Annotated in this window: 49 protein-coding genes (2 of these 49 running past the window's edge); 25 read left to right on the top strand and 24 right to left on the bottom strand. The window is 35.8% G+C overall.

From position 1 onward, the window contains the following. Positions 1-399: the 3' end of a S9 family peptidase gene (locus tag LNP81_RS23780; protein ID WP_230039729.1), read on the top strand. It extends 2,208 nt beyond the left edge of the window; only the last 399 of its 2,607 coding nucleotides appear in the window; the start codon falls outside the window, past its left edge; the stop codon is at positions 397-399. Between the two features lie 65 nt (positions 400-464). Here the strand turns inward: LNP81_RS23780 and LNP81_RS23775 are convergent, their stop codons facing one another. From LNP81_RS23775 to LNP81_RS23765, 3 genes are all read right to left on the bottom strand, one after another. Next, a complete protein-coding gene (locus tag LNP81_RS23775; RefSeq protein WP_230039728.1) occupies positions 465-746 on the bottom strand; it encodes a DUF6520 family protein in 282 nt (93 codons plus the stop codon). A 60-nt stretch (positions 747-806) separates the two neighbouring features. After that, the gene (locus LNP81_RS23770) at positions 807-2,312 is read right to left on the bottom strand and encodes a DoxX family protein (RefSeq protein ID WP_230039727.1); all 1,506 of its coding nucleotides are present in this window, start codon (positions 2,310-2,312) and stop codon (positions 807-809) included. Between the two features lie 239 nt (positions 2,313-2,551). Further along, a complete protein-coding gene (locus LNP81_RS23765; RefSeq protein WP_255700765.1) occupies positions 2,552-2,842 on the bottom strand; it encodes a hypothetical protein in 291 nt (96 codons plus the stop codon). Positions 2,843-3,484: 642 nt separating this feature from the next. Between LNP81_RS23765 and LNP81_RS23760 the strand changes: the two genes are divergently transcribed. The 4 genes from LNP81_RS23760 to LNP81_RS23745 are packed head-to-tail and all read left to right on the top strand — an operon-like array spanning position 3,485 to position 8,157. Next, on the top strand, positions 3,485-3,877 hold the full coding sequence (locus LNP81_RS23760) for a plasmid mobilization protein (protein WP_230039726.1): 393 nt from the start codon (positions 3,485-3,487) through the stop codon (positions 3,875-3,877). Beyond that, positions 3,862-5,166, top strand: coding sequence for a relaxase/mobilization nuclease domain-containing protein (locus LNP81_RS23755; RefSeq protein WP_230039725.1), 1,305 nt, complete (start codon positions 3,862-3,864; stop codon positions 5,164-5,166). Before LNP81_RS23760 ends, LNP81_RS23755 begins: the two co-directional genes overlap by 16 nt. Before the next feature lie 17 nt (positions 5,167-5,183). Next, positions 5,184-7,166 carry a conjugal transfer protein MobC gene (gene mobC, locus LNP81_RS23750; protein WP_230040944.1) on the top strand — a complete coding sequence of 661 codons (1,983 nt, stop codon included), beginning with the start codon at positions 5,184-5,186 and terminating at the stop codon, positions 7,164-7,166. 22 nt (positions 7,167-7,188) lie between these two features. After that, positions 7,189-8,157, top strand: coding sequence for a PDDEXK nuclease domain-containing protein (locus LNP81_RS23745; RefSeq protein ID WP_230039724.1), 969 nt, complete (start codon positions 7,189-7,191; stop codon positions 8,155-8,157). A gap of 30 nt (positions 8,158-8,187) precedes the next feature. Here the strand turns inward: LNP81_RS23745 and LNP81_RS23740 are convergent, their stop codons facing one another. Beyond that, entirely contained in the window at positions 8,188-8,646 is a 459-nt protein-coding gene (locus tag LNP81_RS23740; protein WP_230039723.1) for a VOC family protein, read from the bottom strand. Positions 8,647-9,117: 471 nt separating this feature from the next. Here LNP81_RS23740 and LNP81_RS23735 point away from each other — a divergent pair, with 471 nt between their 5' ends. From LNP81_RS23735 to LNP81_RS23700, 8 genes are read left to right on the top strand one after another with little or no spacing between them, the layout of a single operon-like run. Next, complete coding sequence (locus tag LNP81_RS23735; protein ID WP_230039722.1) at positions 9,118-9,504, top strand: single-stranded DNA-binding protein; 387 nt, start codon at positions 9,118-9,120, stop codon at positions 9,502-9,504. Positions 9,505-9,534: 30 nt separating this feature from the next. Continuing rightward, a complete protein-coding gene (locus LNP81_RS23730) occupies positions 9,535-10,596 on the top strand; it encodes a DUF932 domain-containing protein (RefSeq protein ID WP_230039721.1) in 1,062 nt (353 codons plus the stop codon). Between the two features lie 48 nt (positions 10,597-10,644). Continuing rightward, positions 10,645-10,851: a hypothetical protein gene (locus tag LNP81_RS23725; RefSeq protein ID WP_230039720.1), complete on the top strand. Its 207-nt coding sequence runs from the start codon at positions 10,645-10,647 to the stop codon at positions 10,849-10,851. A gap of 4 nt (positions 10,852-10,855) precedes the next feature. Beyond that, positions 10,856-11,395, top strand: coding sequence for a prtrc system protein e (locus LNP81_RS23720; protein WP_230039719.1), 540 nt, complete (start codon positions 10,856-10,858; stop codon positions 11,393-11,395). Further along, complete coding sequence (locus tag LNP81_RS23715; protein ID WP_230039718.1) at positions 11,389-11,607, top strand: PRTRC system protein C; 219 nt, start codon at positions 11,389-11,391, stop codon at positions 11,605-11,607. Before LNP81_RS23720 ends, LNP81_RS23715 begins: the two co-directional genes overlap by 7 nt. Positions 11,608-11,663: 56 nt before the next feature. After that, positions 11,664-12,755, top strand: a complete 1,092-nt coding sequence (locus LNP81_RS23710) for a hypothetical protein (RefSeq protein WP_230039717.1) — start codon at positions 11,664-11,666, stop codon at positions 12,753-12,755. Further along, positions 12,752-13,468 carry a prokaryotic E2 ligase family D protein gene (locus LNP81_RS23705; protein WP_230039716.1) on the top strand — a complete coding sequence of 239 codons (717 nt, stop codon included), beginning with the start codon at positions 12,752-12,754 and terminating at the stop codon, positions 13,466-13,468. Before LNP81_RS23710 ends, LNP81_RS23705 begins: the two co-directional genes overlap by 4 nt. Further along, a complete protein-coding gene (locus LNP81_RS23700) occupies positions 13,465-14,265 on the top strand; it encodes a PRTRC system ThiF family protein (RefSeq protein WP_230039715.1) in 801 nt (266 codons plus the stop codon). Before LNP81_RS23705 ends, LNP81_RS23700 begins: the two co-directional genes overlap by 4 nt. A 951-nt stretch (positions 14,266-15,216) precedes the next feature. Here the strand turns inward: LNP81_RS23700 and LNP81_RS23695 are convergent. Continuing rightward, positions 15,217-15,975, bottom strand: a complete 759-nt coding sequence (locus LNP81_RS23695) for a phosphatase PAP2 family protein (protein WP_230039714.1) — start codon at positions 15,973-15,975, stop codon at positions 15,217-15,219. 329 nt (positions 15,976-16,304) lie between these two features. Here LNP81_RS23695 and LNP81_RS23690 point away from each other — a divergent pair, with 329 nt between their 5' ends. The 9 genes from LNP81_RS23690 to LNP81_RS23650 all read left to right on the top strand — a co-directional run bounded on the left by LNP81_RS23690 (position 16,305) and on the right by LNP81_RS23650 (position 25,778). Beyond that, positions 16,305-16,490: a hypothetical protein gene (locus tag LNP81_RS23690; protein WP_056250015.1), complete on the top strand. Its 186-nt coding sequence runs from the start codon at positions 16,305-16,307 to the stop codon at positions 16,488-16,490. Between the two features lie 798 nt (positions 16,491-17,288). After that, complete coding sequence (locus tag LNP81_RS23685; RefSeq protein WP_056250011.1) at positions 17,289-17,960, top strand: response regulator transcription factor; 672 nt, start codon at positions 17,289-17,291, stop codon at positions 17,958-17,960. A 560-nt stretch (positions 17,961-18,520) separates the two neighbouring features. Then, positions 18,521-18,898, top strand: a complete 378-nt coding sequence (locus LNP81_RS23680; protein ID WP_230039713.1) for a hypothetical protein — start codon at positions 18,521-18,523, stop codon at positions 18,896-18,898. Between the two features lie 313 nt (positions 18,899-19,211). Then, positions 19,212-20,135 (top strand): hypothetical protein, encoded by a 924-nt coding sequence (locus tag LNP81_RS23675; protein WP_056250008.1) that lies wholly within the window; start codon positions 19,212-19,214, stop codon positions 20,133-20,135. Positions 20,136-20,139: 4 nt separating this feature from the next. Beyond that, a complete protein-coding gene (locus tag LNP81_RS23670; RefSeq protein ID WP_056250007.1) occupies positions 20,140-22,119 on the top strand; it encodes a TonB-dependent receptor plug domain-containing protein in 1,980 nt (659 codons plus the stop codon). A gap of 5 nt (positions 22,120-22,124) precedes the next feature. Next, entirely contained in the window at positions 22,125-22,487 is a 363-nt protein-coding gene (locus LNP81_RS23665; protein WP_056250006.1) for a hypothetical protein, read from the top strand. A 58-nt stretch (positions 22,488-22,545) separates the two neighbouring features. Continuing rightward, the gene (locus LNP81_RS23660; protein ID WP_056250005.1) at positions 22,546-23,412 is read left to right on the top strand and encodes an MbnP family protein; all 867 of its coding nucleotides are present in this window, start codon (positions 22,546-22,548) and stop codon (positions 23,410-23,412) included. Between the two features lie 65 nt (positions 23,413-23,477). Next, entirely contained in the window at positions 23,478-24,494 is a 1,017-nt protein-coding gene (locus LNP81_RS23655) for a cytochrome-c peroxidase (protein WP_230039712.1), read from the top strand. Between the two features lie 513 nt (positions 24,495-25,007). Continuing rightward, on the top strand, positions 25,008-25,778 hold the full coding sequence (locus tag LNP81_RS23650; protein ID WP_056250004.1) for a DUF1345 domain-containing protein: 771 nt from the start codon (positions 25,008-25,010) through the stop codon (positions 25,776-25,778). A gap of 245 nt (positions 25,779-26,023) precedes the next feature. On the opposite strand, the gene LNP81_RS23645 is transcribed toward LNP81_RS23650, so the two are convergent. The 16 genes from LNP81_RS23645 to LNP81_RS23570 all read right to left on the bottom strand — a co-directional run bounded on the left by LNP81_RS23645 (position 26,024) and on the right by LNP81_RS23570 (position 49,325). Next, positions 26,024-27,928, bottom strand: coding sequence for a heavy metal translocating P-type ATPase (locus LNP81_RS23645; protein WP_230040942.1), 1,905 nt, complete (start codon positions 27,926-27,928; stop codon positions 26,024-26,026). Between the two features lie 146 nt (positions 27,929-28,074). Continuing rightward, the gene (locus LNP81_RS23640) at positions 28,075-28,956 is read right to left on the bottom strand and encodes a bestrophin family protein (protein ID WP_230039711.1); all 882 of its coding nucleotides are present in this window, start codon (positions 28,954-28,956) and stop codon (positions 28,075-28,077) included. Between the two features lie 68 nt (positions 28,957-29,024). Next, the gene (locus tag LNP81_RS23635) at positions 29,025-29,489 is read right to left on the bottom strand and encodes an MgtC/SapB family protein (protein ID WP_056249999.1); all 465 of its coding nucleotides are present in this window, start codon (positions 29,487-29,489) and stop codon (positions 29,025-29,027) included. Positions 29,490-29,913: 424 nt separating this feature from the next. Beyond that, the gene (locus LNP81_RS23630; protein WP_056249997.1) at positions 29,914-31,176 is read right to left on the bottom strand and encodes an efflux RND transporter periplasmic adaptor subunit; all 1,263 of its coding nucleotides are present in this window, start codon (positions 31,174-31,176) and stop codon (positions 29,914-29,916) included. A gap of 11 nt (positions 31,177-31,187) precedes the next feature. Then, positions 31,188-35,537, bottom strand: coding sequence for a CusA/CzcA family heavy metal efflux RND transporter (locus tag LNP81_RS23625; protein WP_056249995.1), 4,350 nt, complete (start codon positions 35,535-35,537; stop codon positions 31,188-31,190). 385 nt (positions 35,538-35,922) lie between these two features. Beyond that, positions 35,923-36,288: a DUF6660 family protein gene (locus tag LNP81_RS23620; protein ID WP_317039046.1), complete on the bottom strand. Its 366-nt coding sequence runs from the start codon at positions 36,286-36,288 to the stop codon at positions 35,923-35,925. A 548-nt stretch (positions 36,289-36,836) separates the two neighbouring features. Beyond that, the gene (locus LNP81_RS23615; RefSeq protein WP_056249993.1) at positions 36,837-37,244 is read right to left on the bottom strand and encodes a hypothetical protein; all 408 of its coding nucleotides are present in this window, start codon (positions 37,242-37,244) and stop codon (positions 36,837-36,839) included. A gap of 490 nt (positions 37,245-37,734) precedes the next feature. Continuing rightward, positions 37,735-38,490 (bottom strand): methyltransferase family protein, encoded by a 756-nt coding sequence (locus LNP81_RS23610; RefSeq protein ID WP_056249991.1) that lies wholly within the window; start codon positions 38,488-38,490, stop codon positions 37,735-37,737. A gap of 714 nt (positions 38,491-39,204) precedes the next feature. Next, entirely contained in the window at positions 39,205-39,939 is a 735-nt protein-coding gene (locus LNP81_RS23605; protein ID WP_198529590.1) for a ZIP family metal transporter, read from the bottom strand. 1,172 nt (positions 39,940-41,111) lie between these two features. Further along, complete coding sequence (locus LNP81_RS23600; protein ID WP_056249988.1) at positions 41,112-41,990, bottom strand: diacylglycerol/lipid kinase family protein; 879 nt, start codon at positions 41,988-41,990, stop codon at positions 41,112-41,114. Between the two features lie 2 nt (positions 41,991-41,992). Then, entirely contained in the window at positions 41,993-43,951 is a 1,959-nt protein-coding gene (locus tag LNP81_RS23595) for an LTA synthase family protein (protein WP_056249986.1), read from the bottom strand. 171 nt (positions 43,952-44,122) lie between these two features. Beyond that, positions 44,123-45,388 carry a sensor histidine kinase gene (locus LNP81_RS23590; RefSeq protein WP_230039709.1) on the bottom strand — a complete coding sequence of 422 codons (1,266 nt, stop codon included), beginning with the start codon at positions 45,386-45,388 and terminating at the stop codon, positions 44,123-44,125. Beyond that, on the bottom strand, positions 45,385-46,059 hold the full coding sequence (locus tag LNP81_RS23585) for a response regulator transcription factor (protein ID WP_056249981.1): 675 nt from the start codon (positions 46,057-46,059) through the stop codon (positions 45,385-45,387). Before LNP81_RS23585 ends, LNP81_RS23590 begins: the two co-directional genes overlap by 4 nt. A 248-nt stretch (positions 46,060-46,307) precedes the next feature. Beyond that, positions 46,308-46,958 carry a DUF1345 domain-containing protein gene (locus LNP81_RS23580; protein WP_056249979.1) on the bottom strand — a complete coding sequence of 217 codons (651 nt, stop codon included), beginning with the start codon at positions 46,956-46,958 and terminating at the stop codon, positions 46,308-46,310. Positions 46,959-46,990: 32 nt separating this feature from the next. Further along, positions 46,991-48,511: a phosphoethanolamine--lipid A transferase EptA gene (eptA, locus tag LNP81_RS23575; protein ID WP_230039708.1), complete on the bottom strand. Its 1,521-nt coding sequence runs from the start codon at positions 48,509-48,511 to the stop codon at positions 46,991-46,993. Next, positions 48,498-49,325 carry a phosphatase PAP2 family protein gene (locus LNP81_RS23570; protein WP_198529589.1) on the bottom strand — a complete coding sequence of 276 codons (828 nt, stop codon included), beginning with the start codon at positions 49,323-49,325 and terminating at the stop codon, positions 48,498-48,500. Before LNP81_RS23570 ends, eptA begins: the two co-directional genes overlap by 14 nt. A gap of 1,170 nt (positions 49,326-50,495) precedes the next feature. Here LNP81_RS23570 and LNP81_RS23565 point away from each other — a divergent pair. Continuing rightward, positions 50,496-51,206: a DJ-1/PfpI family protein gene (locus LNP81_RS23565; RefSeq protein ID WP_056249971.1), complete on the top strand. Its 711-nt coding sequence runs from the start codon at positions 50,496-50,498 to the stop codon at positions 51,204-51,206. 49 nt (positions 51,207-51,255) lie between these two features. Here LNP81_RS23565 and LNP81_RS23560 read toward each other — a convergent pair whose 3' ends face one another. The 3 genes from LNP81_RS23560 to LNP81_RS23550 all read right to left on the bottom strand — a co-directional run bounded on the left by LNP81_RS23560 (position 51,256) and on the right by LNP81_RS23550 (position 54,994). Beyond that, entirely contained in the window at positions 51,256-52,095 is an 840-nt protein-coding gene (locus tag LNP81_RS23560; RefSeq protein ID WP_056249969.1) for an AraC family transcriptional regulator, read from the bottom strand. 434 nt (positions 52,096-52,529) lie between these two features. After that, a complete protein-coding gene (locus LNP81_RS23555) occupies positions 52,530-52,961 on the bottom strand; it encodes a hypothetical protein (RefSeq protein WP_056249967.1) in 432 nt (143 codons plus the stop codon). Positions 52,962-53,503: 542 nt separating this feature from the next. Further along, a complete protein-coding gene (locus LNP81_RS23550) occupies positions 53,504-54,994 on the bottom strand; it encodes a recombinase family protein (RefSeq protein WP_230039707.1) in 1,491 nt (496 codons plus the stop codon). Between the two features lie 229 nt (positions 54,995-55,223). Between LNP81_RS23550 and LNP81_RS23545 the strand changes: the two genes are divergently transcribed. Both LNP81_RS23545 and LNP81_RS23540 read left to right on the top strand, forming a co-directional pair. Next, positions 55,224-56,246, top strand: coding sequence for an HNH endonuclease signature motif containing protein (locus tag LNP81_RS23545; RefSeq protein WP_230039706.1), 1,023 nt, complete (start codon positions 55,224-55,226; stop codon positions 56,244-56,246). Between the two features lie 171 nt (positions 56,247-56,417). Next, positions 56,418-57,671, top strand: the 5' portion of a protein-coding gene (locus tag LNP81_RS23540) for an SIR2 family protein (protein ID WP_230039705.1). It continues 54 nt past the right edge of the window; 1,254 of the gene's 1,308 nt are visible here — the first part of the coding sequence; the start codon lies at positions 56,418-56,420; its stop codon lies beyond the right edge, outside the window.

Below are 57,671 nucleotides of genomic sequence, written 5' to 3'. Positions count from 1 at the left end.
TCTGATATTATACGTACTTATTTTTCAATTAGTGCTGATTATTCCAATCCTGAAATATGGAGATATGAAAGCCAGCAATATCGTATGGTTGACTCTTTTTATGAAAATAAAGATGCTTATCTTCGAAATTCTCCTATCCTTCACGCTGAGAAAATAAAGACCCCGTTGCTCACCTGGGCAGGCAAAAATGACGGAAACGTTAAGCCTGAGCAATCGACAGCACTTTATATAGCCATGAGAAAGCTTAATAAAACACACATTATGCTGCAGTATCCTAACCAGGGACACATATTAACAGCGGCTTTGGCACAGGAAGATTTAAGCAAAAAGACAATAGAATGGTTTGACCACTTTTTGAAAAATAATGCGCCTGCTGCATGGATAGTGAACCGGAAGTAAAGTAATTTTTGTGGTTATAATATATGCGGTTTCCTTCAAGGAAACCGCATATCTCTTAGCCTTATTTAAGGCTCAGCTTTATAAAGTTGAATATTACATTGTCCGGCAGCATTTTTACGGAAAACTTGATTTTCATCATTCTCATCCATACATAAATTTCCATTATTAACTGGCGTGCAATTTACTTGAACATCATCACAATTACTCGGGGATCCGGCAATTTGAATATACTCTGTAGTTAATGCTTTTTTAGCATCACTTTCCTTCTCTGACTTGGTGCTTATTGCACCTGCGCTGGCCAGTACGAATACTGCTGCAGGCAAAATCATTTTTACAATTGTGTTCATAATAAAATAATTTAAGTTATTGATCTACTCTTTTGTACAGGTTTTCAATCGTTACCCCTGCTATCGGCCCGATATGTTTTTATGTTGGTTGGTTTTTAAATCTTTATCGAGTTTATAACATTGCAAATTTTGACCAACTATAACATATAAATTGTTCCCAAGAACAATCATGTCTTTCATCTTAAATTCTTCAACTTTATAAATATATATACTAGATAAATAAGAATTTAAATCTGTATCATACACATCCACAATCGTTGCAGTATCCCACATTTCTTTGGGTTCAAAGCGACCGCGAAGTGATGAATTCACAAACAAAAAATTATCTCTAATTGTGCTTAATTTGTTAACGATATTATCAGGAGAAGATAGTTTGCGCTGTCCTTTATCCTTGATGAAAACCGGTTTTAAGTTTGCTGTTTTTGTAGTATCGATTGTATTTCCCCGATATCTTAATTTTAAATTATTATCGGTTACTATAAACTGGTTTCGATAGTAGTATAAGTATACAAAGCTTTTGGTTTCAGAATCATAATTCATCATGCCGTCGGTGTCAAAAAAGCCATCAATCTGTTTTTGCAATAGGTCTTGATGAAGATTGCTTTTAAGACTATTTTTAAAATTAAAGACACCAAGGGCATTCTCCCTGGATTTTTCCAGCTGGGTTCTGAAGGCGATTTTTAAAGAATCAATTACGACTGCTTTTGAAAAATAATAGCCACTATCTTTCATCAAAATTTCAGCTTTCCAATCCGATATTTTACCTCTATAAATAATAGGTACTGTACCATCCATAACAAAAAAATAGGGCGGAGAGATTCTTACTTGAACAGATCGGAAAGAATAGCCTGCATTTTCCAATTCAATTTTATAATGTTTTTTTACTTTTAATGTTGAATCATATTTGAAAATATGAAGAGGTGCCCTTTGATCTCCTATGTAAATTGAATTTTGATCAGTTCCAGCAATATATAAAGTATTATTGTGCAGTTTTGTTTCAGCTATTTTTTTACTTGAACCGGGAGTGAATCTTCTGATGAAAGGATTTTCTTTATGTATTATATTCTCAGATCGAAAGTATAATAAGCTCATTATTAAACTTCCTGATATTGTCAAAACAAAAAGTTTTAGCATTGTTTTATTATAATGTACTGAATTCAAAACTGTAGCTATTACAGCAAGAAAAACAAAGAAAATATTAAAAGCAAGATGCTCTTTCCAGCCCATATTTTCTAAAACACCACCGCAAGAACAAGGGATAGTGTAACTAAAATTTAATATAATAATGATATAAACTGTAAAGAGTACCATTAATTCAAATGCAGCATAAAGAGCTAAAATTCGCGTTTTAGAAAAGACTAAAAGTAAGGCGACCACGAGTTCTGTAATAATAACAAAGTATGACAAAAACCCAGCATAGGCTCCTAAAATTGGTGATTGCCCAAGCTGAGCCTGAAAATTTTCAAATTCTAAAATTTTACTAACTGCTGCATAGACAAATAATGATACATACAGAAGGCAAATTAGTTCCAGAGTCAAGTTCTTTATATTTCTCTTCAATTTCATCTTTTGTTTTACTGATTTTATAAATAAATTCCAGGAAGTTATTTAATTGTTTAGAATTTGTAATCAGACAAAATTACTATAGAATTTAAGTGTAGTTGTTATCAAAAACCTGCCAAGATTTTTCAATAACATTCAATCGTAGTTAAAAACAGGATAGGGTGCAGTTGATAATGAAAAAGATGCCATTAGAAAAATAATTTCTAATGGCATCAAAGTAATTTGTTGATTTTTAACTGTCGCTACTTTATTGTATCGCCAAGTACACTTAGTTTTTCACTGAGTTCAATCAGACCTGCTTTTTGTAAACATTCCTCTCCTAAGAGTTTTAATTCCTGAAGGTTTTCTTCTTGAATACTTGTCATGAGAATCGATGGTTTGTCATTGTCCTTAGCAGATAATCCACGTTCAATAACATGGTTTAATAACAATACATTTTTTCGTGAAATTTTCAAATCAATCTTCACTACATCATTCATGCTTGGGATACTAAGAACAGTATCAAAAACCTTGGCCACATCATTTGTTGTCATAATCTTCACGTTTTTAAATTAATAATTTATTTATACAAAGGTATAAAGCTAGTCTTAAAGTGTCATGGACATAATATGTCCATCATAGGTAAAATCCATTTCGCTTACTTAATTTTGTCTCTGAATTAAACTGCAAAGATCAAAATGAGCAATCAAAAACCTTCCTTAAAACAGTCAGGATTTTGTTGTTTTAAAATTGTTCTATTGCTTTGAAAGAGCACGTTTTTCAATCTAAAATTTACAGGATAAATGGACATTATAGCTGCCCCGTTACAGTAGTTCCAAATTATAAGCAGTGTGCACTTTCCTTGAATTCTAAAAATAAAAATGAAATAGATTTTAGAAAAATATTAAAAATTTAATGACTGTCTTTATAGTGTATTAAGTTCTATGAAGAATACAGTTAAAACGTCAAATTGTCCAAAAAAGAGGTAATAGTTGGATATTTTGAATTTTTAAAATCTTTGAAAATACCAGAATGTCTAAAGAACATTAAAGTATCGGCAGGATTGCCACGTTCCTGCAATCGGCAAGATGTCCTGTTGTTAAACAACAGCCTTCTTGCTGCTCTATACTCGGAACTCGTGAGCAGTGATACTAAAAGCATAAATTAAGGTTTGATAACAATGAAAAAGAGAGAAAATGAAAAGAGAAAATTCAAACAGAACACGCATTGTTGGGTTACGCTTTACACCAGAAGAGTATGCGAAAATTGAGAAAAAATGGAAAGCCAGTACTTGCCGCAAACTGAGTGATTACATTCGTAGGCACTTATTTGAGAAATCTATAAACACCACTTACAGGAATCAGTCTTTAGATGATATGATCCATGAAATGACCCAGTTATTCAAGCAATTAAATGGTATTGGAAACAACTTCAATCAGGCAGTAAAAAAACTACATACATTAAATCAAATTCCGGAATTTAAAGTATGGATTTTAAGTGCTGAACTGGATAAAAAAAAACTTTTTGACAAGATTGATGAAATCAAAAATTACATCCAGAAAATCTCGGAAAGATGGTTGCGATCATAAAAACAGGATACTCTATCCACAAGGTTTTCTATTACAATGAAAACAAAGTAAAAGAGGCTGTTGCAGAATGTATTGGAGCCGGAAATTATCCCATTGATGTCGGTAAAATGAAGGATGAAGTAAAATTAAACCGGTTTTTAAAACAACTTGAATTAAATGAGAATGTAAAGCGAAATAGTGTGCATATCTCAATCAATTTTGATCCTTCAGAAAATCATTCCAAGGAAGAATTAATGGCTATCGCGGATACTTATATGGAAAAAATCGGATTTGGCCAGCAGCCTTATCTCGTGTATCAGCATCACGACTCCGGACATCCGCACATCCATCTGGTCTCCATAAGTGTTCAGAGAGATGGTAGACGAATTGACATGCAAAATATTGGCAAAAACCGATCTGAACCCGCAAGAAAAGAAATCGAAGAACGCTTTGGACTTGTTAAGGCGCAAGGAAATAAAAATAGTACTGATTTCACCCTTAAGCCAATCATCTCACAAAAGATTCAATACGGGCGAGGCGAATCGAAAAAGGCTATTACAAATGTACTGGGTCACGTGCTTTCATCATATAAATATACCAGCTTTCCAGAACTCAATGCTGTGCTTAAACAATACAATGTTTTAGCAGACCCAGGTAATGAAGATTCAAGAATGTTTAAAGCAAAAGGACTAATGTATCGGATACTCGATGAAAATGGAAAACCAATCGGAGTTCCCATAAAAGCCAGTCTGTTTTACAACAAGCCGACACTGAAATTTTTAGAAGAAAAATTTGCGTCTAATAAAACAAATGAAGTCTCAGATTTAAGAAGGGTAAAAAATGCCATTGATATCGCATTCTTTAAAACTCAAATATCACTCGCAGAACTAGTTCAAGTACTGCAAAAAGATGGAATCAATACTGTTTTTAGAAAAAACGCAGAAGGATTGCTTTATGGAATTACCTACGTTGACCATACCACAAAATGTGTTTTTAATGGAAGTACACTTGGTAAACAATACAGTGCCAAAGCAATACAGGAACGCTGCGCCTCCATTAATCCGGGTGAGCAAAAAACGACAAATTTGGTTAGTGAAAAATTACACGAAATCACATTTGAAACACCGAAATCGGAAATCCTTACAACGCTGTTTGGTGATGATTTTAGAAATAACAAATACATAGGGTCCAGCACAATAATGGGGCAATTAGCAGAGATGCTCACACAATCCGAACAGACGGCTAATTACCTTCCATACGAGCTGAGAAACAAAAAGAAAAAAAGAAGAGGACAGTCCAATAATCGATAAAACTTTACATCATGGCTATGCAGACAGGAGAAAACGAACAGGCACTGAGAAAGATCTTGGATATGACAAGACTAATCAGTATTATTATTTTAACAATCCATTTTTATTATTACTGTTATGTAGCCTTTCGGGAGTGGCATTTGGTAAGCGGCTTTAGTGATAAAATCATGGGTAATATTTACCATACCGGATTGTTCAGTAATTTTCATAAATCCAAACTCTTTGCTTTGGGGTTTTTAATCATTTCCTTAATTGGTGCCAAAGGGCGAAAAGATGAAAAGCTGAATTACAAAACAGCTTTCGCTTACATCATTACAGGCATTCTTATTTACTTTATAAGTTATCTTTCACTATACCTGAAAATAGAACTAATGCTGGCAGCAATTGCCTATATGACCATAACTTCCAGCGGTTTTCTTCTGATGCTTTCCGGTGGCACATTATTATCGCGTATTATAAAAAACAGGCTCAACAGCAAGGATGTTTTTAATAAAGAAAATGAAACTTTCCCCCAGGAAGAAAGATTCTTGGATAATGAATATTCCATCAACCTTCCGGCCCGCTATCACTTAAAGGATAAGATAAGGGACAGTTGGATAAACATAATTAATCCCTTTCGGGGATTGCTTGTTTCCGGCACACCAGGATCTGGGAAATCTTATTTCGTCATACGCCATGTCATTACCCAGCACATCCGTAAACAATTCACCATGTTTGTCTATGATTTCAAGTTTGATGACCTGACCAGAATTGTCTATAATAGCTGGCTTAAATACAAACATCTCTATCCAAAATTACCTCAGTTTTATGTCATTAATTTTGATGATCTGACCCGGACCAATCGGTGTAATCCGTTAGAGCCTTCTGGTATGAGTGATATTACGGATGCTTCAGAATCGGCGCGTACTATTTTGCTCGGACTCAACAGGGAATGGATCAAAAGACAGGGCGATTTTTTTGTAGAATCACCAATTAATTTTCTTTCCGCCATAATATGGTATTTACGAAAATACAAAGACGGAGAATTCTGTACACTTCCACATGTAATTGAACTCATGCAGGAAGATTACGATAGTCTCTTTACACTGCTCAGGACTGAAAAAGAAATTGAAGTACTTATTAATCCCTTTGTGAATGCCTACCTAAATAACGTAATGGACCAGTTGGAGGGGCAGATTGCTTCTGCAAAAATTGCCATGGCAAGGCTTTCCTCTCCACAATTGTATTATGTTTTATCTGGTAGCGACTTCACATTGGACATCAATAATCCTGAAGATCCAAAGATCGTATGTATGGGCAATAATCCGCAGAAAATCCAGATATATGGAGCTGTATTGTCGCTGTATGTAAACCGATTGGTAAAGCAGGTGAACCAAAAAAACAAACAGAAAAGCAGCCTGATATTTGATGAATTTCCAACTATTTATCTAAACAATATGGACAGTTTGATTGCCACCGCCAGAAGTAATAAAGTAGCAACTTGTTTGGGTATTCAGGATTTTAGCCAGCTGCGTAAAGATTATGGACGTGAACAGGCAGATGTGATTATGAATATTGTTGGAAACGTAGTCAGTGGGCAGGTTACTGGAGATACTGCCAAACAACTTTCCGAACGTTTCGGAAAAATTATGCAGGACAGGGAAAGCCTTTCAATTAATAGCGGTGATACGTCTATAAGCCGGTCCAAACAATTGGAATCCGCAGTTCCGCCATCCAAAATCTCCGGGCTTAGTTCCGGTGAATTCGTGGGTATGGTAGCCGATGATCCTGATTGTAAAATAGAACTCAAAACCTTTCATTCTGAAATAGTAAATGACCATGAAGCATTAAAAAAAGAACAGGATCAATATGTTGATATTCCTATTATTCGCAAAGTTGATAATTCGATGGTACAGCGCAATTATCTACAGATAAAAAAAGACATCAAGGATATTATTTATGCAGAAAAGGAAAGACTACTAAATGATATTGAACTAAGTCATTTAGTAATTAAGAAGTGATAATAAATTAAAATCAGAAATAATGATACAGGAACAATTTACCGATATAATCCAATTAATAAAACAATCCAGATCAAAAGCCATTTCAGTAGTTAACACTGAAATGATTAATCTGTACTGGAATATTGGACAATACATTTATAATCGTATCGAAACAGCACAGTGGGGGAAATCAGTAGTAAAAGAACTGGCTGATTTTTTGCAAAGAAGCGAGCCTGATTTAAAAGGATTTTCGGATAAGAATCTTTGGAGAATGAAACAGTTCTATCAAACATACAAAGCTTCTCCAAAACTCTCAGCACTGCTGAGAGAAATTAGCTGGACAAACAATCTTATCATTTTAAGCAGAACTAAATCAATCGAAGAACAGGAATTTTATTTGCGCCTCTCCAGTCAGGAGAAATTTAGTTCAAGGGAATTAGAAAGGCAGATAAATAGTGGTGTTTTTGAAAGAACCATTATTGGAAATACAAAAGTCTCATCAGTGATGAGAGAACTACATCCCGATATCACAAACACATTTAAGGACAGCTATATATTTGATTTTTTAAACCTTTCAGACTCCTACACCGAGAGTGATTTGCAGAAAGGTTTGATCAGTCAGATGAAAAACTTCATACTTGAATTAGGTAAGGATTTTCTATTTATAGCAGAAGAATATAAAGTTCAGGTAGGGCATAGTGATTTCTATATTGATCTTGTATTTTATCACAGGGGCTTACAATGTCTGGTCGCCTTTGAGTTAAAGTCAGATAAGTTTAAACCCGAACATTTGGGTCAGTTAAATTTTTACTTGGAAGCTCTGGATCGAGATGTGAAAAAGCAGAATGAAAACCCAAGTATCGGTATTTTATTATGCAAAGACCAGGATCATGCAGTGGTAGAATATGCTTTAAGCCGAAGCCTTTCTCCTACAATGGTTGCTGAATACAAAATTCAGCTTCCCGACAAAAAGCTACTAACACAAAAGCTGACAGATCTGCATTATTAAAAGATTATAAATTAATCACAATTATTACTCCTAAATTTGAAATGCTTCGTTGATGAATTCTTTAAGCCCTGCTTCTTCAAGTATTTCGATTGAAAATTCACCAAAACGTTTGGGAAGCCAGATAATTCTGATTCCACTCGGAGAATTAAGGCTCTCTCTTGTTAAAGCATTTCCATTTTCGTCCTCTGGCTGGACACCTGAGGCGGTCAATTCATCAAAGGCTGCTTCAATATCAGGAGTTGAATAACAGTGGCGGTAAATAGTTCCTTCACCTTTGGTGTCAAGGAGATTTTTGAGATTTCCGGAAAAAGGCTGCACAAGCATAAATCGTTCCTGGCCCATTTTCAAAACAGCATAGGTTACATGCAGTCCATCTCTCTCCCAAATGAATTTCTTTGAGGTCTCAGCCCCAAGGATTTTTTCATAATAATCACAAGCCGTTTGAAGGTCTTTGACTAAAATATCTATGTGGCTAAATTTGAGTTCCATTCTATATAATTTGTATTGGTTGGTAATTTTAATTGCGTGTTCGATAAATCATTTTTATAAATTTCAGTCAATACCATATTCTACATCATCACATCCATCAATTCCATTTACTTGATTTCATCCCTATCAATCTTTGTAGATATTCAAAGGCTAAAATAGCTAATCTTTTTTATACAATTTGACTTATTAGAGATACTACAGGCTGTTTAAGTTTTTAATCAGAGTTACTTAGTATATATAAAGCTTTCACTCGAAACGGACTAAAAGGGCAGCTAAGATAGTGGCTTAAGCATGCCCCGTGCGCATAATGGCGGCGCTTCCCTTGCCACCCTTCGGGACTTATAGCACCTGTGCATCCTTAAACCACTGGCATCTTGCTTTCTTTTTTCCCGTTTTTTCGTTTTGAAAACAATTTTTGTTAGGGCAGGACTAGAGAGAAAGTAAACAGTAGTAATCCTAAAAATTAAAATTATGGAAATCACAGGACGATTAACAGCAGATGCATCAGTTCAGGAAGTGAACAGCGACAAACAAGTGGTCAATTTCAGTATTGCCATCAATGACAATTACAAGCCAAAAGGAAGTACCGAAGTAAAGGAAGTAGTAACCTATATCAATTGCTCCTATTGGCTGAATGCTAAAACAGCACAGTGGCTTAAAAAAGGAACCCTTGTACAGCTCTTCGGGCGTATTGGCATGAGTGTATACAATAACAGCGAAGGCGTGGCAGTAGGAACGCTGACCTTTCATACCAATAGCATTAAAATTTTGGTTTTTCCCAAAAAAGAAGATACCGCCCAGGCCAATTCAGCAGTAAAGGAAAAGAAATCGAAAAAAGCACAGGACGTACCTTTTTAATTCTATCACAATCACTTAAAATATAATATCATGGCACACAATATAAATTATAACGAGCACACGGGAAAATACAGTTTTTTCAGCACTAAGCAAAAAGCATGGCACAATTTGGGGCAGATCATTACCGATTACCCCACAAGCGCCGAGGCAATTCAGCACGCAGGTTTGGATTATGAGGTAGAAAAACGAAAACTGTTTACAGCTGGTTCTGCCGAAATTATTTTGGATAATGAAATCGTTCATAATAATATAGAAGTACCAAATTACTACAGTACGGTGCGCACCGATAATGATGCCGTAATCGGTGTAGTGGGCAAAGACTACCAAATCGTACAAAACAGGGATGCCTTTTCTTTTTTTGACAGCATCGTTGGCGGTGACGGTATCCTATACGAAACCGCAGGGGCGCTCGGAAAAGGGGAACGCATTTTTATAACAGCTAAACTGCCCGATTATATAAGGGTGGGTAACGATGATTTGATTGAGAAATATATTTTCCTGACCACCTCACATGACGGAAGCGGAAGCATAACCGCAGCATTCACGCCTATACGCATTGTATGCAATAATACCCTGAATGCCGCTATGAACAACAAGACCAATACCGTTCGTATTCGCCATACCTCCAATGCCAGACAGCGATTGGAACAGGCACACAAAGTAATGGGGATATCCGATATGCTGTCTTCTCAGATGGAATCCATTTTTAACCATTGGACAAAAATCCGAATCACGGACAATGAAGTGAAAAAACTGATACAGTCTGCCCTTGTTCCCAATAAGGAAGTGCTCAAAACCATACAAGAGGGTAAGGAGGATGAACTCTCCACTTGCTTTACCAATATGGTGGATAGTGCATTTGAATATGCCATGAGCAATCCCACACAGCTTATGGAAACCACCAAAGGGACTGTCTTTGGGGCGTACAATTCTTTGACTGGCTATTTTCAGAATGTGAGAAATTACAAGAACGATGAAGCCAAATTAACTTCCCTCTTAATGGGGGGTACAGGGCAGATACGCACGCAGTCCGCTTTTAACCTTTGCGTGGATTTTGCCAGTAAAGGCTCGGATGCCTTGATTTTGAATTAATCAATAGGGGACAGGCAGTCTATGCCTGTCCTTTTAAATCCTGAGAGCATGATACAAATAGAAGATAAAAACGGAGAAAACATTGAGGTGCTAAATTTAGCAGAAGCAATAAAACAGGCGGACTATTTCAGGAGTTTTTCCCATACCGAGAAACTCTTTGAAAAGTTTGATAAAAAACGGCAAGCCTATTGGCAAGACCTGTACGAAAAATTAGTAGCGATTAGTGATTTAGAGGTAAAACAAACAAAACAGTAAAGCAATGGAAACCAATTTTTTTAAATCAATCCTTTCCCTGCAGGTAGCAGGGAACTGGAAAATAAACATAGCCAAAGAAGATACAGAGAAACTCATTGTATCTGTATTGTTCTTCAATGATACCATAGGAGATGATGCCCGAAAAAAAGTACCGCCTATTTTACTAAAGGGCACGGCAGAGGAACTCGACAGCGGATTTTTTCAGGCGGTTGCAGAGCCTGTAAAGGATACTGCACAGCTTTTTGCCAATATGGAACAGTTCCTCAAAGAAAAAGCACAGGCAAAAGTGAGTTCCCAAATGGAAAAAGACAACGTTCTGAAAAGGGATAAGGAAAAATCAGAATTGCAGAAACAGTACCAATCAGCCATGAAAAAAGCAGACGAACTCGAAACGGCAGGAAAGTTTAAAGAAGCGTGGATGAAAGTGCCTCCCGCTGACCTGTACCCTGAGTACAAGGACATCATTCATGCCCGAAAAGCGGAACTTTCCGACAAGTTTCCTGTTGACCTTTTCAATGACCCTAAAACCGACGAGCCATGTTAACAGCTACAACCTTAGAGCGCATCTTTATCTTCAGGGATAAAGAGCACGAGATTAAACTCGCTGACCCATCGCCGTCATTCAGCCCCGAAGCGGTACTCAATTTTTATGCCCAGACCTATCCGATTTTAACCACAGCATCCATAGAGGGACCTGTTATAAATGAAGATGCGGTGCAGTACAAATTTGTATCACAAATCGGAACAAAAGGATAAAGCATGAAAACACAAACCATAACAGGCAGTATCAAAATGCCTAAAAATAAAAAGTTATGCAGACTATACAGACAGCTTGGGGAATTCGCAGAAAACACAGACAGACTGCCCGATGCGCAGGAAGTAAAAAAGAACCCGAACAGTTCTGCTCCACTCGAACTCCTGCCGATGGTTTTTTAAGACATTCATTTCTGCCCTTATTCGAAAAAGGCGAAAAATTACCCGACCAATTTGAGGTGGAAAATGATTTTTTCAATTCTCTTGCTATCCTGAAAGGACTGTATGGTTTTGAAACAAGGAATGTGGCAAACAAATCCTATCCGTATAATATCCTCTTGATATACACAGACATTCAGAAACAGCTTAGTCAATCGGCACAGGATATTGAACTCAAAATAATGCAGGATGATGATGGGACGGTAAAAATGGCAACCCAACATTGTTATAACACCTGCAATACACTGTACTATATTCCTGTATTGCCTTTATATAAATTATTACAGGACAGCAGAGAAAAACAAACCGCAGAATTACTGCTCTCTGTTTTTGCCTATCTCTACCATATTGCAGGGATTCCGTATTACAGGGAAAACAACAGCTATCTTTTTTATAACTACGAGTGTATGGAAGAATGGCTTTTAGAGGATTTAGAGGATGAAGATTCCCAATCGGGCAACAGCATGATTTCAGAATTGAATAAGGCTTCTTACTATGGGGATGTTATGCACCGTAAAATATACAATCCCTATCATTTGAACGTATTCGAGAAACGTGTAAATAATTATAAAGTAAATACTTCTTTCGAAAATGACTGCCTGAGCGTTGCAAAAAAAGCATTGGGATTACTACAGAAATATCCCAGCGATACTATTTTCAGAAATACTTCCAATCAGGTGTTTGAAAGTGAAGAAGGGATTATAAGGGCGGAGCAGTACATTTCTTTTATAGCAGACACCGATGGAATACTTTATGAAAATATTCAGCGGGTAATCAATGATGAATTCAATGAATGCTCAGAAATTGAAGAACCCACAATCCTGCAAATCTATGATGCCCAAAACAAGCTGTCCAATACGGCTCTTGATTTTGAATACAGATTATTTCCACTGCTAAATGATTTATGCACCCTTTTAAATAATATGCCATGAAAGATTTAACCCAAAGATTTGGAACATTATACCATCCTGTAAAAGCCTTTGTAGTCTATAAGAAAGATACCGCTGACAAATTCATTTATGTGGAAGGCTACGACATGGATAAAAACGGCTGTCCCATAAATGCACATCCATTAAGCCGAAGGGAAACTGCACAGCTTGCAAGTGCTTTGGACACATCAGACGAACTCAACTGTAAATTTTTAAAGCCATCAGGACTGCTCCCTAAAAAGGTATTGTATTTGAATCCCGGGCATGATGGTTCTGCCATTTGGTACACGTCTGCCCAAAAGACCAGTTTATTTTTTGTGGAGAGTTTAGGGATTCCAAACGGTGAAACATTTGTACCGCCCTTGTTATGGAAAGCCACTAAAAACACGCTGTACATTTATGCAATGGACACCGACAAGGAAATAAACGAACAGACAGTGCTTTATCAGGCACCCTTTTTTAATTTATATAATGACGGCAGGGTCTGTATGGGTACGGTAAAAGTGGATATAAAGGCAGATTGTCATTTGGAAGATTTCATGCAATGGTGGGAGCAGTATTTTTTTAACAGCTATTTCAGTCATCTCATTGGAAATACAAGTCCCGTAAAAGGAAACATCATACAGCTCTGGCAGAAACTGATCGGGAGCACAAAACCATTTCCCGTAAAATCCCTGCTCAAAAATGGTCTAACAATTAAAAACATACTGTCATGAAAACGCAAACCGCCATGCATTACACGCACAATTACCTGATAAATCCAACCAATCCAATAACGGTCAATCTCATTGGGGCAGGAGGGACGGGAAGCAGGATGCTCACCGAACTCGCAAGAATAAGCCACAGCCTTATCGCTTTGGGACATGCTGGACTGCAGGTGAATCTTTTTGATGATGATGTGGTGACCAAAGCCAATCAGGGCAGACAGCTTTTTGCAGATGCTGAGGTAGGGCTTCCTAAAGCCGTGGCACTCATCAACCGCACCAACCGCTTTTTCGGTACTGCTTGGAAAGCCGTAACCGAGCAGTTCTCAACCGCTAACAGGAAATCCCTGCCCAATCGGGGCAGGGCGAACCTGTATGTAAGCTGTGTCGATACTGCAAAGGCACGTTTTGATATTGCAGATTTTCTGATGAGCAGTGAAAACAGCGATTTTGAGCGTACCAAATCCCTATACTGGCTTGACATCGGCAACGCCGAAAATACAGGACAGGCGATACTTTCTACAATCAGGGAAATCCAACAGCCTGATTCCAAACTATACAGGACTGTTCCCAGTCTTCCAATGGTAACCGATGAATTTAGGGAATTACTTCAAATGCAGCATGATAACAATGAGCCGAGCTGTTCCCTCGCTGAAGCGCTTGAAAAACAGGACTTGTTTATCAACAGCACACTTGCCAGTATGGGCGCATCGATCCTTTGGAAGCTGTTCCGTGAAGGAATGACCGCCCAAAGGGGATTTTTCCTGAATCTGGCAAGCTTACACGCTGTGCCCATAGTGGTGGGGTGATAGCCCCGCCGCCCCGCAATCGAGTTTCCTTCCTCCGGTCGGTCAATTGCGGGGCGCTCTAAGCGGTGTGCCTGCTCTTTTGGTGGATATGACCAAAAGCGGCAGGCACGTGTTGTTTTTGGTTCTGCCTTAAAATTGATTCTGGTACGCTGATTTTTCAGGAAGGTTTAATTCTTTTAAGGTTTACCAAAAGCTCATATAATTTCTTATCGTGCATAATTTGGATCGCTGTTTTTTCATTGTTTTACTTTTGGCATACTAACTTATAAAGAGCAGAAAAATGTCTAACAAAAATCAAATGGCTGTAGGGGTAAAAAGAACGAATCGCGCTGAGCAAAATGCACTAGATAAAAGGTCTAGTCAACTAAACCCTAATAATGGTAAATATGCTTTGTCCCTTTAAAAAAGCAGTACAAAATTCAGTAAAGGCAAAGAAGATCAATGTGATAGGACACATTTGGTGATGACTGGGAGTTTAATTACGATTGACACGCAATAAATTTATAATATTTACTTTAGGTTCTGATCGTCAAAACCTGCTGTCATAAATAACAGGTGCTTTAATATTTTTTGAATTATAACTTCATCTAATTCTTCAGGTTTCTTAATAAGCTCAATTGTGAGATTCTTGTTCTTTATATCCCCTGGGTTAAAATGATTGTTTTATACTCATAGTTATTGGAAATAACATGAGCTTATTTCCAATCTGTGCTTCGATAGAAAACCTTCCAAATTCATTAGTAACTAAAACCTGTTCCGAATTTAAGTTTATAACGTCAACATTTTTCAATGCGACATCATTACACATCAACCTTCCCCCAATTCTGTTTTCTGACTCAGAATAACCAACTTTAAATAATAAAAAGAAGACCAAATGTTTGGTATTCCTACATATAAGGATCAAATAATAGAATATTTAAGTTCATGTGATGAACTTTTTCTTTACTTATTTTAAAATAATTTTACAAATGTGATTCTAAATTGCCTTCCATCGTATGAAGGCGCCAGAAAGGAGGTGGAATTGCGTTCTTTTTTGCCAAATATTTTTCTGGTCAGATATGGATTTAGCCAATATGCTGCTTTGGTACTTAAGATCCCTATTCCTGCTCCAGCTGCTACATCGGTAAGCCAATGCCTGTTGTTGTACATTCTAAATAATCCTGTTCCGGTAGCAATCGCATAGCCAGCCACACCATACCATATAGATTGATCTTTATATTCCTGATAGAGAAACTCAGCTCCCGCAAAAGCTATAGCAGCGTGACCTGAGGGGAAAGAATTATTAGTTGTTCCGTCAGGACGCTCAATATTGGTTATGGATTTTAATGCCATAACGCTTCCTAAGGTGAAAATTGTGGAAGTGGCTAAAATTACCGAGCGGTCTCTGATATTATTTTTTCCTTTCACACCAAATGCATTAAGGGCATAAACGGAAACAGCGGGAACATATCTTGAAAAATCGTCAACGGTTATTTTTGTGTCTATGTTTTCTGTAATTTCATCACGAATCTGGAAATTAAAACTTTTTATTTGTCCGCTTTCAATTCCCCAAAATCCATATCCTATTAGTACACCTGGAATAATAAGCTGTTTATAATTGAATCGTATATTTTTGACCGTATCCGTAAAAGTGCTGTCTCTTTCTTTGAACCCTTGTGAAAAGGCTGTGAAATTTATCAGCAAAAGAAGTACAATACTAGTTTTTCTCATATAAAAATTATTGAAATTACGTTACGTTTCGATCATTGCTTTACAATGATTTCGTAGAAATATGCAAAAACTTTATTTCTTACTTTTAATTAAAGGTATTAATTATTTTCCAGCGAGCGTTCCTTCTGAAATTTGAAATCATTTACAGTACCCAAAGATTGAAAATTGCTTAGCTGTAAAATCTTAATATTTTGTTATTCATTTAATCTTAAGGTAATCCTAAGTAATCACTTATTTTATTGAGGTAATTTAGTGTAAAGAATATCGTTGAGCCCTAATAATATTGGTCAAAACACGGTATTGATATTATTAATTAAAAATTATTTATTATGAGCACGAAGGAAAAAGAAGGACACGACCACCCGGAACATGACAAACATAAGGAGCATCACACGCATCCTGAGCACCACGAAGGGGAAGCAGGAAAAAATCATCCTGAGCATCATGACGAGGATGAGCACCACAAGGAGAAAGAGCACCATCAAGAAGGTGAGCACCACAAAAAAAACAAATAATCCCCAAGATGTTTATAACGTCCCTTGTCTATTGATGGCAGGGGGCGTTTTTTTTGCAGTGGCATTATTATGAACAGATATACTTTTTCAAACCACTGGGCTTTCTTGAAGATTTTGTTTTAAATAATATTTACTTTTAATGTATCCAGTTTTTTTGTAGATTTACAATGATGAGCTATCAAAGATCTATTTTTGTAATTTTACTGGCAGTACGTCTACTGACATTACTGTTGATTTCATGTGGAGACATTGATCGTCCCGTTCATGTTCAGCAGGACATGGTTTCTCATCAAAAAAGCAGCGATCATAACCACAAAGCTGTTTGCTGTTCGTTTTGCCAGTGTGCAAGCTGCAAAGGAGCTGTTGCTCTTACAGAGATAAATGAACTTTTTTTTTATTTTACTTTTCAATTTAAGGGAGGTACTTCAAACTCATATGAATCCTTTTCATCTTATTACCTTAGCTGCATATGGCAGCCCCCGCAGATAGGCAGCGCTGAAGCATAGCCAAAAAAACTTTCCATTTTTTTTCTCGGTGCCCCACAAGGCATTGATCAAAGTTACAGTATGATATTAATGCTGCAATTTTCTATTGACGTACGGCAGGGACATTTTGTTTTCTGTTTTCCGCCTGTACAATTTTATTATAGTAGTAATTAAAATGAATTCAAATTAAAAGGCTGCGCTTAGATTTTTATATAAGCAGATTAATTGCATTTCCAGTTAATCTGACTTTCAAAATTAACCTTATTATATAGGATTCTCATCAAATCCCTAACCAGTAATTAACTACTTGATAATGAATATTCTCATAATTGATAACCAGCCAAAAAATGTAAATTTTCTGCGTCTTGGGCTTGAGGACGAAGGACATTTTGTCCATACTGCCGAAGACGGTCAGGAAGGAGTTCTTCGGGCAACAACAAGAAACTATGACGTTATACTGCTAAGCTGGATACTGCCATCAGCTTCAGGCATGGAAGTGTGCCAGGCAATACGAGTATCTGATATCCATACACCTATAATTTTTCTCACAGCAAAGGACTACCTTGAAGATACCATTATAGGTCTGGAGTGCGGTGCCAATGATTATATAAAAAAGCCGTTTACCCGCGGCGAACTGCTATCAAGGATTATGGTCTATGAAAAAAAAGGGCAAAAAAAATCAGAGCGGGAATATTCACTCTCTGATATCACTATAAAAATGAGCAGCTGTAAAGTGTTAAAAGCCAACAGGGAGGTACTGCTGACACGTAAAGAATTTCTGCTGCTGGCTTATCTTGTGCGGAATAAAGGGGAAGTATGTTCCCGAGTCGACATTATACGGGAAGTATGGGGTATAGATTATGAATACGACACAAGTATTATTGATGTTTTTATGAGTAGCATTAGAAAAAAGCTTCGTGTTACTGCAGATGATAAAAGGCTGAGAACCGTCAGGGGCATTGGTTTTATGGCCGAGGAAATCTAAATAAAACTTAAAAAGTGAAATTAATAATTTACCATTCACAAATAAGAGTTGCAAACTACGGATTTGCAACTCTATTCCTGTGTTAAAAATTTATAGTGAAAAAACAGTAACAAAGCCCATTAATCCAGTAAGCATTACAACACATTTCCAGCAATTAAGTCTATTGTGCATCTTTATCATATTTTATGTTTAACTTAATAGTGCAATAGTTGTGCCATAAGACTGACCCTTAATTTTCTAAAAAATATTTTCCATTTGCACTTGGCTCTTTATCAAACATAAATTTCACAATAATACTCAAAAAAGGAAGAAAGAGAGAGAGAGAGAGAGAGAGAGAGAGAGAGAGAGAGAGAGAGAGAGTCTTTAGTAAATTTTTAGTTTTTTTTACAAAGTAAGAGGCTATACAAATCAAATAATCAGATACCTTGTATTGATCTTCTTATATTTATTAATACAGTCTAAACTATGTTAGGTTCATCCATTTAATCAAATCTTTAGATAATTTGATCTGAGTGAAAAAAAAAATAAGTTTTTTATATTGATAAATACATAACAAGCAGTTGAAAAGATTAATCATCATAGTACTTTCTATTTTAATTTTATCCCCATCATTTGGGAGCCTGTTTGTATATGCTTCATTCAAACTCAATCAGAAAGAGATAGCCAAAACTATTTGTGTACAGCGTAAATTAGCATTCAACAGCTGTAATGGTCGTTGTGAACTGCAAAAAAGTATCAAAAAATATTCTGATAACGAAAGAAAAATGCAGGACAGCCTAAAAGATAAATTAGAGCTTGTTTATGTTCAAAGTGCTTCTGAAGTAAACTTTGATATTGTTCCTTTTATTGATTCAAAAGAAAATACTTTTATTTTATTTGAAAAGAAACCTATAAAGGCTTCTAATCTTACTTTTCACCCTCCGCTCTGGTTGGTATAGATCAATATTTCAGTTTCAATTTTAAAAAGTTGATTTCATTGTAAGTATCCAATAATTCAAAAGAGTGTCACGTATTTTCATATTACTATATATGAATTTATTACAAGAATTGAGCTTATAGAAAAAAGCTGTTTTTATTCATACTATCTTTTTTACTACAGAAACTGTTGATCGAATTACTGTTTTGAAAATATACTTTAACTGTATTTTCAATTAAACATACTCAAATTTCGCAGCACTTTGGCTTGTTTTTATTTTCTAAATCTAGTCGTTTTGCGCTGTATTTTAAACAGTTTTCTAACATTCATTACCAATGAAATCTTTTAAATTTCTAGTCATTGCATTATTTAGTGTGATTACCTCCTGCACAATTGATAAAACAGATTACGAAGCCGAAATAGGCTCTGAAGTTTCTGAATATTATGAGTTTAGAGAAACCGTTTCCTTTACAAGCGGTAACTATAAAATCAGTATTGAAGCTTTAAACGGTACTTTTTATAAAGGTTATAATGAGCTTCATTTAAAAATTACTAATACACAGACCAGTCAGAACATAAGTACATCGGAAGTAACTTTTTTACCCATTATGACTGCCGCTGATGGAAGCAAAACTTCCTGTCCGCACCAGTATAATCTTCAATACGATGCGGTCAATAAATATTTCGCTGGATATTCCGTATTTACTAGTGAGAGTGTTACACCAGACAGCTGGAAATTATATGTAAGTTTTACCGCTGATAATCAGAAATATGAGATTAATAAAGATGTGTCTGTGGCTAAACAGAGCAACAAAAATCTCAACATGACAACTTTTACAGGAAAAGATAACCAACAATATAGTATTGCGTTAGTTGCCCCCCAAAAACCAACCGTTTCAGAAAATAAATTAACTGCAGGTATTTATAAATATAATAAACCAGCCAATGCAGCGGGAACTTTTCCGGATGCTTCTCAATTTTCTTATTCAGAAGTAAGCGGTTACACTTTAAAATTAGATCCAAGAATGCCTGAACCATCAATGGGAAATCACTCTTCGCCAAACAATCAGGATCTGACGCAGCAAAATGATGGTTTGTACCACGGAGTTGTCAATTATACCATGACAGGAAACTGGACATTGAATTTAATTATGATGAATCAAAATGGACTGATTATCAAAGGAACTGTAGTTCCAACAGATTTTACGCCGGGAGTTGAAGGTGTAAAAAGTGAACTTTATATTGATACATTATTCTAAAAACATGAAATATATAATAATGTTACTTTTTTTGGGATTGTCAGTAACAGCTCAAAACACACATGCACATCAAGACAGCATTAAAAATTTAGAAGAAGTACAAGTAAAGAGCGCAGCCAAAAAGAAAATAGAAACCGAAATGAAAATGGCTGTTTCAGTTGATGAATTTTTGTCATCATCAGATAATATCAGTTTCATAAAACGTGGCGCTTATGCTTGGGAACCACTGCTAAATAATATGAGCAGCGAACGCTCTACGGTTACCATTGACGGAATGCACGTTTTTGGTGCCTGTACCGATAAAATGGATCCGATAACGTCTTATGTAGAAAGCAATAATCTTTCGACAATTGATATAAAGTCGGGGCAGGAAGGAAGTCTTCACGGTGCAACTGTCGCGGGAAGTATCGATTTAAAAAGAAAAAGCACGCCGTTTGGTCTCGCTAAAAAATGGAACGGTGCCTACCAAACTGGATTTGAATTTAATAATAAACAGTTTTTTAATCTTGGAAATGTCTCTTATTCGGGCGAAAAATTTGTAGCCGATGGAAGTATTTCCTATCGAAAAGCAGACGATTATTATGATGGAAATAATGACCTAGTAAGACATTCACAATATAAAAAGTTCAACACTTCATTAGGTTTCGCTTATAAAACAAGTGATTTATCGGCGGTAAGACTCGATGCTATTTTTGATATGGCAAAAGATGTCGGCTATCCTGCATTACCAATGGATCTATCGCTTTCACGCGCGCTGATTACATCGGCTTCTTATAAACAATTATTTGAAGAAGGATTAATAAAAGTTGTCGATACAAAAATATATTTTAATGCAATTGAGCATTATATGGATGATACGACCCGTCCTGAAAACCTAGTTCATATGGATATGCCGGGCTGGAGTACAACTTACGGATTGGTTTCTAAAGCAAATGCAAAAAGAAATAATTATTCGTCTGAAATACAGTTGAATGCTTACGATAATTTGTCGATTGCAGAAATGAGAATGTATCCCCAGGATCGAAGCAATAGAACCATGTTTGCTTACAGCTGGCCGTGGGTTACGACTCGTTATGCAGGATTATCTATGAATAATTCCTGGGATCTTTCAGATAAAAGTCAGGTGAATTTAGGAGGTTCTTTGGGGGTAAATTACAATTACTCGAAATACGTAGAATTCAATTGGATTTTTCATCCCGGCGCACCGCAGGAACAAACAAGATTTTTACCGAGTCTTCACGCAGGTTATAATCTGGATATTGATCATTTTAATTTCTCTATTGGAACGGGTTACGGACACAGAGCACCTTCGGTTTCTGAAGGTTACGGATATTATATCTACAATAGTTTTGATCGTTACGATTATATCGGAAATCCGAATTTGAAAAATGAAATTTCGTATGAAGGAAATGCAAGCGCAGGTTTTAAAAACGAGAGATTAAGTATTCAGGGAAAAATTAATTACTTCTACATTGAGAATTATATCATTGGAAGAGTTTTAAGTATGGGAAGTCCGATGAACTATCAATCTGTTGGTGTAAAAGGGTATACTTCACTAGATTATGCCACACTTTTAAATATGTCGATGAATGCAAGTTATGATATTTTGCCGCATTTACATTGGAAAGGAACACTTACATACGCACGCGGCATGGATGATAAAGGAGGGAATCTGCCTTTTATTCGTCCACTTAGTTATCAGACTTCGCTTCATTTTATGCATAAAAATTTCGGAATACAGACTTCTGTAAATGGTGATTTTGAACAGATTAATTACAGCCCGGAATATGGAGAAGATTTAACTTCAGCCTATACAATCTGGAATATTTCTGCAAATTATAGTTTCAAAATCAATAAAATAAAAACTGTTGTGCAAGTCGGGGCAGAGAATTTATTAAACGAATATTACAGCACTTATGCCGACTGGGGAAATATTCCCAGAATGGGACGTAATATTTTCACGTCTTTAAAATTCAACTTCTAATAAAAATGAAAAAAGTTTTTAGTTTCACAATGACAATGTTGTTTCTGCTGGTTTCTTTTCAGCAGGGATTGATTATTGTGCACTTTAAACTCAATCAGAAAAATATTGAACAGGAATTTTGTGTAAACAAGGCAAAGCCAGAAATGCAGTGTCATGGTAAATGTCATCTAAAGAAAGAATTAGAAAAATCAGATCCTGTCGATTTGGAGCTTACCAGTATTGGCAAAAAGATTGACATCGCATTGCTTTCAAATTTTGATTTTACAATTCGTGTTGTAAAGGTTATGAATTCTAATAAAGTATTAATTTATAAGGAACTGGAACTGCTAGAGCCATACCTTGAGATTTTTGTACCCCCGCCTATTTAATTATTGGTTATCCCGCATAAATTAAGTAAGTAGAATTACAAAAATTAAATCAAAAGAAATGCAAAATTTAAAAAAATACCTTTTATTATCAATAGTCTCTTTGGCATTCGTATCGTGTTCAAGTGATGATGACAATCCTGTGGCAAATAATGTAACACTGGAATTCAATAATACTTTCAAAAATACCACTATTGTGCTGGGTAATGCAGCTTCAACATCAGCATCGGCAAATACTTCTGCGACAGGACAAGTACATCATTTCTCGGAGCTTAAATATGTAATCAGCAACATTCGTCTTGTAAAAGACAATGGAGACGAAGTTCCATACAACGTAAATGATCTGGATAAAGGAGCGACCGTAATCGATCAGGCCAAAACGGCTTCATTAAGTTATGTTTTAAGTAATATACCTTCTGGGACTTACAAGCAGATTAAATTTGGTTTAGGGATTAAACCAGAGCAAAATGCTTTAGATCAGGTTAGATTTCCTAATTTCTATGCGGCGGCGGGAGCTAACGACACAGAAATGATGTGGGAATGGGGAAGCGGCTACCGTTTTACAAAAGTAGAAGGCTTTTATGATACTGATAATAAAACAATGTCAATTCATACCGGAAGCACAGTTGCAGGAACTGCTCCAAACTATACCCAGGGCGTAAATGCTTACAGGGATATTACCTTAAATCTTACTGCTAATGCAGTTGTTGGAAGCCAGGCGCCAAAAATCAAAATTAAGGCAGATTTTGATAAATTGTTAAGCGGAAAAACAAATACAATTACATTGTCTACAGGAACAGGGATGGATGACAATGCAACGCCAAATATTCACACTGCCGCACAAATGGTAAAGTTTGTTGATAATTTGGGAGGAAACGGATCAAGTGATATCTCGGGAATGTTTTCTGTTACAAGCGTAGAAAACTAAAATTACATTTCAAAACCGTCTGAATTTTTACAAGTTAGACGGTTCTGTTTTTAAACTCATTTATAATGAAAAAAATAATCGGTATCCTATTGCTTTCATTATTGGCAGCATCTTGCAGCAATGATGACTCTGATATGATTTCTATTGATAATCCAGAAATCTCACTAAATATTCCATCGGGGTTTCCAGAGCTGAATACTTTTGTGAGTCAAAATAAGCCTACTAAATATGGTGTGGAATTAGGCAAGAAACTTTTTTCTGAAAAAAGGTTTAGTGCAGATAATACCATTTCCTGCTCCACCTGTCATATTCAGGAAAATGCTTTTGCAGACGGGCATGCACAAGCCATCGGAATTCAAGGCAGAATCGGACTTCGTAATACGCCATCCATTCAAAATTTAGCTTTTATGAAGTTTTACAATTGGGATGGAAGTAAGCTCCAATTAGAAAATCAGCCGCTGGTTCCTATTATAACCCATGAAGAAATGGATTCGTCTATTTTGGAAGTTATTGGTAAAATTAAAGATGATGCGGTTTACAAAGATTTGTTCAAAAAAGCATTTGGAGATGAGAACATTACGCCAGACAGAATCTTTAAAAGTATTGCGCAGTTTGAGTATACTTTAATTTCTGCCAATAGCAAATATGATAAAGTAAAACGAAATGAAGTCTCTTTTACAGCAAGCGAACTGCAGGGTTATCAAACCTTTCAGCAAAAATGCGCCAGCTGTCATGCAGGAGAATTGTTTACCGATCAGAGCTTTAGAAATATTGGATTTCCAATAAATAAGGATACCAATGAAGCTGGGCGTGGCAGGGTAACAGGCATTCCTTCTGATTTTATGAGTTTTCGTATTCCTACTTTAAGAAACATTGAATACACGGCTCCTTATGGAAGTTTTGGACAGTTTGCTGATTTAGAATCGGTTATAAACTATTTTGACAATGGGGTTTTGGATGCTGGGAACCTGGATCCGATTTTTAAAAATAATGGTAAACGAATTCCGCTCACCGAAGAGGAAAAAAATAATCTTATTGCGTTTATGAAAACTTTAAGTGACAGTGAGTTCTTAGAAAATTAGTTCTGAAATTATGGATTACAACATATTAAAATGTTAATGAACATGGGGTCAGATTCAATTAGGAAAATTTTAATGCGCCGGGGTTATCCGTTTATTTTTTGCTTATGGTACTGCTTTAGCCATTTTTTCATTCGCTTTAAGAGCTGCACTTCTTTAGGGTCGCCTTCCGGATTAGAAAGCCCCGTGATGGTCCTTTGGAAATAAAACTTTTTATCCTCAAAGACGCAGGTGAGTTTTGGCGCCTCGTTATGGGTTCGCCAGCCATTGGCCGGGTCCGGTGTTTTTAATTTCGAATTTCTTCATTTTTGAAAATCTTCATAACAGGCTCAGTTGTTGCTGTGCTGTTATTGTTTTAGGCTGTTTTGTACTCCGTATTGTAAAGGGCAAAATTAGGGCATTACCGGGTTAGTCTGTTATATAATTTACGGACGTGCAGTGTTTTTTTTATGCTATACTATTTTTCTGTAATATACAGCAGACAAAAATTATTAAATTAGAAATGCAATAGTTAAAGTGATTATTACCTATTATTTTGGCGATTCAAAAAAAGATCAATTTGATTATTTATTTTCACGTACCTTAGATATCATAAAAAAATATGTTTTGAAAGTAAGAAAGAACTGGATTTCGAAAGTTGACAGCCATATACGGCTGTATATTTCAATAGGCACAGGAATTGGCGTTTTTTTTATTCTGGGAGATCTTCAAAAAGCGTCTATACACTGGATGGCTTCCTGGCTGGCGTTCTCAGGTATGTTTCTGTTTTTATCCTGGATGACCATTTTTAAATGTCATCCTAAAGAACTTCACAAAATAGCTGAAAAGCAGGATTCGGGCCGATCTCTAATTATGATTTTAATTTTACTGGCCTCACTGGTCAGCATGATTGCCATAATTTTATTTTATAAAACTTCAGCAGAGATGAAAGGCGCCGAACTGACGATCCATATTTTATTGACGATCTTCTCAGCCATATTTGCATGGTGGCTAGTACACACCACTTTTACTTTTAAATATGCGCACCTTTATTATGCAGTAGGGGAGGAAAAAGAAGGCAGGCAGGTATTCGGGGGTCTTGATTTTCCTGATGAAAGTACTCCTGACTATCTGGATTTTTGTTATTTTTCATTTGTGCTTGGAACTACCTTTCAGGTGTCAGACGTAAATATTACAGCCCGCCATATACGAAGGATTGCACTGCTGCATGGATTGCTCTCCTTCTTTTTTAATACCATCATTTTAGCTCTCAGCATCAATATAATTGCCGGGCTGATTCAAAAATAACCTTTGGTTAGATTAAAAGTGGAGCGATAGAACATAAGAAAACTAATAATCTTAGTCAATTTCAGCGGGAATTTCTAATCTGCTGTCTCAAGAAACTGTAAAGTAAACAGGGAGCAGCCATCTTTATTCGATGATGTCTGCTCCCTGTTTATAAAATGTAAATACTATCTTTTTGCGTAAATAATAATGATTTTCCAGCTGCTTTAATTTTGTAAATACCAGTAATGTTCCGCCGGTTATTGTTATTACATTTTTAACCGCTGTATCCTGACAGCGTTTAAGATAGCTATAAGAGATACCCCGACATCAGCGATTACCGCTTCCCAAAGCGTAGCCACACCTCCGGCACCTAATGCCAGAACTATTACTTTAACCACCATTGCAAGGATTATATTCTGCCACACAATTTTCTTAGTTAGTTTTCCAATTTTAATGGCAGTAACAATTTTAGAGGGCTGGTCGTTTTGTATCACGATATCTGCTGTTTCAATTGTGGCATCACTACCAAGTCCTCCCATAGCTATGCCTGCATCTGCCAGAGCCACAACGGGAGCATCATTTACACCATCACCGACAAAGGCAATTTTCTTCCCTTCATTTTTCAGTGCCGTTACTTTCTCCACTTTTCCTTCCGGGAGTAAATCCCCATAAGCATTGTCTATTCCAAGATTTTTGGAAACTTCATCCACAACGGTCTGTTTGTCTCCGGAAAGCATTACGGTTTGTATTTTTAAATCATGAAGATCTTTGATCGCTTTTGGGGCATCTTCCTTTATTTTATCTGCAATTGTAATGTGCCCCTTGTACTGTTGGTCAATGGCAAGCACTACAATAGTATAGACAATAGCATCGACCTCAGACGGATATTCGATGTTAAATTTTTTCATCAGCTTGGTATTTCCGGCAAGTACTTCTTTTCCATCAATAGTCCCTTTAAGACCATGACCGGAAATTTCCTCTACATTGGAAATCTTTACGCCTTTAATAGTGTCTTTGCCAGCATGTTCTACAACTGCAAGCCCGATAGGATGGGTGGACTGGCTTTCGATAGCAGCCGCATATTTAAGGAGTTCATCTTTTTCTATCTCTTTTGTATTGATTTCCTGTACTTTAAAGATACCTTCGGTGAGCGTTCCGGTTTTATCCATGACCACTACATTGATTTCAGTCATCACGTCAAGGAAGTTTGAACCTTTAAATAAAATACCATTTCGGGAGGCAAGTCCTATTCCGCCAAAATAACCCAAAGGTATTGAAACCACAAGGGCACAAGGGCAGCTGATCACAAGAAATACCAAAGCCCTGTAGAACCAGACATTAAACTCGTAAGGGTCTACAAAGAGGTAAGGAGCAAAACAGACTGCGACAGCAAGGACAAAAACAATAGGTGTGTATACTTTTGCAAATCTGCTTATAAAGAGCTGTGTCTGTGATTTACGAGAGGTGGCATCCTGAACCATTTCAAGGATTTTGCTAAGCTTGCTGTCCTGAAAAAGCGAAGTCACCTTTACTTCGGCAACCGTATTTAGATTAATCATTCCGGCGTAAATCTGCTCTCCTTTATTTTTTGTATCAGGCTTGCTTTCCCCAGTCAGGGCTGCTGTATTAAAGGAAGCCTTTTCGGAAATCAATTCGCCGTCCAGGGCTACTTTCTCACCGGGTTTTATCTGAATGATTTCACCAGGTTTTACTTCTTTTGGATCGACAACCACAAAGTTGCCGTCCCGCTGCACGGCAACTTGATCGGGCCTGATGTCCAAAAGCGCCTTAATGCTTCTTTTCGCGCGGTTGACCGCTGCGTCCTGAAACCATTCCCCTATGGAATAAAATGCCATCACTGCAACACCCTCGCTATAGGATCCAATGGCAAAAGCACCGATAGTGGCAACGCTCATTAAGAAAAATTCATTAAAAAAGTCGAATCTTTTGGCCTTTCTGTAAGCCATATATAAAACGTTGTAACCTGCAAGGAGATATGCTGCGGTAAATATTATAAGGTCAGCCGGAAAGGCCGGGACCAACTCAAACCCGAATTCAAGTACTAGCATTACCACAAGTATAACTATGGCAAGCAGAAGCTGCCAGTGGCTTTTCCATCCTGAATCAGTATCTTCTGCTCCGTGGTTGTGACCGTCATCATCCGAGTGCATTTCTTCCTGCTGGACAGCCGTTACTTTTTCGTTTTCTTTTGGATCTCCGGCAGGAGTTCCATTTGGAGTATCTGTATTTTGTTTCTTTTCAATCATAATATAGTTTTTATTGCAGTATTACAAAATACCGCGCGGTTATCATATAACTAGTTAATGTAGTAGTAGGAGTTTATTTGAACTGGCGGTACGGCTGTATCGCTGCAGATTTCCTTTATATTGTTTTCTATAACCGCGCAGAGTGCTGTCATAGGTATGTCCGGAGGACTGTTCTCAAATGGGTCCTGCATAATTATGGCTGTTTTTTCCACAGCTATGAGCATTGAGGATATCACAAGAGTAAGGACAATTTCAAGTGCGGGAAAACTGTCTTCAAGTCCAAAGGGAAGAATAGAGGTGAGAAGGTAAATCAGAAAGTGAATCAGCAGGCTGTAGGATTTTGGAAACACTGTGTTTTTAATCCTTTCGCATTTTCCCATAGCATCATTCAGGCGCGCAATGGTAGTATCGATCTGCACCTGCTTATTGTCATTTATGCTGAAATTTTTTGATATCATTGCCAGCTGGTCGGCGTGCCTGTTCAAAAGTTCGGCAGGAACATTATTTGCCATTATATTGTGCTGCTCAAGATAAGACACAACACGCTGGGAGAATGGAATTTTTCTCAGGCTTTCCGATAAGGCAAAACACCAGATAACCTGTCTTTGGGCAAATTCTTTTAAGTCATTTTCAGATTCAGGCATAAATTGCTTGACCTGTCTAATGAGTGTCCGGGAATCATTGACAATTTCTCCCCATACTTTTCTTGCTTCCCACCAGCGGTCATATGACTGTGCGGTACGAAAAGCCAGAAGTAATCCCACAATAGTACCCATAATACTGGTTATGGGAAGAGGTATTGCAATTTCCCGCAGTATGGTATTATGATCTAGTGTACCTATTACCAAAGCATAAGCCATGACAGCGGCGATATCAAGCCAGATCGATTTAATAAAAAACAGTATGGAATTTTTGTTGTTTTTAACTAGCATATTATCAGGTTTTTAGGTTTTGAGTTAAATTGGTTATCACGCAGGCCGGACCAATGATCTCAAATGATTTATAAATCCTTATGACCTGTATGGTCATATTTTATCTTTTTTTTCCACCTGATATACCATTTCTGGTGATGAAGCGACAGTAAAAAATACAAGGCGCCAGAACTTGCCACGGCAATTATATACATGTTGAGCCCCACTGCGACTCCGACTGCCGATGTACACCAGACCGTAGCGGCCGTTGTAAGGCCATGTGAAGATCCCCCGTGGTTGTTCCGGTAGATAATTCCCGCGCCGAGAAAACCCACCCCTGTTATAATATTGGCAATCACCCTTGATGCTGCAGCTGGGTCAGATGCGAGATGTACTGTAATGGAAGTAAACAGCGTTGCACCAATTGATACCGCTGCGTAGGTCCTTACTCCGGCATCATGGCCGTGCCTTTCCCTGTCCAAGCCTATGAAGAATCCTAAAACTAAGGAAACCAAGAGTTTAAGAAGTATAACGAGCTCTGTGTTAATATCCATATCTATCTAAATTAAGAATTTATTCCCAACTATGAAAATTTTTACAATCCTTTAAAAACCAGGTACATTATATGCTGTACCTGGTATCTTAGATTGATTTTCGCCAGTGGTTCATTTAATTCAAGTTACAAAGCAACCGAATGTTTATGCCCCTGGTGATTTTTTGGGTCATGTTTAATGTTAATATCCCTCATTGTTTTCCTAGTTAACTTTGATGAGTTCATCTGGCAGACTGCATATTTCCCTTTTCACAATTCATTGGGCATCCATAAGCTAATGTGTGTATGTCTCATTCTCATTTTTTTGTTCGTCATGGGCAGAGGGTTTTTGGTCGTGGTCCTGTATGATAAAATTGTACATATACTGAATATCAAACCAATCAATACAGGATTTCCTTTAATGTCTCAGGTTTTAATATTATCATTTAGTGGTCATGACCTCCGCCGCCTTCACTTTTCAATAAATGGCTTTGAATATAATAGGCCCCTTTGGTCACAATTTTAGAACCTTCATCGATTTTCTGAAGCAGCGTTACTTGTATGAATCCCAGTTGTGAAGTTCCTGTTTTTACTTCTATACGCTGAAAGTGGTAGGTTTTGCCTTCACTTTCTTCGTGTTTGTCGCCATCATCATGAGCATGCCCCTGCTTGTCATCGTGGGCGTCTTCTTCCTTATGTCCCTCTTCAAGAACAAATATAAATTCACGCCCGTCAGCTTTAACTATAGCTTCCAAAGGAAGTGCACTCACGGACTTTATCCCGATATCAATAAGAGCATTTATATACATTCCAGGAATTAACTGCTGTTTTTCATTGATGATATCCGCGTGAACTGCAACAGATTTAGTTTCATTTTCAAAAGATTTGCCGACACTGAAAATTTTTCCTTTAATTTCAGTATTGTCCTGATTGGTCAGTATAAATCTTACGTCCTGTCCCGGTTTTACCTTACGGAGGTCTTTTTCGTAAACCAGCAGATCAACGTGCAGTTTTGAATTATCTACAATGCCAAGAAGTGGTTTTCCCGCTTCAACATTACTTCCCAATTTGATATTAATTTCAGTTATAAATCCTGAAATGGGCGCTTTTACAGCCACAGTTGAGGTTGCAGGTCCATTTGGGTTAATGTTTAACGTTGATAACTGTCTTTGAAGAGAACTGAATCTAGCCTTTTCAATTTCATAATTGGATTTGGTCTGCTGGAATACTTTCTTAGAGTTAACTTCCTCAGCGCTCAGGATTTTTTGTCTTTCAAATTCCAGTTTAAGATACTCTAAATTGCTTTTAGAAGTAAGGTAGGCCTCCTGCATTTTGGAGAATTCAGGACTTTCAATAGTGGCAATAACTTGTCCTTTATTCACGTGCTGGCCTTCTATGACAGATATACTTTTAACGATTCCGGTTGTAAAGACAGATACATCTGCCTGATTCTGCGGAGGCAGTTTTGTATAACCGTTAGCATTGATAACATCACTTAGATTTTTCTGGGAAAAGCCTCCAAGCTCTATTTTTGATCCTGTAAACTGAGCTTCATTTAGTTCTACTTCTTTGATTCCCGCACCCTGCTTTTCTTCGGTTTTCGCTTCTTCTTTTGGAACCTCAGCATCTGTTTTGCGAAGTGTAAAATAAAGGATTATTGCAATTACTAAAGCAGCGCCTATTGCATATATTATATTTGATTTTTTCATTATAACTTAAATTATTGATTTATTAAATACTGAATTGCAATTACTGTCTGATTGTATTTGCTGATAGCATCATTATAGTTTAATTGTATCGTGGAAGCTGTTTCTATACTTTGAACATATTCAACATACGAAATATCGCCGTTTTGATATCCCTTTGTTGCGTTTCGGATTATTGAATTAGCATTCGCAATTGCAGTGTTCTGGTAAAAGTCAATCAATGACTGATAGGTCTGGAGCTGTTTGGTCAATTGTTCAAATTGAGTTTTTACCTGAGCATAGAGATATTCGGAATTCTTTTTTTCGACCTCTATGGTAGTTTTGGCTGCCTTTGATCTGGCGGTACCGCTTCCGGCAAACACAGGAAGGGAAACTCCCACTGAGAAGCCTTGGAACTGCAGCGATTTATCTGCTATGGCAGTGCTGTAAGGATCCTGGCTTCCGCTGATGGATTGTATAAAGTATCCTGCTGAAAAATCAGGAAGTAGCACAGACTTTTGAACTTTATAATTGGCCTGGGCAATTTTTACCTGATTCTCAGAAAGCTGAAGACCTGGATTTTGTTTCACAAGGGCAGTGTCAGCGACAACAGCAAACGGTATTTGCACAAAAGTGGTATCGGAAGCCATAAAATCGCTGTCAAGATCCATAAGGGTTTTCAGGTTGGAGATTTCAACCTGGAGCTGTGTGCTGTTTTCCTTAATACGCTGTTCCAGTTCCTGCTGTTTGGCAAGGGCAATAGATTTTTCCAGAGAGTTGGTTTCCCCTGTCTGGAATTTAAGAGCTGCTGACTTTACAAACTTCTGCAGAATCACATTCTGTTTTTCAAGAATGCGATTTTGTTTTTGAAAATACAGCATTGTGTTCCAGGATTGGCGAATACTGTATTTTATTTCCTGTTTAGTAATACCTAATCTTGTCTGGCTTGCGTTGCTGTATTCTGTCAGCAGTTTTTTGCGAGCACCGATCTGAAATGGGCTGATTCCCTGTGTTACACTAATGTTTTTGTCATTGGCCTGCGAGTTGATTTTCCCGAAAGTTCCAAGGAATTCGGTTTTTGGAAGATCCCACGCCGAGCGCAGCAATTGCGATTGTGCCTGTGTATCGAGCTGGGATGCCTGTATCCTTTTATTATTTTTCAAACCAAGGTCAAGGGCTGTTCCCAAATTCATGGACTGCACAGGTGCCTGGGCACTTGCTGTCATAGAACACAGAGCCAAAACCAAAACAGTAAGAGCCGCTTTTCCAGGATTTTTGATCTTGCCAATACCTTTTTCAAAATACAGATAAAGGATGGGAAGTACTATCAGTGTCAGCAATGTTGCAGTAATAAGTCCTCCAATAACAACAGTTGCAAGCGGTTTTTGCACTTCTGCACCAGCATTGGTGCTGATGGCCATTGGAAGAAATCCCAGTGATGCTACTGCAGCTGTCATGATCACAGGACGCAGTCTGACTTTGGTTCCTTCTCTAATTCGGTCATATACATCCTGCATGCCCTCCGCTTTTAATTGGTTAAAATATCCGATAAGCACAATACCATTAAGTACTGCTACACCGAATAACGCTATAAATCCAACTCCGGCAGATATACTAAAGGGCATATCACGAATCCAGAGGGCAAAAATTCCGCCAATTGCCGATAATGGTATGGCTGTAAAGATCAGTAATGACTGCTTGATAGAATTGAAAGTAAAATAAAGTAAAATCAAAATTAGTCCAAGAGCAATAGGAACTGCTATAGAAAGACGCTTGCTGGCATCGATAAGGTTCTCAAAAGACCCTCCGTAGGTGGTATAATAGCCGTCCGGCAATTTTAATTTAGCATCAAGTTTAGCCTGAATTTCCTTTACAATACTTTCCACATCGCCTCCGCGGACATTAAAACCGACAACAATTCTTCTCTTTCCGTTCTCACGTGAGATCTGCATAGGACCATCTTCATAATTTACATCTGCGATCTGCTCAAGGGGAATCTGGCTTCCTGATGGGAGTGTGATGAAAAGTGTTCGTAAGTTTTCAATATCCTTTCGGCTTTCGTTGTCCAGTCTCACGACCATGTCAAAACGCTTTTCGCCTTCATATACAACGCCTGCGGCTTCACCGGCAAATCCCATACGAACTACTTTATTCAAGTCGCCAATTTTTAGGCCATAAAGGGCTAATTTATCTTTATTGTAGCGGATTGTAATTTGCGGAAGACCCGCAACGCGTTCTGCTTTTGCATCTGCAACGCCTTTCACGCCTTTTATAAGCTGTACAACTTCTTCACCTTTGCTAACCAGCATGTCGATATCTTCGCCAAATATTTTAATAGCAACATCGCTTCGTACTCCGGTCATAAGCTCATTGAATCGCATTTGGATTGGCTGTGAAAATTCAGTTGAAGCTCCCGGAATCTCCTCAAGGGCCTCTTCCATTTTTTCCATCAATTCCTCTTTGGTTTCAGCTGAAGTCCATTCACTTTTATCTTTTAGTGTAATGATCATATCACCCGCTTCAATCGGCATCGGATCTGTCGGTATCTCAGCACTACCAATCTTGGTAACGATCATTTTGATTTCAGGAAATTTAGCTCTCAGTATTTTTTCTGCCTTTGTGGTGGCTTCTATTTCCTGTGTAAGCGAACTTCCTGATGCGATAATAAGGTGTGTAGCAATATCTCCCTCATCAAGCTGTGGAATAAATTCACCTCCCAGTGAATTAAAAACAAGCAGGGCAACGACAAACAGAGCCAGCGCTACGCCTATTACGGCGGCCCTTACTTTTAGCGCTTTTTCCAATAAAGGACTGTAGAAGCGATAAATGGAATCGATTATTTTGTCACTTATGTTTTTCTTATGCCCGGTCTCTTTTTTAAGAGCCAGTGCAGACATCATTGGAACATAGGTCAGTGAGAGTATGAAAGCACCCAGAATCGCAAAAGAAACCGTTTGTGCCATAGGTCCAAACATTTTTCCTTCAATGCCGACAAGGGCAAGAATCGGCAGATAAACTATAAGAATGATGATTTCCCCAAAGGCGGCGCTGCTTCTGATTTTAGAAGAGGCCTGATATACTTCTTCGTTCATTTCTGCTGTATTCAGCTTGCCTTTATTGCTAACCTGGAGTCGATGAATAATAGCTTCAACGATGATAACGGCACCATCTACAATAAGACCAAAATCTATAGCTCCAAGGCTCATCAGATTACCGCTGACACCAAATAGTTTCATCATCGTGATTGCAAACAACAATGCCAGGGGAATAACAGAAGCTACGACAAGTCCGGCCCTCCAGTTACCCAGCAGGAGTACCAGGATGAATATTACAATAAGGGCACCTTCTATTAGATTTTTTTCGACAGTTGAAATGGCTTTATTTACCAGTACAGTCCTGTCCATGAAAGGTTCAATTTCTACGCCTTCAGGGAGTGATTTTTTGATCTGCTCCATTCTTTCTTTAACGATCTTTACAATCTCACCGCTGTTTTCACCTTTCAGCATCATTACCATCCCTGAAACCTCTTCGCCCTTACCATCTTTGGTAACAGCTCCATAACGGATTCCCGCGCCAATCTGAACCTTGGCGACATCACGAATAAGGATAGGAATTCCATTTTGGTTTTTCACTACGATCTTATTAATGTCATCGATATTATTAACCATACCGATACCTCTGATAAAGTAGGCATAAGGCTTTTTATCGATATATGCACCTCCGGTATTTTCATTGTTGTTTTCCAGCGCATCGAAAATTTCCGTTATCGTGGTATTCATGCTTTTGAGCTTGTCAGGCTGAACAGCAATCTCGTATTGTTTAAGCACGCCTCCCAGCGTGTTGACTTCGGCAACTCCTTTTGTTCCGATAAGCTGGGGCTTGATAATCCAATCCTGAATTGTCTTTAATTCAGTAGCATTGAATTTGTTTTCATACCCTTTTTTAGGGAATACCACGTATTGGTAAATTTCTCCCAATCCAGTACTAAGGGGAGCCATTTCGGGAACTCCTACACCTTTTGGTATTGTGTTTTCTGCTTCTTTTATTCTTTCGGCAATTTGGGCGCGTGCCCAGTAGATATCAACGTTTTCCTCAAATACCACTGTCACGACACTCAGTCCGAAGCGACTGATTGAACGAAGTTCAACCATTCTGGGAATTGATTTTACAGACTGCTCAATTGGATAAGTGATGAATTGTTCCACCTCCTGAGTGGCAAGTGTAGGGGAGCTGGTGATAATCTGTACCTGATTGTTGGTAATATCCGGTAATGCGTCGATCGGGAGCGTGTAAAGCGAATAGCTCCCTACAGCTATAAGTACCAGAGTGAATAGTCCAATAATAAACTTATTATTGATACTAAAATGAATTATTTTATCTAACATTATCTTGTTGTAAATTAAATGTATAAAAGCGGTTTTTGATGATCTCTCCCTGTTTTATCTGCATTATTAATGGCATGCCATATGAGATGGGCATTGCTAAAAAAAAATGGAAATTGGGTGAGCACTGCGATCTAAGTGCAGTATACTGATGAATTTGCCTGTTCTTTTAAGGACGGTGTACAGTGAAGAAGTGGTAAATTCTTGCACCGACTCCCAAAAGCAGTAAAAGACAAATCAGAACAGTGATAATTGTTCGCAAAACCGCATAGGGTTTTTTAGGCTGTACAGCCTTCTTTTTTGATTTTATCATTTTGGCATAATTAATTGATACTATTATGATACGACAATACATCACAAATGTGAAATTGCCTTGGTAGCAATAATATTATGAATTAATCTGAGGGGGCTGCCAAATGCTTCCAGTGAAGCTTGAAATTAAGATAGATTGGTATTGTGATACCTTAGGAGAAATTTCTTCAATATTTAGAGGGAAATCAAATGAAGCAGCATTCAGGTTACTAACCACCTGAATTCCACAGCAGGCACAGCTGCAAAAAGGAGAACATAAGTCTTTTTCTCCTTTGTGTGAATTACTGTCATTATGATTGGATTGTGATATATGGGCAGATTTTGAAACAGAATTATACATATAAGTATCAGCGCAGGTAATACCCGAGAGGCTTAGCATATAGATAGTTAGTATAAAGCTTATTATTTTCACGGCATAAAAGTAAATAATTATTTTTACCATTCCAATAAAATTAAGGAAAATTTATATTCATTGTTTTAAATATATTACAGTGCGATATTCAAAACGCCGAAATATTGTTTTTTTTGAATCTTACTGTGTTCGGGTATGTTTAGTCTGATGGGTTAAAATACCTTCTGCACCACTTTTTTATGGCTGCTACCTACCAGATTTATGGTATTGTTTTTTTTCTGAATATAAAATTTTTATTAATTGAGGACGAGCACTTTTTGTTCGAAAACATCAGGACTCAGCGCTTGATAATAGCGGACACAATTGAACAGAAGATGAAGGATTAAACATTGCAGCAGATGATATAGGCTGCAAAGTTAATTAGAGAATACAGAAAGCGAGAATATGGATAGGCAATATAAAATAAAAAGCCATTTCGGATGAAATGGCTTTAAGTTCAGGTTATATTAATTTTCTTGAAATTTTAATAAATGCTGTAATTTTTAATACTGCGAAAAAAATGAAACAAAGCCCATAACGCCAGTAAGTACCAACACACATTTCCAACAGTTTAGCCTATTATTCATAATATAGATATTTTAATGTTTATTATAGGAGATTATTGCAATTTTTGTGCCACGATGAAAATGACTTTCGCAAACCTTAATTGAGAGAATAGAGAATAGGATTTTATTATTAGAAGTATGTTGAAATTCCCAAATTAAAACATCATGTATTGATGGTGGATTTGAAAAAATGTCTCTTTGTTTTAAATAGCGATAGTTTAGGCGAATGACGGTTTGAGAGGTTGGTCTAAAACTAGTGGCAGGTATTACACTCCATACATCTTCACCAATATTGCCTCCTGTTTCTTTAAATTTTCCCACGTTCCAATCCACGTATTCAAATCTGCAGGCAAGATTTATACTTTCTTTTTTCCATCCAGGATTGTTTTTGTCAAGATGGGCTGTACAATATCTAAAAACAGCCTCTTTGTTTGTCTCCAAATTGTTGAGAATAAGTTTCGGGACATCAACATAAAAAATTATGAAGAAATAAATGCCTGGACTAGATTAGAAGGTTAAAAAAAAGTGCAAAAATTTTAATGCTTGGTAATTATCTCTCAGAACTGGATATTAATCACGCTGTCAAAACTTGTTTTTCTCAATTTGCACCGTTTACTTTCTTTTTTAAAATACAATTATTTTGGCTCCAGTAATTAAATTATAGCTGGCCTGATCCGGAAATAAACTGTGAGTATAATACTTGGAATTCAACGTATTTATAGAAATAAAACAGGGATAAGAATTATTGCTTGCAATAAGTTGATCCCTGTTTTTACTCTGTCCAGCAATCTTATTGGGTATTCTAACTGACTTACAGACTTCATCCCTAAAAATTGGTTTTTCAGCTGATCATGCCATGGATTGAACTTTAAGAGCATAAAATCTATGAGAGTCTTGAAGCACTTTATATTGATTATTATTTATAGTGTCACTATCTCATTTTAACAATCAATCTTCTGATAAAGGAAGTGATGAAACTGAAATTCGTCACTGTATAAATAATTCCTAAAACTGCACTGATCAGTAGTAGTATAAAGTTGTAATTGTTTTTTCGTTCAATTACCTGACATGAAATTTCAAAAACGAAAAATATAAAAAAAGTAATGCAAAGACGGCCGGTTTCCCGCTGGCTTACTTTTTTCCAGTTAAAAGCTGAGTGTGGTTTTTTATATAGCCAGACATTGGGCAGGATTGCCGGTACATTATCAGCCCATCGGGAATATTTAAAACCAAATTTTAGCTTCAGCTGCTTTTCCTTTGCCATCATAATTCTTTCAAGGTAGATAAAGTATAGGAGTGCAAAGGAAATAATGAACCAAAAGTTTCCGGTTATAATGATCATCCCCAGCCATATTATAAAATTGCCTAAATACAAAGGATGACGTACAATGGAGTAAGCTCCAAAGGTGTAATGATGGGGCGTAAAGACACCTTTTTGATCCGGTACTGATGCTTTTGGTGTATAACCCATGGTGATTATTCGAAGTAAACAGCCTGAAAGACTCAATCCTAGGCACAACGCTTCATATAACTTTTCATAAGGAGATTGCCTCAAAATTAAACCCGAAGGGTATTTTTCGGACTTAATAAGCAGCAGATAGCCTACCATCAGCATAATGTAAGGAAATGCTTTCCCGTACTTAAGCAGCCATAAACTTTGTTTTTCGAATTCTTCCTGAAGTGCCATAATTATAAATGTTAAGAGCATTAAGATTGGAATGTAAGCAAGTGATGATATACTAATTTGCATCGGGAAAATTAAGTGTACTGTAACGTATCATTTTTATGGCTAATTCTTAAGATAGTAATGATATAAATACATAAGCGATATCACAATTGCCGCAATAATTGTGAGGACAGCTAAAAAGATCAATAGATCCCGCAATGTTTTTATTGACTTAGAGGGTTTTTTCCTGCTGTAGCGAGAATGGCTTTTATAAACCGGTTTTTTTCCTTTTTTCATCTGTATAGTTTTTAATTATTAAATATCAGGGCATTAGGGATGGCTATCAATATAGATTTCAAATTCTTCTTGGTGCCCGTGTTCGTTTTTTGTGAAATCTTTATTAATGACTGCACTGAGCTTTCCTGAAGGTCTCTTTAACATACTGTTTCTTGTGTAAATAATTCATGTACCATAATGCTTATCAATAATCTATTGGTGAAAAATAACCTGCTGTCCGGCAGCATGAAATGGTTTCTGGTAAATCATAAAGTTCGAACAGTAAAATGGTAATAACTCTTTTTGTAGCAAACTCAAGCTGATTCGTTAAACGGGCGCTGTTTGGAAGCTTTTTCCTTTATATAGATTTTGCAATTGCCAAAGAGTCAAGTTAACGAAGGTTAATTTTAGCTAATAGATGTTGCTAAGGCCAGCAACCCACAGATTTCTCTTGTTCGCCTAAGTAATCATTCCCAATATTAAAAACAGTAAAAAGCCAACAAAAAAACAGGCAGTCTGAATAGGTGATTCCTTTTCTTCATGCGCCTCGGTTAAAAGTTCTTCCGTTACAAGAAATAATAACGCTGCCAAGCCGAATGAAAGCAATAATTCCAATATCTCCTGAGACAAATGAGAAAGTAATGAGATGCCTAAGAGCGCCCCAATAAAAAAGGTCAGCCCAAGTCCTGCCAATATCAAAAAGTTTTCTGACTTTGACATTTTGCTTTTTCGGCATGCTATCACAACTGCCAGCCCTAAAGAAAAGGTTTCCAATCCCAGTGCTATGGAAAGCAGTATTCCTTCTTTCTTGCCGGCAGAAAATCCAATACCAATAAGAAGACCGTCAATAATCAAATCAATAATTAAAGCACTTATCAAACCATAGGGTACACCAAAACTATTGTCATTTTCTGCATTTTCATTTTTTGGGCTTCTTTCAGTAAAATATTTTACAAAAAGCATTAAAATTATACCCATGCTAAAACCAAGGCCAACCTCAATAGGCAGGTGGTTCTTGATGATATCAGGTAAAAGTTCTACGGAAACCACCGAGAAAACAACACCGGCAGCAAAATGCAGTATAGAGCTGCGAAATGCACTTCCCGGATTTTTATAAAGACCTATAGCGCCACCAGCCATTATAGTGATAACAGGTAAAAAAGCATATCCTAAAACTTGTGAAAGTAGTTCCAATTTGTTATATTTTTATTAATGTTTTTAAATTTTCCATTTTTGACATAGTAGTTCTCTAGACTTTATGGCTCTTTTTTTTATCAATTTAGCCGTAGTCAAATCTTGGCAATGTGGTACTGAACAAACAAAGTAAAGCAGGTTTTTATTCACGCCAAATCCCTTAAAAGTCTTTGTGTCATAGTCAGGTGTCAAGCTGCAATTAAGCTATGCTTTTGGATGTGCTGCCAGTACGGCAAATTACGATACCTTTGTTTTAGTAAGTCAAAAGATTTTTTCATTGCTTAACCAGTTTGATAAAATAATAGTGTATGAATAATTATATCCTTACAAATACTATTGTATCATTAGAAATCCTGTATTGCTATGCTTGCTACAAAAAAGATATTATAAATAGCAGTGATAAAATAATTTTAAATAATAAATAAGGGTCAGTGTGCTTTTTTAGATTCAGTAAGTTTATACGATACGGTATATTTTTCGGTTTACAACCTTTTTTGTCACTTTGTTTGGGCAAAATTAATAGTATGTACTATCTAAGGATATATTCCACCAATAGTAGAGTTGCCAAAATAAGTAACATTACGAATTGATTTGAGGAGGCTGCCAAATGCTTTCAAAGAAGCTTGACGTTAAGAGTGATTGGTAATGAGAAGCCTGAGGTAAAATTTCATGAAAGTAAATAAGGAATTCAAAAGTCTTGGTATCGAACTTAGCAACAGCATGCATACCGCAACAGGAGCAGCAAAGGGCTAAGCACAAATCATTTTTCCCATTGTGTACAGTAACATTCTTGCTAAAATTGAACTGTTGTGTAATTCCAAGGCAAGACGAAGATTCAACTTGCGGCTGCCGATCGTCACAGGTAAAACACTGCAGGCCTAACAGATAGATTATTAGTATGTAGTTCAGATATTTCACCTTATAAAAGTATGCAATTAATTTTATGGAATCAACAGAAACGAGGAAAAAAATCGGATTCCTGTTTTATCTGGACATGATTATATATACAGCCATTTTTTCTGTCTTGGCCATATTGCTTGAACTGTACAAAGTCCAGTTATTGAATGATACGGTCTTCAAGCTAAATTTGACTTTTTTGGCAGTTTTATAATAGAAAAGCTTTTTATAAATAACATTCCTTTAAGGAAAATCTGATAATGCGAAACTAGGTTTTATACCAGGACTTTTATTGCTCCCGGTACTATTGATATTATGCAGTTATTGGTTTTTAAATTATAGTGTTCCCCATCAATCTGAGCATCGGTAAAGATTTTCATGGGCATTTCAATGCGCAGCTTCTGAACCTTATAATGCTCCGCTTTTTTAAACTTTTCAGTTGAACCTTCCAAGACATGAATACCAAGCCTTATTTTATCTGTAAAGGATAGTTCGGGAATTATAATCAAATCGAGATAGCCGTCAGTTAATAATGCACTTGGTGTCAGGCTCATGTTATAGCCCATTTGATTTGAATTGGAAATAAAGACCATAAATGGTCTGACATTTATTATTTTATCATCAAAAGAAATTACGGTTGGCTGAACTTTGTAATGGAAACTTGAAGTGATTGCTGCTTTTATGTAGGAGTACAATTTTCTGCCTGCAGAATGTTGATATTTCTTAATTATCATTGCATCAATTCCAATCCCGGTATTGCTGAAAAAGTAGTGCTGGTTAATTTTTCCGGAGTCTATCAATAACGTTTTTCCGTTTTTTATAATCTCGATAGACTTATTAAAATCCCTGGGTATGTTCAAATGTGAAGCCAGTCCGTTTCCAGAGCCTACAGGAATGATCCCCAGTTTAATATTAGTTCCAAGAAGGCAGGACGCTACCTCATTAATGGTACCGTCACCACCGCATGCCACGATAATATCCGGTTTTTTTTCTGCTGCTTTTTGGGTAAGTGCTATAGCATGCTTTTTGTTTAAAGTGTAATCAATTTTGATTTTATATTTTTCAGGAGGAAAAAATTGTTCTATAAAAAAAGCTGATAAATTATGCCTGCCTCCGCCTGAAACAGGGTTGATGATGAAATGTATATATGTCATTATTATTTTAAAAGTTTGTGGGTAAATAGATAATCAGCAGTCTGATACCAGGCAATTGTTTCCTCTAGAAAGGATTTATCCATTGGCACAGGAGTAAGACTGTTATCTGCTTTGTTCCAATTATAGAATGCTTGTTTTTTCTGGTCGGAAAGGATCATTACTTTCTCCTTTTTCATTAAGACAAGCTTTCTGTATGTTCCAAGGAAGGCACGCTGTTCAAATTCAGCATCAAGAACGTCCTTTCCAAAAAATCCTGATTCATAATGCCATTGAAAAAGAGAAAATAATGTAGGCCAGAGGTCAATCTGTGAACATTGTTTTGTAATTTTTTGATTGTACTGTGAAGGCATATTAACTATAAAGGCTGGAATATGATAGTTTGCAACATCAATTTCATCTTTTCCGGCACTGCTGGCACAATGGTCTGCAATAACTACAAAAACTGTATTTTTAAACCATGGTTTTGTGCGCGCTTTTGTGAATAACTGCTTAAGTGCATAATCAGTATACTTAACAGCTCCCTCACGACTTGTACCCGAGGGGATATCTATTTTTCCTGACGGATAAGTAAAAGGCCTGTGATTAGATGTAGTCATAACGAAGTTAAAGAAAGGCTTTCCTTCTTTAAACTGCTTATCGGCAACAGTTAGCATTTTATTGAAAATATCCTCATCACAGATTCCCCATGCATTTTCAAATGTAACCTCTTTATCCGTAATGTTATGGCGGACTGTCTTAATCTTGTCGCTCAGGACACTTCCCCTGCCTCGGTCATAAATTGTAAAACCATTTCCTCCGAAGTAGGAATTCATATTGTCAAAATAACCGTCACCCCCATAGAAAAAATTAGAGTCATATGCTTTTGATTTAAATACGTTGCTGACAGTGTAGAGGTTTTGATTCTCTGGCCGTTTAACGATTGACTGTCCCGGAGTAGGAGGAATGCAGAGTGTTACGGCCTCCATACCTCTGACGGTTCTTGTGCCTGTAGCGTACATATCATTGAAAAATATACTTTTCTGCGCCAGACTATCCATAAAAGGTGTGATATTTTCCTTATTGCCAAACTCTTTTAAAAAGCTTCCGCTGAAGCTCTCAATAAGTATAAATACAACATTTTTGCGATCCAGCGCAGACTGGCTGTCCTTAATGCTTCTATGAATGGAATAGCCTGTTGTGGTAAAAGTGGTTGAAGGATCCTTTAGTTTGTTTTTGACAATTCGAAATGCTGTATCGTTGTCAATACTTGTATAAAAGTCTGGGTATTTCATCTGATTGTTACGAAAAGCAGCAAAAAATGAATAAATACCCGATTTTGATATTTCAGAGTTATATCTGTTGGAAGACCATTCAGCCTGATAATTGAATATAAAAGATCCAAAGAATAGTGCTAAGGATACGCATATTCCAAGTACAGCAAACTTTATCCTTAAATCAGCAGGACTATTAAATGTTTGACTAAAAGCATCTCTTTTGTGAAAAATAAACAGGAAAAATAAAGAAATAATTAAAACTCCAGATATTAAGATTGGCAATGGATATGACTGCTGTATATTAGCTACGACTTCGTGTGTATAAATAAGATAGTCGACAGCTATAAAATTGAAACGGGTTTTAAATTCGTCCCAGAATGTGAGCTCTGCGAAAAATGTGAATACAAGAATAAAAATATTTAAAGAGGTAAAAAAGATAACTATTATCTTATCCAGAATTGAACCTACCCATTTTTCAGGTATCAGAGTATAATAAATAAGTCCGGGAAGGGATATAAAAACTATTGTGCCGGCATCAAAAAACAGACCTGTGAGTAGGGTTCTTAAAATATCAATAATATTCCATGAAACTTCATCATACTGCCAGATAAAAAATATAATTCTAAGAACCTGTGAAAGAATTAAAAACCAGATTATAAAATGAACCGGCAATGCATATCTGCCAGTTTTTAACGATAACTTACTCATAAACTCAATAATTACAGAGCAAAGTTTACATCTCAATATTGTATTAAATCTGAATTTTTGGTTTTTGTTAAGAATTATTATTATTGAAGAATTATTCTTCAGGTTTTTTTTATGACGTATTTATCAATAATTCATATGAAAATATGTAAAAAATGGGTTAATGCAGAACTCTCAGAAACGAACACTGAAACAATGAATATTATTATTGTAAGAGTAAGAGATTTTCCAGCCATTTAATTCCGTGATTTTTTTTATTATTGCCAGTCCTAGGCCATTACCATTTGATGATGCTCCGCTTTTAACAAAGCGGTTAAATAATTTTTCAATAGGAAGAGGGATATTTACCCCTGTATTTAAAATAAGCAGTTCGCTACTCATTGTTCGGATAATAATACTACCGCCATCATGATTATGACGCACAGCATTAAGAACAAGGTTATTAATTAATATTTCTGTCAGAACGGGATTTCCGATGATTTTCAATTGTTCAGAAATCTGCACATTTATTAAAATTTCTTTCAATTCTGCCTGTTCATTGAAAAAATCCAAATGTTTGTCAATGTGTTCATTAATTAAAATGGTGTTTTTCTCCAAGTAGATTTCATGTTCAATTTTAGACAACAGCAATAGGTTTTTATTGAGTCTGTTTAGTTTAGCAACATCTCTGCTCAAAGCCCCCAGCACATGAGTCTGTTCTTTATTGAGTTGCATCTGGAAAAGTGTGTCAATTTTATTTTGGAATAGCGCCAGAGGGGTCTGAAGTTCATGTGCCGCATTTTCAACAAATTCTCGCTGGCCCTTATAAATAGCCGTGTTTTTCTCAATTAGAGTTTCAAGGCTTTTATTTAGACGGTCAAATTCATCAATGTCTGTCTCTACAAAATGTGGCGGTTTATTTTTATCTATTTCAAATTCATGAATCTGATCCAAAGTATTGTAGAAGGGTTTCCAGCGTTTAGAAGCCGTTTTTTTTGAAAGCCAGACAATTCCAATAAAGAGTATTATAATTATAAAAGTAAACATGGCTGCTATGCTGTAAACCATACGTTCCATTTCCAAAAGATGTATTTTTTCGGTGTAGGTGTATCTTTTACCTGCAATTTCGACAGGTGCATAAATAATGCGAAAAGGTTCTTTTTCATCAACTGCTGAATCTTCCTGCATAGTACCGACGATCGAGTCCTTTGTAACTCCCATATCCGGAAGTATGGTAAAATGCAGATTGAATCTGTTCCATGTCTTTATATCCTCTGCCGTGAAATTCTTGGTGCTTTGCTTTACAAAAGCATTTTTATGCTGCACCAGCACTTCTTCTGTTTCGTAAACATATAGCCATTGACTTACAAAGTAGAATATTGGAGCACAGATGATCAGAATGACTACAGCCAGGGCAAGAAAATCACGTGTAGTTTTATGAAGCAGTTTTTTTTTATTCATTTTTCCCATTTATATCCTTCGCCGTAAACTGTTCTAATGTAGTCGCCAGAACCAGCCTTGGCCAGTTTTTTTTTGAGGTTTTTAATATGTGCATATATAAAATCATGGCTGTCAAGCATATCGGCCATATCTCCTGAGAGGTGCTCTGCAATTGCGGCTTTTGAAAGCACCTTGTTGTTGTTTCCTATCAGAAACAAAAGAAGGTTGAGTTCTTTTCGTGTCAAATCTACTCTCAGTTCATTAACCATTACAGTTTTTGTGAAAATTTCAATTCGGATTTCTTTAAAAACAATACTGTTGCTTCCCTTAAAGTTTCTGCGTCTTACAAGAGCCTGCATTCTTACCAGCAGTTCTGAAAGATGAAACGGTTTAGTAAGATAATCATCAGCCCCAAGGCTGAATCCTTCAATCCTTGTTTCAAGTGTTTCTTTAGCCGAAATTATGATCACACCGTCTGTTTTATCTTTATTTCTAAGTTCTTTTAATATATCAAATCCATTCCCATCAGGAAGGGTTAGGTCTAAAAGTATACAGTCATAATCATAGTTGTCAATTTTCTGTACCGCTTGAGCGTAATTGTACACGGTCTCACATGTGACACCGTTGTCTTTAAAATAACTCGATATGCTTTGAGCTATTTCCTGCTCATCCTCTATTATTAGAATTTTCATTAAAATTAATTACGAATTGATAACAGATTTTTACTAATATAAATTTAAGATATAAGGACATAAACTAAAGCTCTTTTTGCTTTCATTTTATCTAAACTCTTGTAATATGTTTTTTGAAAAACATGTAAGTTTACATTCCAATTTTGAATTAAATCTGAATTTTAGCAGTTTCTTTTTTTTTTAACTAATAAATGAGATTATTTTTACTGAAAATAATTGTGATTACTAAATTTTAGAAGTGCAGCACATTATTTTTGTGCCATGCTGGAAATAATGTTTATTCCTAATGCGAGTATGGTTGTATTAAACAGAAATGACAAAACCCCGTGTAATAAGGCAGTTCGTCTAATCTTTCGATTAAGAATTGAAACATCAGAAACCTGAAATGTTGTGCCGATTACAAAAGAAAAGTAAACAAAATCTAAATAGTCCGGTTCTTTTTCTCCGGGAAAATCAAGACCATCGTATGAATAATGAAGGTTAGCATATTTGAATGCAAACGTTGTATGTACTACCGACCAGGCAGTGCCCACCGAGGATAAAGTCATGACAGTATGCGTAATTAATTCCGTTCCAGTTTTTTGCCCGGCAGATAGATAGAGCAGCAAGATTCCCATAAGACTTACGGATGTTGTTAAAAGCATAAATACCGATAATACCGTGCGTCCCGAATCCTGTTTTTTAGCGCTTATTCTGAGTTCATCCACCCTGCAGGTCAGGATGGTGAACCACGCAAAAAATAAATGGGTCAAGGAAAATGCCAGCCAGACTGCCATTAGATGTACAGAAGCTTTGTTTGTACCACTTCCGATAATAATAGCAGTAATTCCTCCTGCAGCTGAAGAAATAATAAGTCTCGACCTGTTGCTGAGCCGGTTAATAAAAGCTGTTGCATTCATAATTAATTACATAATTTATTTATTAAAAACTGCTATTCAAAAATGTTCAATTTTTCATTATAAATAGGACTTTCAATATTTAGAAAATTTAAAACACTGTGAAAAACATGATTTTGTGAAAGTGTTTTATTTGGCTTAATCTTTTTTGAATTTTCTGATACCCATACAATAAACGGGATTTCATACTGCTCTTTTGGTGCAATACTTATTGGAAGACCGTGCATATAAAGATTTTTTTCTCCCAGTGATTCACCGTGATCTGAAACAAAAATCATTGTACTGTTATAGTCTTTTAATTCTTTTAAATTATCAATAACAGTCTTGAGGATGTAATCAGTATAAACTATGGTGTTATCATAGGCGTTTAGTAATTCAGTCTTAGAGCAGTTTCCCAATTCAACGCTGCTGCACACTGGGCTGAAATTTTGAAATTGCGCAGGATATTTCTTGCTGTAGGTAGGTCCGTGGCTGGTACTGGTATGCAATACAAAGAGAATTTTATCCTTTTTACTGGCAAGTACCTGATCTTTAAAGCGAGTAAGGAGAATCCCGTCGTAACTGCAGTCTGCTCCTTCACATGACCGACTTAAAAATTCCCTGTTCTGATAATTTTTTATATGGAGAGGAGGCTCTCCCCAGTTTGTTGTTCTCCAGATAACTTCTATATTATTTCTAAATAAGTAGTTAGGTAATATTTCATAAAGTTCATCAGTCTTTTTATAGTCAAGAATTGCTTTTACGCCTGCGGTGGTGTAAGTTGCAGAAGAAACAGCCTTAAAGTGGTATAAATTCTCTGTTTTCGAAAGCAGCGGATTGGTTTTTTTCTTATAGCCGTATAAAGAAAAGTTCTCACTTCTTGCAGATTCACCTATTACTAAAACCACAATGGATTTTTTGTTGTCCTTAATAACAGCATCTGGTAATAATATTTCTTTCTGATTTTTCTTGTACTGGTGAATGTAAAAAAGCGATGTGTTGACACTATAAGACCATGGCATTGCCAATCCTCCCAGTTTTTTTGAATTTTTGTCAATCCACAACCAGTTACCGGAATTAACAAAAACCAGTATCAAAACCAGGATAAGGGCAGAAGTGCATAGCGTTATAAATTTTTTAAATGGTTCATTTATGATTTTTATTTTAAAAATCAATATGCCCGGAATAATGCCCATTACAATTATGTATAAAACTAATTTTATTGAAAAGAAACTGCTTGATTCTACAGGATTAGTGTTCATTATGTTGCCAACCATGCTTTCATCTATAATTATACTGTATGTATTAATAAAATAAACAGCAGCGGCATTGATTATAAAAAATAGTAAAAGCAGCAGTTTACCTGTATAGCGGGAGAGAAAAAGCAGGAAATAAAAAACTAAAAAATTTAAAACCAGCATTAATAGTACTAAGCTGAGAATTATTATGATGCCGTTAAAACTCGCATAATCAAGATTATTCAATACAAAGCTGAAGAAAGGATAGTGAAAGATTAAAAAATTTACAAAGCTCATTATAAAGGCAAATTGCGCGGTTGATAAATTACTTTTTAGCATATACGGCAACAATTTTAATTAGAGAGAATGTCAAGGTTAGTAAAGATAAATAATATATGATAAAATTTTCATTAATAATTTTATTTATCAATACTAAAGAACAGACTAGAGAGGCTGTTATGAAAAAAGGATAATATTTTTTTTCATTTATCCATTTCCAGAGATTGTATTTTTTGCTTATAAATATACCAAGCAATGCCGAAACATATCCGATAATACTGCCTATGATGACATCTATAGGGTAATGAGCTCCAACGCCAACTCTTGTAAAAACAAGGATCAGGCCTGTAATTACAATAAAAGAGCTCCATATTATTTTAAGTTTAAGCTTGCGGGGCATAAATGCAAATAATAAGAGAGTGAGTGCTGTAAAAACTGTTATTGAATGACCCGAAGGCACGCTGTTATTGCCCGACAAGGTTTTACCGATGATTATAAAACTATCATTGTTAAATACAGCAGCGGGCCTTGGCACTGCGAAGATTTTTTTCAGAAAACTTGAAAACATACAGGATATAAGAAGTGCGGAGGCTAAAGACTCCCATAGTTTTGGTGCGTATAAAATAAAAATGCTTAAAAACGAAAACACGACTAATGCATTGCCAGTTTCAGTAAGATTGTATTGTATACTGGGATATCTCGAAAGAATTGAATTTAGTAGAAAAAAGTAATCCTGCTGAATTTTTATGTATGACTCAGCACGAAGTGAATCCTCTATATACAGTAAACTTAAAATGGCAGAAATAAGAAAAGCTGGTAAATAAAAAAGAGATAATTTCAGCTTGGAAAAATTGTCAATTACAATTGAGTTCATTACGTATTTTATCGGAGGATTTAATTGCACGTAACGGATCTTCTTTATTTTAATAATCGTATGTTCAAGGAATAATTGATACATTTTATAAATCTTTGTTTATCATAACTTTACACTGGCTTAACCTTGATAAAATATTAGAAATATTTTATTGTGAAAGATTATAATTCAATTTTGTAGTTATCCTGAATTTTTATCTCTACGTTTTTTTATATCTATTATTTTTGGTATTATGTAGTTGAAAATCAATGCTTTGTTTTAGTTTTTGTTTTTTTTTTAAAACAGAAATTTAACTTTTGAAGCAGCACATCTGTGATAATATTTACGATTAGGAAGCAATGTAGTACGTTTAAAAAATTTAGATTAGAAACTTTAATTGCCGAATTGATCCTTAAGTGAAATAATTTTTTCTAGATCATTTTTTTACACATCCTTGTAGTCATTGAGGTTTACCACTGAGTAGTGTGAATTATGTTCGTAGGCGCAGCATTCACCTTAAGACCTGTAAAGGATATTAGGGAAGATCTACAGGAGTTGTTGTGATTGCCGCTGAAGGTTTTTAGCAAATTCCAAATGCATTGCGAGCTTGAATTCATAAACAATTACTGTCATATAGCGCAAAAAACTAAAGCCTCCAAAGTCATCTGACTCTGGAGGCTGTTTTGTCAGAACCTTGCCATTCTAATTGGTAATTATTTTTATAGGATCTTTCCCTGACGAGGAATTAAATCAAGATTATTAATGCCTGTAATTTTGTAAAGAAATAACGAATTTAAAAATGCTGAGCTGATATAACCAAAAGTGCCGTTCTTGGTAGCTGCAGGATTCTTCTAAACATATTTGGGCTGCCTCATAACAAAAAGGAAAAAACCCGCCATGCAACTAATTAAATGGCGGGTGTCCATAAACATAATCTTCCATTTTATGTCTACTTATTAAAAGCTTGTTTAATCAAACGTTGAATATACAACTCAATTTTGTAGTTATCCTGAATTTTTATTTCTATGTTTTTAGTTTTTATGTATCACAACAAAACATCAAAGTACAATTAAAGATACCAAAAGTGTAATTTTTATAGATTGACACTAAGCTACTTTTGTCACGTCGCAAAAATAGCTTAGCCGGCATAAGATATAGCGATTCAAATTATTATTTAAATTAAAATTTCTCATGAAAATAATACAAATTACCTTGGTAATTCTTTCGTTTTTCTTTTGCTCATTAGATGTTAATGCACAAAATAGCCAATTCAATATTCCAAAAGATCGCAAGATCAATATTGGAGTATTAGTGTATGATGGAGTAGAGATAGTGGACACAGGTGGTCCGATTGATGTTTTTGTTAAGGCCAATAATATGACAGGCAAATACAAAATTTACACAGTATCAGCTACTAATAAAAAGCAGATAATTATGGATGGAGGGACGGTAAATTTGGTGTCGCAGTATACCATTTACGATGCACCTCAATCTGATATCCTGATAATTCCAGGAACCTCTCCGGAGATCGTTAGAACTATCTCAAAAGACAAAAATATGATGGATTGGATTGTAAAACAAAATGAAAAGACCCAAATTACAATGTCAGTTTGTACTGGAGGTCTTATACTGGCAAATACTGGGCTTCTTGACGGGCATTCTGCAACTACACACCATTGGTCTTTGGACGAGATGCGATTACATAAAAAAATAAAAGTGAAGCAAGAGGCACGATTTGTAGCTGATGGCAAGTTTTTGACGGGTGCCGGAATTACTTCTGGAATAGATACAGCGCTTGAGGCTGTAGAAATTATACAAGGCAAAGATTTTGCAGATGAAATTGCTCAAGGTATGGTTTACGATCGTTACAATGACATGGAGTTTTTATTAACAAAAAAATAAAAACACTAAATCAATAACTACTGATGGATTCATTTTATCAGTAGTTATTCTATTTTCCTTCATAATGTTTTCTGTGAAATTCCTTAGGGGTTTTACCGATATGTTTCTTGAAGAATCTGTTGAAATAGCTATCAGTTTCAAATCCCAGCTGCCAGGCGATCTCCTTGCTTGAAGCATTCGACCAATACAGCAGTCTTTTGGCTTCTAATAACAAATGTTCGTCTATTAACTGTTTTGGAGTTTTAAAAGTGGAACTTCTAATATATTGAGTTAATATTCGTGTGCTAACATTGAGCCTGTCTGCATAAAATTTTACTTGATGTTGCTTTTGAAAATTTGCCTTTAAAAGCGTTTTAAAATTACTATAGATTCCATTTTTATTTTGATCCGTAATAGGATATGTCTCTGAAAGTCTCAAGCACTTTACTATTAAAACGTTTAGCAATGCTTTGAGTAATTCATAGTCCTTTTTATCATTTAGACTTTCCCTTGCAATAATTTTGATAATTTCATCCAGCTGATTAAGTTCCTCTGAAGAAATATTGATGAATGGTCTGGAAAATACTTGACTCACTTTTTGTAAAAAGGTCTGCTGTTGATCCGAAATGAAATTTGTTGAGAATGCTATCGAAACTATTTTACAATCACTTATATCAGGGTGCGTGTGAACGTGGTCAATGTCCAGCATTAAAACTGCGGGAGATGAAACTAATTCATGTTCGAAATCAGAAAGATGAGCAACAGATCCCTCATACAAAAAACTCAGTATGTAATAATTATGGCTATGTGCATTTAGATCCGAAAACATGAATTTTTCCAGATCATCTTCTTTTAGGAATACAAAATCATTTTTGAGATCTATTTTATATCGAGGCAAGATAGTATTCATTCTTTTAAATTATCAATTCTTCTGGTAAGATGTTCAAATTTAATGCTTCTTTGCCAATTTTACAATAACATTATAGTGTTTCCTCTATGTATTTCTGGTTAGTAAAATCGATTGTTGTCCAAAATCCATAATCCTTCAGGCCACATATTTCAAATAAGATTTACACTTAGCTATCCTGATTTTTAAAAAATCTTTTTACGATAAACACACAACTGTAGAAAAAAGCTATCTAAGCTTTCTTTTAATAGGTTTTTCATTGTTGGTTTTTCAAACTCAATGAAACTTAGTCATTGGTGGCAGATATTTGAATGCTTGCTGCTACTAAGACAAAAGCTTCAGAGAAATTTGGTTTTTATTTGTCTACTTTTATCATTGTTCTGGAGAAAAGCTAGTTCGTGCTCTATTTTTTCATCTGTTTAATTACTTTGTAGTTGTCACATTCTAAATCCTCTTTTGTGAGAAGAAAGCTTTTGTTGAGGAAATACTGAAACCTGAGCAATGGCTTCCTTTAATGTCGGAATTGAATTTATTGAAAGGTTTTTTAGTTCCGATTTTTTCAAAAGTTGTCCATATCTGTCTTTATTTGTGATTTCCATTTTTTGTATATCAAAACCGTCGTTTTCTTTTCTTACCCAAAAATCGCATACAATACGGGGATTATCATCTCCAGACCATTGTAGATAAGTCGTTAGTAAAAAGTTTCCGTCTCTAGTAGATCTTTCTTTACCATTGTTACAGGCTTCCATATATTCGGTAATGCTTTCTTTCAACTTTCCAGGATAGGCTACTTGTGTTTGAAAAGAACCATCAAAGCCTTTGGCTATAAGAATTTTAGCGAAGTCATTTAAATCAGGCAAATGTTTCATAATTTTAAATTTTAGTTTATTATTTGAATATTGTAGTTTCAATACGGTGAATTTTTAATATTGAAACTTTAACTATCAGGTATAATCAATTTTGATTACACCCTTTTTTATTTATCTTTGCATCACAAAACTCAATCAAAAGAGTCGGCTAAAAGTTTTAGATCTTCAATTAAAAGGTTCGTATTCGCTCCTTCTAAGTCACTTAATGAGACAACTAGTCAATAGTTGTCTCATTTTTTTTATACGAATATGTAGGTTTTTCAAGTCTTTACAGCGTAATATTTTACGGTTCGAATTTTTCACAAGGAATTCTTAGTCTGTTTGAAATAAACAGTCTAAAAGTGGCTTTATTAGAGATTTAATCGAAGCTGAACTATGATTCGAAATCCCGTTAAGGATATAGAGTTTTTTTCTCTTTTGGTTTATCGTAATTTTTTGACACTAAATATAGTAATTCCAAAATAATTTTTGCCTCCTTCTCATCTATCTGAATGCCGTTCTTGGAAAGAATAATAACGGCTTTTTCTACTGAAACATTCTTCTCAATGAAATTCATTTTTTCTACTTTTTTTTCGGTTACTTTTTTTTGATAAAATTTTTAACAGCACCTGATTTAAATCTAAAGATAGGTCACCTGTTTTAAAATTAATGTCGGTCGGTGGAATAAGATTTACCAGATGCCTTTTATCAGAGGTCTCAAATTCAGAAAATCTCTGAAAAATTTCAACTAATGATTTTTCTTCGATTTGATTTTTTCTATCAATAGCTTTTAATTTAAAAGCAATATCATGTGCTTCCTTTTTAAGATTTTTGGTACTGACTTGATTCTCTTTTTTTAATTCATTGTAATCATCAATTTTTAATATTCCGGCTATAAATAGTTTTCTGCCTTGAGAAAGGGTTATCCCCTCTTCTTTTATTTTCCTCGCTATTACTTTTTGGGTGTATAAATAACTTGCTTTTTGTGTGTTGATATTCTGCTCTTCTAAAATTTTTTTAAATAATTCAATCGCATTATTTGAGAGTATCAATTGTTGTAGTTTATTTTGATAACAATCATTGAGAAAGAAAGCATTTATCCTTGTTCTACAGCCGTTATGACAATGATAATATGGATAATTTTTTGATCTTCCTTTTGAGATACTTCCGCTAAGTTTTCGATTACAGACAGGACATGTTAAAAAACCTCTGAGAAAAAATGTGGATTGCAAATCATTTCTTTTAGCAGTAGTTTTTCTTTTAGTATTAATAACAGACTGAACCTGATTAAACAAAGTTTCAGATATTAATGGTTCGTGTAATCCTTTTACCATTTGCTCTTCGCTAGATCCAAGTTTGACCGGTATAAGTCCGCAATAAACTGGATTGTGCAAAATCCTGAAAAAGTGTGATCTTGAACAGATTAATCCTCTATTATTAGCTATTTTTATGATTTCAGTTATTCTATGATCATTCTTGGCAACTTGATAAAAAGCCCATTTTATGATTTTAGCTTCAGGCTCTTTAGGAGCAATACCTTTTTTACCATCCATTGATGTTAAATTGATAAATCCTAATGGTGCTTTATTGGGATATCTACCCATCAGCTTCGCTCGGCGAATTCCGTTTGAAGTGTTTTGAGCTCTTCGAGTATTTTCTGCTTCCGGAACAGCTAAATATACAGCCAGCATAACTGTACTTTCCGGTACGGAGAAATCAATTGGCTGGTCAATAGCTTTTGCTGTTGTTTTATATTTCCGAAGCTTTCCAATCATTTCATAAGCATACTCAATATTGCGGCTGAATCGATCCCATTTGATAAATAATATGTTTTTATTTTCACCAGATGATTTCTTTTTGATTTCTGAAAATAATCGGTTCCATTCTGGTCTATTGAAATTCTTTGCGGAGAAATCTTCACGATAAATTCCTTTGACTTCTATATCGTAGAATTTGCAATACTTCAATAATCTTTCTTCTTGCTCAGGCAAGGAATAACCTTTTCTTTTTTGTTCGTCAGTACTTACTCTGACATATAAATAAGCAGTTTCCATAACAAAAAAAATTAAAGAGATTTCTTGGTTTGTCTTTAGTTAGTAACATTTCTAGATATCTCAGTTAGTTATATAAAATTACAAAAAGAGTAATCTTTCAGATAAGTAAACATTTATTTTAAATGTTATAAATTATTAATAAACAGGTATAAATACTTGGTTTTTAATTTTTATGAATCGATATATTTGATTTTATTAAAAAATTATTGCTCAAAATAGTTTTGTAATTATGGTTGACTTAAGAGACTTTAAACAAGAATGTGAATGTATTTACAAAAATGAACGCTACTCTGTTCGTGACAACGGAGCAGTATTCCGCTATCCTCAGGAAGGAAAACGGCCAAGACCAACTGATAATATGTGGACTTTTGGAAAACTAAATAACAAGACAGGATATTTAGAAATTGTTTCTGTTCGAATTCACCGAATAGTTGCGACCGCTTTTCATGGCGATGCGCCAACAAAAGAGCATGTTGTTGACCATATTGATACAAACAAACAAAATAATAGACCTGATAATCTACGTTGGGTAACAAGATTAGAAAATATTTTACTAAACCCAATTACAGCAAGACGTATTGAAATTATTTGCGGAAGCGTTGAAGAATTTCTTGCTGACCCTTCAAAATTTCGGGACAAATTTGCAGATCCAAACTATGAATGGATGTGTGCCGTTTCAGCTGAAGAGGCACAAATAAGCTTAGAACGAATGTTGTCTTGGGCAAATAGTTATAAGCCATTAAAAGGAGGTTCATTAGGAGAATGGATATTTAATCGAGAAATCGTTCAAACTCTACCTGTCAACCAACCAAATTACATAATGTCAAAAACTTCTAATGCAGCACAACGTATTAATTTTCCTAATGATATACCAAACGAATTTCCAAGTACACCACAAGCTTTTGAAGGCAATCCATTGACAGCATATTATTATAGTTTAATGGAGGGTGAGCCGTTCTTTAGAAACCATAATGGAGAATATATAGTCGTAAAAAGAGGGTTTTCAAAAGATAAGCAGTCTCTTTATGTAATGACAAAGTCTGCTTATGTGTGGAGAGAAGCTATTGACGGAGAGCATATCCCAGTTCCCATAGTTGAACTTCCTGAAAAAGATTCTATTGAGGATTTGCCTCATGCACTTACGAAAGTAACTTATGAAGATAATTTATTTGTGCATGCAAAGATGGAATTGGGGTTTCACCCTCTAGAAGAATTGGAAGAATTATACATCAGCTATACTCAAGTGCTATAAAGCACTCTAAGGAACTTTAAAATTTATTATCTGATCAATAATAATAAAATCAGATTTAGTTACGGTTTTCCGTAATCAAATTGATTTTTGTTTTTGATATATTTGTGTGAATAACAATTTGTTACAAAATTGTATATGTGTGTTAAACCAAATAAAATTAAAGAAAAACTTATGAGCTACCATGACCCTATACGTCAGTCAAAATATTTAAGACAAACTTTGTCACAAGATAAGAAACCAGTAGGTTTTTTTATTTCAGCTGGATGCCCTTTAGCTGTTTCTATGCCAGATGGAGAATGGCCATTGATTCCAGATGTCGCTGGCTTAACCAAATATATAAAAGAGCAAATAGACAAAGAAACAACTGTTGTTAATGATGATCCGAGAAGTTTAGCTGATGCATATGCTCAACTTATTGAGGAAGTAGTAAAAACAGGAAAGGTAAATCCCAATATTGAGGACATTTTAAGTTTTTTAAGAGGTATGATGCAGATTTCAAAGGGAGCTGATGACATCAGAGGATTTTCCGAAGCTGAATTAGAGAATCTGGAAAAATTAGTCTGTCAAAAAATAGCTGAAAAATTGAATGTCAAACTTCCAGATAATAAAACACCTTATCACAAATTAGCTAAGTGGGTAAATAATATTGATAGGGATACCTCTATTGAAATATTTACTACTAATTATGATTTGCTGCTGGAAGAAGCATTCGAATCTTTAAAAGTTCCCTATTTTGATGGATTTGTAGGGACAAGATTTCCTTTTTTTGATTTGAGGGCTGTGGAAGATAATCTGATACCTAATCATTGGACAAGATTATGGAAAATCCACGGGTCTATTAATTGGTATTTGAGGGAGAATAAGGATGTTTATCGTTCTACAAGTTTAGAGGAACACGATTCTTATATTATCCACCCATCTCATTTGAAATATGATCAAAGTCGTAAAATGCCTTATTTAGCATTAATAGATAGATTGAATAAATTTCTAAGACAAAATTCAGCAGTTCTAATACTGTCTGGTTATTCTTTTAGTGATGATCACTTGAATGATACTATTTTAAATGCCTTAAGAGCAAATCCAACAGCTATGGTTATTGCTTTGTTATATGGGAACTTAACAACTACTACTGAAGAGAAAGACGAAGATGAAACGGTTATTAAAACAATTATTAATTACGAGAAAGCTTTACACTTAGCAGAAAATAGATCAAACTTAAGTATCTGGACTCTAGATGAAGGTGTAATTGGAGGGCTTAGAGCAAAATGGAAACCAACCAAGTTTGATTTTGACGCAGAAGAAAATATTGCAAATGCGGTTAGAACGAAAGATATACCAATACTAGATGGCGAAGGAAAAGAAACAGGTGAAAAAATGAAAGAATATGAATTTCGTCTTGGAGATTTTGCGGTTCTAGGAGATTTT

It is taken from the genome of Flavobacterium piscisymbiosum (assembly GCF_020905295.1).
GTDB lineage: Bacteria > Bacteroidota > Bacteroidia > Flavobacteriales > Flavobacteriaceae > Flavobacterium > Flavobacterium piscisymbiosum.
The sequence above is the reverse complement of the archived record's forward strand: the minus strand, read 5'-3'. Positions and strand labels throughout refer to the sequence as shown.

Bases quoted from the DNA above. Each gene is read 5' to 3' on its own strand.
- LNP81_RS23775 (WP_230039728.1), bottom strand. From the start codon at position 746: ATGAACACAATTGTAAAAATGATTTTGCCTGCAGCAGTATTCGTACTG.
- LNP81_RS23770 (WP_230039727.1), bottom strand. From the start codon at position 2,312: ATGAAATTGAAGAGAAATATAAAGAACTTGACTCTGGAACTAATTTGC.
- LNP81_RS23765 (WP_255700765.1), bottom strand. From the start codon at position 2,842: ATGACAACAAATGATGTGGCCAAGGTTTTTGATACTGTTCTTAGTATC.
- LNP81_RS23760 (WP_230039726.1), top strand. From the start codon at position 3,485: ATGAAAAGAGAAAATTCAAACAGAACACGCATTGTTGGGTTACGCTTT.
- LNP81_RS23755 (WP_230039725.1), top strand. From the start codon at position 3,862: ATGGTTGCGATCATAAAAACAGGATACTCTATCCACAAGGTTTTCTAT.
- mobC (WP_230040944.1), top strand. From the start codon at position 5,184: ATGCAGACAGGAGAAAACGAACAGGCACTGAGAAAGATCTTGGATATG.
- LNP81_RS23745 (WP_230039724.1), top strand. From the start codon at position 7,189: ATGATACAGGAACAATTTACCGATATAATCCAATTAATAAAACAATCC.
- LNP81_RS23740 (WP_230039723.1), bottom strand. From the start codon at position 8,646: ATGGAACTCAAATTTAGCCACATAGATATTTTAGTCAAAGACCTTCAA.
- LNP81_RS23735 (WP_230039722.1), top strand. From the start codon at position 9,118: ATGGAAATCACAGGACGATTAACAGCAGATGCATCAGTTCAGGAAGTG.
- LNP81_RS23730 (WP_230039721.1), top strand. From the start codon at position 9,535: ATGGCACACAATATAAATTATAACGAGCACACGGGAAAATACAGTTTT.
- LNP81_RS23725 (WP_230039720.1), top strand. From the start codon at position 10,645: ATGATACAAATAGAAGATAAAAACGGAGAAAACATTGAGGTGCTAAAT.
- LNP81_RS23720 (WP_230039719.1), top strand. From the start codon at position 10,856: ATGGAAACCAATTTTTTTAAATCAATCCTTTCCCTGCAGGTAGCAGGG.
- LNP81_RS23715 (WP_230039718.1), top strand. From the start codon at position 11,389: ATGTTAACAGCTACAACCTTAGAGCGCATCTTTATCTTCAGGGATAAA.
- LNP81_RS23710 (WP_230039717.1), top strand. From the start codon at position 11,664: ATGCAGACTATACAGACAGCTTGGGGAATTCGCAGAAAACACAGACAG.
- LNP81_RS23705 (WP_230039716.1), top strand. From the start codon at position 12,752: ATGAAAGATTTAACCCAAAGATTTGGAACATTATACCATCCTGTAAAA.
- LNP81_RS23700 (WP_230039715.1), top strand. From the start codon at position 13,465: ATGAAAACGCAAACCGCCATGCATTACACGCACAATTACCTGATAAAT.
- LNP81_RS23695 (WP_230039714.1), bottom strand. From the start codon at position 15,975: ATGAGAAAAACTAGTATTGTACTTCTTTTGCTGATAAATTTCACAGCC.
- LNP81_RS23690 (WP_056250015.1), top strand. From the start codon at position 16,305: ATGAGCACGAAGGAAAAAGAAGGACACGACCACCCGGAACATGACAAA.
- LNP81_RS23685 (WP_056250011.1), top strand. From the start codon at position 17,289: ATGAATATTCTCATAATTGATAACCAGCCAAAAAATGTAAATTTTCTG.
- LNP81_RS23675 (WP_056250008.1), top strand. From the start codon at position 19,212: ATGAAATCTTTTAAATTTCTAGTCATTGCATTATTTAGTGTGATTACC.
- LNP81_RS23670 (WP_056250007.1), top strand. From the start codon at position 20,140: ATGAAATATATAATAATGTTACTTTTTTTGGGATTGTCAGTAACAGCT.
- LNP81_RS23665 (WP_056250006.1), top strand. From the start codon at position 22,125: ATGAAAAAAGTTTTTAGTTTCACAATGACAATGTTGTTTCTGCTGGTT.
- LNP81_RS23660 (WP_056250005.1), top strand. From the start codon at position 22,546: ATGCAAAATTTAAAAAAATACCTTTTATTATCAATAGTCTCTTTGGCA.
- LNP81_RS23655 (WP_230039712.1), top strand. From the start codon at position 23,478: ATGAAAAAAATAATCGGTATCCTATTGCTTTCATTATTGGCAGCATCT.
- LNP81_RS23645 (WP_230040942.1), bottom strand. From the start codon at position 27,928: ATGCACTCGGATGATGACGGTCACAACCACGGAGCAGAAGATACTGAT.
- LNP81_RS23640 (WP_230039711.1), bottom strand. From the start codon at position 28,956: ATGCTAGTTAAAAACAACAAAAATTCCATACTGTTTTTTATTAAATCG.
- LNP81_RS23635 (WP_056249999.1), bottom strand. From the start codon at position 29,489: ATGGATATTAACACAGAGCTCGTTATACTTCTTAAACTCTTGGTTTCC.
- LNP81_RS23630 (WP_056249997.1), bottom strand. From the start codon at position 31,176: ATGAAAAAATCAAATATAATATATGCAATAGGCGCTGCTTTAGTAATT.
- LNP81_RS23625 (WP_056249995.1), bottom strand. From the start codon at position 35,537: ATGTTAGATAAAATAATTCATTTTAGTATCAATAATAAGTTTATTATT.
- LNP81_RS23620 (WP_317039046.1), bottom strand. From the start codon at position 36,288: ATGGTAAAAATAATTATTTACTTTTATGCCGTGAAAATAATAAGCTTT.
- LNP81_RS23610 (WP_056249991.1), bottom strand. From the start codon at position 38,490: ATGGCACTTCAGGAAGAATTCGAAAAACAAAGTTTATGGCTGCTTAAG.
- LNP81_RS23600 (WP_056249988.1), bottom strand. From the start codon at position 41,990: ATGACATATATACATTTCATCATCAACCCTGTTTCAGGCGGAGGCAGG.
- LNP81_RS23595 (WP_056249986.1), bottom strand. From the start codon at position 43,951: ATGAGTAAGTTATCGTTAAAAACTGGCAGATATGCATTGCCGGTTCAT.
- LNP81_RS23590 (WP_230039709.1), bottom strand. From the start codon at position 45,388: ATGAATAAAAAAAAACTGCTTCATAAAACTACACGTGATTTTCTTGCC.
- LNP81_RS23585 (WP_056249981.1), bottom strand. From the start codon at position 46,059: ATGAAAATTCTAATAATAGAGGATGAGCAGGAAATAGCTCAAAGCATA.
- LNP81_RS23580 (WP_056249979.1), bottom strand. From the start codon at position 46,958: ATGAATGCAACAGCTTTTATTAACCGGCTCAGCAACAGGTCGAGACTT.
- eptA (WP_230039708.1), bottom strand. From the start codon at position 48,511: ATGCTAAAAAGTAATTTATCAACCGCGCAATTTGCCTTTATAATGAGC.
- LNP81_RS23570 (WP_198529589.1), bottom strand. From the start codon at position 49,325: ATGAACTCAATTGTAATTGACAATTTTTCCAAGCTGAAATTATCTCTT.
- LNP81_RS23565 (WP_056249971.1), top strand. From the start codon at position 50,496: ATGAAAATAATACAAATTACCTTGGTAATTCTTTCGTTTTTCTTTTGC.
- LNP81_RS23560 (WP_056249969.1), bottom strand. From the start codon at position 52,095: ATGAATACTATCTTGCCTCGATATAAAATAGATCTCAAAAATGATTTT.
- LNP81_RS23555 (WP_056249967.1), bottom strand. From the start codon at position 52,961: ATGAAACATTTGCCTGATTTAAATGACTTCGCTAAAATTCTTATAGCC.
- LNP81_RS23550 (WP_230039707.1), bottom strand. From the start codon at position 54,994: ATGGAAACTGCTTATTTATATGTCAGAGTAAGTACTGACGAACAAAAA.
- LNP81_RS23545 (WP_230039706.1), top strand. From the start codon at position 55,224: ATGGTTGACTTAAGAGACTTTAAACAAGAATGTGAATGTATTTACAAA.